Source organism: Candidatus Methanoperedens sp. (assembly GCA_012026795.1).
In the GTDB taxonomy this organism is placed as follows: Archaea; Halobacteriota; Methanosarcinia; order Methanosarcinales; family Methanoperedenaceae; genus Methanoperedens.
Genome location: VEPM01000026.1, coordinates 1 through 57,671, shown reverse-complemented (window position 1 = coordinate 57,671; position 57,671 = coordinate 1). Strand labels below are relative to the sequence as shown.

The following is a 57,671-nucleotide window of genomic DNA, read 5'->3' as shown; positions in this document are numbered from 1 at the left end:
TCTTTTCTCTACGGATCTTTGGAGCTTCGCTCTCTTTTGCTTTTGTTATCTCTACATTATCTATAAAGACGCTGCCACCTGTTGGCCTGTCAAGCAGTCCGATCATTGAAAGAAGCGTTGATTTTCCGCTTCCAGAAGGTCCAACTATGCTCAGTAACTCTCCTTTGTTTACATCAAAACTGACATCATTCAGGGCATGAACCGGTATTTTGCCCTGCATATAGGTCTTCGTGAGATTCTTTATGTGAAGGACGGGTTCACCCTTTGCAGCATGGTTCCCATTATTTCCGTTATTCCCATTGTTATTCATATCGCAGTGCCTCCATTGGACTCAATTTCGTGGCACGATAAGCAGGGTAAGTACCACAGATAATTCCAAGAATTGTTGCAAACAGTAATCCGATCACGATAAGCCTGGGAGTAATGGCAAAAAGCGCCGAACCCTGTGCTTCAAATGATTTGTTCAAAAAGTGCGTAAGTATTCCGCCAATAGCTATTCCGGAAATTCCTCCAATTATCCCCATGATCGCAGCTTCACCCATGGTCATAAGCAGAATACTTTTCCTCTCAGCACCAAGCGCTTTTAGAAGCCCGAATTCCTTTGTCCTCTCTGAAACAGACATCAGCATGGTATTCATGACACTCAACCCACCGATGAGTGCTGCAAGGACTGCCGCGCTTATAGTGATCAAACCGAAAATGACGAGGCCTCCCTCGATATCTTTTCTAAGTTGTTCAGGGGATTTGCTTTTTATTTTATCTATACTCAATTCAATTCTTTTTGCAACTTCAGAAGGATCTGCATTGGAAGCAGGTTCAGCGTAAATGAATGAGACGGTGTTTTCCATTTTATAGAACTTCTGTGCCCTCTCAAGTGGCATCTGAACTGAAGAATCAAAAAAGGAACCTGTGTATTCCAGTATGCCCACGACGCTTACATTTCTTGTATGAGTTATGGATGATGAGCGCTGCAAACTTTTACTTTTTATCTCAAGTTCATCTCCAACCTTAAGATTGAACTTCCGGGCAATGCTGCTTCCCACAACTACTTTATAACCATCTCCAGGGACCAGGTATCGGCCTGAGGTAAGCTTTGCATCTGTCATCTGTTTTTCAGGAAGGACACCAAAAACCATATCTTCCATCGTGAATCCTCCACCTCCTCCCTCCGGATCAAGAGCGGTCATTAATACTCCATAAGCATCTTTTACCCCCGGCACTCTCTTCACCTGCCGGATTTTTGATTCATCAAGAGTTCCGACACCGCCAAATGTTCCATCTGGTTCTACCTGGATATTATTTGCTAAGAGTTTCAATGACTTATCCACAACGAGGTTCATATGTTCAGACATACCCCCCATCACTACAACCGCAAAAATGCCCAGTGCTATCCCGAATATGGTAAGCCCGGTCCTCATTTTTCTCTGAGCCATGCTTCGGATAATAAGGTCGAACATACTACCCACCTCTCTTTCTCCTTATTGCCACAAGTACAACTATCACGATAGCAATTGCTGCAAAACCGGTGTATCCTGTTAATGCCGGGGTGCCGTTTGTTGAGGGTGTTTCGGAAACCGTTTCAACTTCCGGGATGCGAAGCACAGTATCATACTTATCAAGTGAGATACTTTCTTTATTTACAGCCTGGATCCTGACATCATATGTTCCTGATCCAAGTTCTTTCCATACAACTCCTGCTGTGTCTTCTTTTCCGGAGATTAGTATCTCTTCGACCTGCTGTCGGTATGTTTTAGTTTCTTTTGTCGCCCTGTTTATCGCAGATATATCGACGAATCCGTCAAATGGAACCTGTGACTCACCGCGAAGTGTTACACTGGCGCCGTATTCATCAACCTCAACATCATCCGGCAGGATATCGACATCATCATTTGCAGTAAAAGTTGCAATGTATGTATTGATAAGAGGCTCCGAATACAGCCTGTGAGTGAGTATTTTTACCCGGACAGTATATTTCTCTTTATTATTCAAAAGAAAAGGCCATTCTATTTTCAGCTCTACATTTGACGTCAGCGAAACGTCTTCTTTTGTCTTTGTATATACAATGTCATTGCCGTCGAGCAGTTCTATTTTGATATCAACAGCGCTTGGATTAAAAGGGCGCAGCAGCAACTGCACACCTTTGTTCGAAGGTGAGAAATCCACTACCTGGAAACTGGGCATGGCAACGGTTCCGTATGATACCGGATATGTTTTATTGTCATGAAGCTTGGTGTCATTATATATACTCACTTTTGCGGTGTAATAATCACGCTGATGTTTATTCTGCCATAATATTACTTTGGGAACTTCTTCTCCCGCACCTGCTTTAAAAGGCACGATCTGTGATTCTACTACATTTGTACCATCCAGGAGTTCAAAAACTGCTTTTCCCTGGTGATATTGGGTGGCTTTAATAGTGACCTCGCTGCTTGTGAAATCTGAAAAGAAGTCTGTGATCTCAAGATTGGCGCCTGCTGTACCAGCAAGAAGTGACATGCATACTGCCAGCAACACAAATCTATACCACTTTATATTACAATTACACTTTTTTAATATGATTTTCATTAACATCACTCCTGATTTTTTCAGGCTCATCGATTGAGATTCGCCTTAATCAATAATATAACGTCAAAATACTTAAACTTGTCTATTTGTAGTCAAGTTAGTGTTTGAATTGGATATATTTATTGTTGTAAACTATAAAGATACTATATTTTTACATAAATAATATGATTGTAAACGCATAACTATATGAATATATACTCAAATATGGTTAAATAGAACCAGGAAGTCATCAAAAAAAAGGAGGACAAATTATGAGCCCACTTGAAAAGTTATTTGGGAAAACTGCCCAATTAACTGTACTGGAATATCTCATGAAAAACAAAGGAGAGATCAATTATCTTTCCGGAATAGCACAGGGGACCGGATTGTACCATTCCAGTGTTGCACGGGTAATTGGCCCTCTTTTAGAAAATAATATAATAATTGAGAAAAAGATCGGAAAAACGATCCGATCATTTCATCTTAACGAAGAAAACGAAGCAGCAAAACTTCTAATAAAATTCTATAATGAATTAAGGATAGTATTGGACGACAAAATGCCTTTGCCTGATCTGAAAAAGCCGGTGGTAAATCATGAATAAGAATATTGATGATAAAATCGTAGAGTTAATTGAAAAGAATGAAAATATTTCTCATAAAGAAATATCCGGGATACTTGGAATACCTGAAAAAGAAGTTGAAAGAAGGATCAAAAATTTTTCTGATACAAGACAAAAGATAATGATAGTGGACGATGAGATTTCTACTCTTCTTCCATTAAAAAGATCCCTGGAAGCAGAAGGTTACGCAGTTATCGAAGCAGTTAATGGTTATGAAGCTATCGAGAAATCAAAGGCAGAATTGCCTGATTTGATCGTCCTTGATCTCATGTTGCCCGGAATTAATGGTTTTGAAGTATGCACTAAGCTTAAAAAGGATGCACTTACAGAAAAGATCCCTGTAATAATGTTGACCGCCAGAGATGACGTGCGAGATAAAGTAGATGGTCTTGAGATCGGCGCAGATGATTATGTAACAAAACCATTCAACCTGAATGAACTTAAAGTCCGCATCAGGAACATACTTAAAAGATCAAGGGAATCCTGATCCAGAACAGGGGGCAAATATGTGAGAATACGGTCTGAACAGATCATATTTTTCCTGATCATATCCATAATACCGCTATCTGCTGTTGTGTATGTATCATATGAGCGCAGTCAGGAGGCAATACGTAATTCAATCAATACGAATCTCCTTGTAGTGACTGAAAATACCGGTCGCGCAATAGATAACTGGATGGATACAAGAAAGGATGATATACGTATTATTTCAGTTATTGCTGAAAATCCGGAAAAAGATAATTTTCGAAAATACCTGCATGCATTTCAAAATGAACACGAAGGTGTATATGAAGAGTTCTTTATAATTGACCTTAGTGGAAATATTACATTCTCTACGCTTGATAATCCCGGCAATGCGCCTGGTGACCCTTTTCTTAAGGAAGCGCTTGGGGGTAGATTGTTCATATCTGATGTATCCATGTCCGGTATTACTGGTTTGCCTGGAATAATAATTACCAATCCTATAAAAAAGGATGATACGATTACAGGAATAATGGGTGCAAGGGTCAGTATCGAGAACCTGTATTTTCTTATTGGGGGAATTGATCTTGGAAGATCGGGGGAAATATTCTTAGTTAACAATAAAGGAGAACTTATTTTTCATAAGAACATGTCCAAAATCCTTCATGAAAATGTCAATAATAATTTTGCCGTAAAAGAAGTGATTTACGAAAAAAGAGGCATAGGTGACTATATAAATTATAAAGGTGAGAATGTACTGGGATCATATTACTGGCTGCCTCTTTATCGATGGGGACTTGTTGTTGAACAGAACAAGGAAGAGGCGTATGCTGATGTTATGAACCTTGGAATGGAAACTACGATTATTTCTCTTTTTGCAGTTTTTTGTGTGGTTCTTGTTGCGATCGTAATATCCAAAAGAATGACCGAACCCATCGAATCACTCAAAAATGGCGCTCATGGTCTTGTAAAAGGGCAATTCAAACCTATATCCGTGACCTCAAAAAATGAAATCGGTGAACTGACAGGGATTTTCAATCAAACAGCACAAGAATTGCTGGAAATAAGGAAAAAGCTTGAGACCAAAATTGAACTGGCAAATAAAGACCTGGAAGAAAAGAACACAGAGCTTATTCGCGCCAATGAAGAGTTAAAAAAACTGGACAACCTGAAATCGGATTTTATCTCTCTTGTATCGCATGAACTGAAAACACCTCTTTCGGCAATAAGAACTTCAGCCGAATTCCTGGATTCAGAAGAGACCGTAGAACTTGAGATCAAGAAAGAAATGCTAATTAATATAATTAGTAACGTTGACAGGCTGACAAGGTTGATCAATGATATCCTTGACCTTTCAAAAATCGAAGCCGGGAAGATGGAATTTCATTACGAAAAAGTGAATGTCCGGGAAATAGCAAAGGTGTCAATTGAAAATATCAGGTATCTCGCCCTGAAAAAAAATATTGAGATATCAACGGAGATCCCCGAATATCTCTCACCTGTACTTGCAGACAGGGATAAGCTTATTATAGTATTGAATAATCTCCTCAGTAATTCATTGAAATTCACTAATAATGGTGGTCGCTTGATCATCTCAGCAAAAGAAGAAAGAGATGATGTGAAAATCATGGTTGAAGATACAGGTATCGGGATAGATAAGGATAAAGTAATGAAAATATTTGACAAATTTTACCAGGCCGATAGCACATCAAAAAGAAAAACAGGCGGAAGCGGGCTTGGGCTTACAATATCAAGCGGGATTATCAGGGCGCATGGCAGTGAGATCTGTGTGGAAAGCGAACCGCAAAAAGGAAGTATATTTTATTTCAAGCTGAAGAAGTTTGATCAGAAATGAAAAAATATATTTCTATTTTAATTATAATAATTGTGCTCGTACTGTTATACAATGGGTTCGGTATTTATGAAAAATCCCCTGTACCCAGGACTATCAATGTCGTTTCAATGACTCCTGATGAGATGAGCTCAGCTTTAAAGGACAGAACAATAGCAGGTTTCATTTCCTGGGAACCGTATCCTGCAATCGCGCAAGCTGGTGGTTACGGCAGGTATCTGGTAAATTCAAAAGATATATGGGCCAACCATCCGGAATGTGTTATGGCATCATCAGAATATCTTAAAGATGAAGATACGATAAAAGCTCTTGTCTGGGCGCATATAAAAAGTACAAGGTTCATTAATGACCCTGCAAACCGTGAAAAGGTCTTAAAATACGCCTCCGAATTTACAGGAGTTGATAGAACGGCTGCCTCGGCTGCGATCGATAATACTGTATATATTGAAATCCCTGATATGAACGAAATGAAAAAGGGATTCGAAATATTAAGCAAAGCCGGGGGTTTCAAGAAGAGTCCGGCCTCAATGGGCTATAATAACCTGGACGAATTTCTTTCCAGTATAATCCGGGACAAATATTACAATGAAATCAGGAACAGATTGGATGCTGATCCGAACTGGACTCCGGCAGCTGTAAATGAGAGCCTTAGATTCGGGCTTATTCATAACGATATCCACAGCCTGGGGGTATATATAGCACAAAAAGAAGGTTATTTTGAAAAGGTAGGTCTTATTCCGGATAAAAATATTTTTTTCTTGAAATTCAGGAATGGGATGGCAATAACAAATTCATTCTCTTTGCGTGAAGTAGATGTGGCAGTTTTTGGGGCGACTCCGGTTCTAAGGTACGTAATTAACGATAACGGGAAGATCCATATTATCAGCGGAGTAAATACCGGGGGCACTTCGCTTATAGTAAGAGCTGATTCAGATATAAGATCTATCGACGACCTTGAAGGACAGACAATTGCAACTCCCGGTTTTGGCTCGATACAGGATCTGATTATGCGGAAGATGTTTGAAGGATTTGAGATAAAGACGGTGTGAACGGCAGGTTCTGAAATCCTCAAGTCGTATACATCGCATTGATCTTTACATAATCATATGTCAGATCGCAGCCCCAGGCAATCGCGCCGAAATTTCCAAGACCGATATCCACTTCAATGATGATCTCCTTGCTTTCCATAATTCCCTTTAGCTCATCGAGCTTTCCCTCTACGATTTTTCCCGAATCAACAAGCATGACCTCATTTTTGGTATCAGAGAATTTAAGCGATATCTTATCCTGGTCGATATCAGCGCCTGAATATCCAGCGGCTGCAACCACTCTTCCCCAGTTGGGATCTTTTCCGAATATCGCAGTTTTCACAAGCGGTGAGCGCACTATCGCCTTAGCAGCTTTACGCGCATCTTTTTCACTTTTTGCTCCTGTAACTCTTGTCTCGATCAACCTGCTTGCTCCCTCTCCATCTTTTGCTATCATTTTTGCAAGGCTGATGCACACATGGTCAAGACCTTCCTGGAAAACATCTTCTTCGCATTCATTAAATCCCGTTGAAGTTAACAGCGCCATATCATTTGTGCTTGTATCACCATCAACCACCAGCATGTTAAAACTCTTATCAACTGCCCTTCTCAAGGCAGCATCAAGAGTAACTTTTGATAACGTGGCATCCGTAAATATAAAAGCAAGCATCGTACCCATATTCGGTTCGATCATCCCTGAACCTTTCGCGATACCCGCAATTCTCACGCCATTATCAAGCTCCATGGCTATCTCTTTCATGGAAAGATCGGTTGTCATGATTGCTCTTGCGGCGGCTTTAGCTGATTCTTCCGTATCTGAAAGCTTGTTAAAAACCTCATCCAGATGCCCCCCGATCCATGTCCTGTCAAGATTTCGCCCGATAACGCCTGTTGAAGCCACTCCTATATCATAAGGTTTGCATTTCAATTTTTTTGAAAGTATTTCGGTCATCCATTTCGCATCGATTATGCCTTTTTCACCTGTAAATGCATTTGCACACCCACTGTTCGCAATTATCGCTTTTAAATTTCCATTTTCAAGATGTGATTTTGTTATAATAAGCGGTGCAGCTATCACTTTGTTTCTCGTGAAAACTCCGGCGGTTTCAAGTTCCCTGGCATCTGCAACCATGATCGTAAGCCCGTTTTTTCCCTGCTTGATCCCATTAGCTCTTACACCTTTTACAGCGCATATCCCGCCTGTGATCATTTTCATCTTAGTTGTCGTTGTCATTTCCCCGATCCTGCCAGGCCTCTTAATATATCACTCCTGGCAACTATTCCGACAAGCTTTCCATTATCATCGATGACTGGCAGCCGGTTAACTTTATATTTTACCATAATACCTGAAGCATCTTCCAGTTCATCCTCCGGGGAAATTGCATGGACATCCTTTGTCATTATATCCTCTACAGGCCGAAGCTTGAGGTTTTCAAGGGCATTCCTGGTCTCTTCGATCCTGACAAGATTCCTTATGGGTATCTCAATTATTTCAAATGGGCTTGGAAGCCACAATTCATTTGAAAATTCCGGAATCTTGAATAATTTTAAGAGATCAGTTTCGGAAACAAGCCCTACTACTTTTCCTTTATCAACAACTGGTAATCCGCTGATATGATTTTCTTTTAACAGGTTGGAAATATAGCTTAATGAGTCACCAGGCGCACATGTGATTACGTCTTTATTCATAACATCTTTTATTTTCATAATAACACCTCACGGGGCAAAACCTGGCGACCAGAGACCTGTTGTCTCAGGAAGGCCAGACATCAGGTTCATGTTCTGGATAGCCTGGCCTGATGCTCCTTTTACCAGGTTGTCTATTGCAGATATCACAACTATCCTGTCGCTTCCCTTTTCTACCTCAAAACCTATGTCGCAGAAATTGGAACCCCGGACATTTCCCAGCATGGGTATTCCTTTTATCAGCCTGATGAATGGTTTATCACTGTAAAAATCATTGTATATCGCGCTGACATCTTCCTGGCTTAACTGTTTCTTAACGAAAATATGCGCCGTTGTGAGAATCCCCCGCACAGAAGGAATAACATGCGGCGTAAAGCTGATGCTTTTCAGGTGGCTGTCAAGCCGTGTTAATTCCTGCACTATTTCGGCGCGGTGGCGATGTGTTGTGAGCTTATATGCCTGGATATTCTCGGCCATGTTCGGATAATGGGAAACCGGACTTGGCTCTGCTCCAGCCCCTGATATACCGCTTTTTGAATCAAATACTACGCGCTCGATCAGTCCAGCACTGGCAAGAGGCGCAGCAGCAAGCGAGGCGCCTGTCGGGTAGCAACCAGGATTTGCGATAAATTGCTGTGACGACACTTCAGGATGGAGTTCAGGTATTCCGTATACCGCTTCGCGCGGGTCTATGTGTTTGAGCTTATAGGTTTTTTCAAAAACATCTGTTTTCAGGCGATAATCTGCGCTCAGATCTACGACTTTAACACCTGCCATAATAAGTGCGGGAACAACCTGCATAGCTGTGCCATGGGGAACGGCTGTAAAAACGATGTCGCTGCGTGAGGCAACTTCTGTTGGAGTCAGGTCTTCAAATTCAATATCAACAATTTTTCGAAGATGGGCATGTGTATCGCTGATATTTTGTCCTTTCTTGCTGCGTGAAGTAACTGCTTTGATGTTTGCTTCAGGATGCCGGGAAAGAAGCCGCATCAATTCCCCGCCTGTATATCCGGAGCCTCCGATTATTCCGATGTCCATGTAATCCCTACATGCCGGGATAAATAATTATACTTTCGTTTCCTGCCAGCTTATTGGCAATCCTGGTTAGATCGTTCCTGATATCCGATTCATGGAAAAAAAGATGCGATTTGCAGGTGCAGTCGCTGCACCCAAAGCCGGGTATGAATTGCGAAAATTCCATAAGTGTTCGTGCAGTTTTGCATTCAAGAGCTTCACCGGTCGGCAGCAGTACGGCGCATATCACTTCCGAATGGGGAAGAAGGTGGTCTATGTGCCATTTTCTCGTGCTGTTTGAACCCGAAGCCACATTGAAATGTCTTGTGACTCGCCTGAATCCTCCGGTTCCAAGAGCTGAGCCGATGTAATAGTAATATCCGGCTTTGAAATGGAAATCCCCAAGTTTTCCTATGGTCAGGTCGGTGTTGTTATTCAACCTGAGGATAAGAACATATATGCCTTTCATGATATAATTAATACATTAACTGACAATTTAATAATTGGGGTCAGGATTTATGACAGATGAAATTGAATCAATTCCGCAAGAACCCGATGCTTGCGAAATGAAAACGCCTTATGATCACAGGATCATGTTCAGGGCGCTTGAGAATCCGCAGAGGAGAAAGATAATAAGATCCATCGGAGCGTTCGGAAAAACGAAAAATGAAATCATGAACGAACTTAAGATATCCGAATCACAGTTAAAATTCCAGCTCGATTTTCTCATTAAAGAGTGCTATGCAGAAGTGGATGGGGATAAATACAGGCTTAATTCAAAGGGATTACAGGAGCTGCTGGCGAATATAAAGTGAATCATAATGTGAATCCTCAAATTATCTTCTTCACCAGCGGGATCTCATCGCACTCAGGGAACTTGGGGCATTTAATGCACATACTCCATATCTTATGCGGAAGCGTGCTCTTTTTCACTCTCACAAATCCATGCGACTCAAAAAATTCAGGCACATAAGTAAGCGTAATAAGTTTATTTAAACCGAGTGTTACTGCCTCTTCTTCACATGCTTTAAGTATCTGTGAACCTATCCCCCTCCTTACCATATCAGGTTCGACTGCAAGAGACAGTATTTCCCCGTAATCTTCCCAGGTAATATGAAGCGCGCCGCAGCCCACAAGTTTATCATTCTCTGTTATTACATAAAAATCCCTGAGATTCTCGTATAATTCGCTCAATGAACGCGGAAGCATAATACGTTTATCTGCATAACTGTTCACAAGTTTCCATATCTTTTCCACATCTTTGATGGTTGCTTTTCTTAACAATTGCGTATCCTCTTTATTTTCGTTTTTTTAGTTTGGCAGCAAGGGAATCAACCTGTTCTACGGCTGTACCTATATAATTATCCGGGTCCATTAATTGGATTATTTCGCTCTCTGCCAGGTATTTTGATATGGTTTCGTTTGAAAGAAGAGCGTCCTTCATGTGGATACCGGATTCCCGGGCAGACATGGCACACTGGCGCACGATCTCATGTGCTTCCTGCCTGCCAACCCCTTTCTTACTGAGTTCGATCATGATAGCTTCGCCCATATTCAGCCCATTGAGAAGGTTCAGGTTTTTCCTGATGTTCTCCGGGTAAAAGCGCAGGTTCTGGATAATTGTTGTTGTAAGGCGTATACAATGGTCGGTCAATACACAGGATTCAGGGAATACAATGCGTTCGCACGATGAGTTTGTTAGGTCGCGCTCATCCCACAGTGTATTGTTACGGAGTTCAGGCTCAACCATTGCCCTTACAATTCTTGCAAGTCCGCAAACCTGCTCTGATTTTATGGGGTTGCGTTTGTGTGGCATTGTGGATGAACCCACCTGTTTTTTGCCAAAGCTTTCTTCCACTTCCGCAATTTCGCTTCTTGCAAGACTTCGTATTTCAATACATATTTTATCAAGGGTAGTAACGGTATTTGCCATCCACATCACGAATTCTGCATGCCTGTCGCGCTGTATCACCTGGTTTGAAACATCTGCTGCCTCGATGCCAAGATATTCCATGGTTTTTTCCTGTATCTCGATGCCTTTTTTCCCGAAAGCAGCCTGCGTGCCTACTGCACCGCTCATTTTTCCAACAGTGGCGCGCGGTGTCAACTGGTCAAGCCTTTCAATATGCCTGTCAATTTCTGATGCCCATATCGCAAACTTCATGCCGTAAGTGGTGGGAACTCCGATCTGGCCGTGAGTGCGACCTGCGCATACAGTATTTTTATGGGATAGTGCGCTTTCGATCAGAACCTGGCGCAATTTCACAGTTTCTTTTCGTAATATAAGGAGTGCATCTTTTACCTGAAGAGCAGTTGCAGTATCTAAAATATCATTGGAAGTTGCTCCGAAATGTACCCATTTTCCTGCATCACCGGATTGCTCGGCAAGTGCAAGCACAACAGCCATGACATCATGATGTATCTCATCTTCTATTTCCTTGACACGGTCAAGAGTTACTTTCTTTACCCCGATGGATATTTTCTCATCCATTCCTTTGGGGATATAATTCAGATGCGCCTGGGCTTTTGCCAGGGCCGCTTCAACAGAGAGCATTTTTAAAAGTCGTGTCTCTTCATTCCATACAGCTTTCATTTCAGCGTGACCGTAGCGGTATTCGATAGGATGGATTGCCATTGGGACTCCTATTAGTCATGTGGTTAAAAGAAACTATCGATGATTAACATAATATTGTACCAATGAAAAATCACAAAATTACAGCATCGTTAAAATTTTTAAAATGGGGGTCTCCGGTCAATACCTTTATTTTTCTGCTCCGGGCTGATGCAAGTATTATTGCATCAGCAAGACCGAAATCCGGGATTTTGATTTTATTATGTGCATGTATTTTTGCAGCTTCAATTGCAGTGTTAACATCCAGTGCGACTATCGCACATCTTTTCATTATGAAATCCTTTCTTTCGTCTGCGTTTCCATCTGTCCTGAGAGATTTGGAGTATATTTCTGCTATTACTATAGGAGATGTATATAATTGCGAGTCGTCATCTACTAATTTTTTGACTTCTTCACCTTTCTGACTCCCCATAAAATATTCCATCCATGCAAAAGAATCCAGCATCATTATAATCGATCCTCATGGTCTCTCAGGTCTGATAGATCCGTTTTTTTCATTGTCCCAAAAAGGCTTTTTTTGTCTTTAAAAAGCATTTTAATTAAAATCTCGTTTATTTTTTCAGATATATTTTTGGCTCCGCCTTCTTTCAGCGTTTGATAAACATCTTCTCTTAATTTTATTGTTGTTCGAACGTATCCTGTCATCATCAACACCTGTATATATGATATCATCTACATCCGCATAAGATTTGTGGTGCATGAGTAATAGCATGAGTAATATATAGTGAATCATGCATATTTCACCCGAAAGAAAACGATACAATAAACCGCAAAGAACGCAAAGCATAGCAGTAAATCTTTGCGCCCTTTGCGTTCTTTGCGGTGAGCGTTTAATTAATCTTGAATTGCTATCGGGTTATTTAACGCTGAGCGACTATACATATTCTGGAAGAATTTTGAAAAACCTCAAAAATTAAGCTGAAAACTATATATGCACTACAATAATGTATGTCATGTATCAATAATGACCGTAACCCCTATTTTGAACGAACCCGCACTTGTGGTCAAGAACACTATAAAAGTTCTTGTGATCGCGGATGTTCATCTTGGCATCGAATGGGAGCTTTATCATAAAGGATTCTCAATCCCCAGCCAGGTGGAAAAAAGAAAGAAACGCATATGTGAGTATCTTGAAAATATGAAGCCGGACCGGATCGTGCTTCTTGGCGACATAAAACACAATGTGCCCAGGACTTCATGGCAGGAAAAAAAAGAGATACCCGGTTTTCTTGGAACAATAGCAGCTTATGCACCTGTTGATATCGTGCCGGGGAACCATGATGGGGATATTGAGGAGCTAATTACCGGGAATGTTACAATGCACGATATGAGGGGTTTTGTGCTTGACGGAGCAGGTTATTTTCACGGCCATACGTGGCCTGGTGCCGAGTTGCTATCTGCAAAATACGTGCTGATGTCCCATAACCATCCCGCTGTAAGGCTCACGGATTCACTGGGACATGCTGTTTCTGAGAAGGTATGGATAAGGACGCATTTTATTGAGAAATCAATACGGGATCATTATGGGGATATTGAGTGGACAAGTCCTGAAGTAATAATTATGCCCGCATTTAACGAGTTGTGCGGCGGGATACCATTCAATGAATCAATAAGCGAGGATTTGCTGGGGCCTGTCTTTGCCAGCCATGCGATCGATCTTGAAAATGCAAGGGTGTTTTTGCTTGATGGGACAGACCTCGGAACGATAGGAAATATCAGGAAGCTGGGGATAACGCGAAGGAGAAGGAACAGAAGATATTTATAAATATGAGTATAACCTTTTCATCGGAAAGAGGGTATAAAAATGAGTTTCCTGTTAGACCCACCAATGCTGTTCGTAATAGGTGTTTTGCTGTATTTTTTAGGCAATAAACTTGGATTTGAAAGGCTTGCAAAAATTACAATCGGCTTTCTTGTCGTTGCGGCATTTATCCTGTTCAGTCTCTTGCTTTATGCAGATATTTTCCGCTGCGTATTCCCTTTCGTCTGCAATAACATGAGCGGATCAGAATTCATGTTCCATTCAGATATTACAGGCATCTACAAGAAGGATGTTCCACTGCTTGTGGTCATCGTGCTATTTGCATTGTATCCTGTCTGGATATATCTTGGATATGCAAGCGCGCTTTTATTTACAAAGCGAAGGAGACATTCTAAAGAGACTTATTCGTATGATGATGTGAAAAGCGGTAAAAGGAAAAAACACGTAATCTCAAAATACTCCATTGTACGATATCCCGATATAAAACAGGGAATAAACGACCCGCAAAATGCCACAAGAGCTGCTGTTGATTCCCTTGGGGGAATGAATAATTTCGTTAAAACCGGGGATAAAGTCCTTATCAAAGTGAATGTATGCGGAGGTGTGCCGGAATTAAAAGGTACCTATACAACAAAGGAGGTCGCAGGTGTTGTCGTGGATATGGTCCGCGAAGCAGGTGGTGAACCTTTCATCTGCGATGCTGACATGGTATGGACAAAATTCTGGCCCAATGCAAAAGCAGAGGGCTGGCTGGAGTGGGCAAAGCAAAAAAACGTAAAAATTGTCAATCTTTCTGATACGAAAATCGTGAATTTTGACTTTGGCAAAGATAGCAAGATGCCGGTAGAAAAAGTCTCAAAAGAGATCCTGGATTCCGATGTGATAATCTCCATACCTGCAATGAAAACCCACATGATGACAGGAGTAACGCTCGGGATGAAAAACATGTATGGGACTTTACCTGAGATCGATAAGGCGCGATATCATAAGATCGGGATCGACGAAGTTATTTATTATATCAACAAAGCCTTCACTCCAAACCTGACAATAATCGATGGCAGTATTGGCGGTGAAACCGTAGGGCCCCTGTCGTGCGATTCTGTGGAGTATCATACTATTATCGCCTCCAGCGATGTGGTGACAGCCGACTCAATAGCCGCACAAATGATGGGTTTTGCAGACCCGGTAGCGGATATCAGGCACATCCAGCTTGCCCATGAAAATAAAGTAGGTGATGCATCGCCAGTATTCGATCCGTCAATACTTCCGTATCAGCACAGTTCGGATATGAAATGGAAACGGCCGGACCCCGATGTTGCAAAATTCTATGTATGGGGCACTCATGCATTGCTGAGGTTACCGGGCTGGGATTCCGTATTTAGCATTTGTTCAGATTTCTTTTTATATGATGCGGCAAGATTGCCAATCCTTAAATATTTCACGCCTGCCTTATTGCAGATAGTTAACGATGTCGCCAGATGGTCACTGGGAAAGAAGCCGGATTCGCCTGAAAATAAAAAGAGAATGGGTATAAACCTGGGGATTTTTTCGATCTTTGTGTTGTTATCGCTTTTTGGTTTCGTTTCCGGCGGCTATCTGATGAAATCCTCGCTGTATTTCAGTCTTGGATTTTTATTTTCAATTATTTCTGCAGGATGGTTTGCCACAAGAATGAAAACAAAGCATTTTGCGGCCATTTCTTTAACATCGGTCCTTATTTCGTTCCTGATAGAGCGTTACGCACCGCTTGCCGGGATGTGGCGATATTTAGATGGTGCATCGCCCCCGGTTTTTGCCCTGTTTTCAACGCCATTGCTGGTAATCTCGATCATTGGTATTTCTGATTTCTTAAGAAAAGTATTTGCTTATGTTGAATTGAGCGGATCAAAACTCAGGAATGTTCCATTTATCCTGATGCTGGTCGGGTTTGTGGCATTTATGCAATTTGAAGGGTATTTAACGATCATTTCAAATGAAGTTATCGCTATTTATTCAGCATTCGCGATATCAGGGTTTTACTATAATAATAAACAAACCCTTGATTGGAACCTGGCTATAGCGTCTGTTACTGTTGGGATAGGCGGGATGCTGGAGCTTCTGGGCTCTTCTTCAGGCCTGTGGAGTTATTATTATTCCGAACCGCTGCCAGTATTTTTGATCATGGGCTGGACAATGAATGTGTGGGCTGCCTGCGCAATCGGGCAAATTTTTGGGACGAATTTCAAAGAGGCGATAGCAGATTAAAATTACCAAACAAAAACAAAGTCCAGATCAAAATGTATCGTTCGAACTCGACGAAAGTAACCTTTTCTGGTGCCATAAATGCAATATCCCCTTACTAGAAGCCCAGTGCGGGATATGCAGGGAAAAAGGTGGAAGTGTCAACCTATCCCCGCCCGGAGATGTTCGTTTTGCTTCACCATATGAAAAAAATATAATCAATGACCTGATCTCAAAATTTTCCGGCGAAAATCCCATTTCGGAAAAACTTATCATTTTGAATAAAATCCCCGGTGAAGATAAAACCGATGAAATAATCGTGGACGGGCTTCATTTCGGGATATTGAGATTCGATATGAAAGAGCTTGTTTTCAAGCTCGACCTGATGATGGGAGGTGCATGCGCGCTTATCGCATCAGGAATAAGTAAAAAACTCGTGAATATCTCATCCGGCGGAAGGCATCTTAGCGGGAAGAACATAGATGGGACTGAAGTAATTGAATGTTCCGATGATATCATAAAAGGGGACACCGTACTTGTAACAGGTAAGAATCTTTGCGGGTTCGGGATAGCATATAGAGACAGCAAAGAGCTAAAAAACGCGGGACAATCATTAAAGATAAAAAAAATCGGATCAGGGAAAGTAACTTTTTTGCCAGGAAAACCAGGGCTTGAAGATGTCATCCGGGCAAATGCGCCACATATGAAACGGCTTGTGAAAGATGCGGTCAACACCATCAGGGGAATTTCAAACCAGGAAGAATTCAGGGATTTGCCGGTCTATGTTTCATTTTCAGGAGGCAAAGATAGCCTGACCACGCTTGATCTTACCCGCAGCGCGGTGAAAAAAACAATAAAAGTGTTTTTTGCAAATACTGGCATCGAGTTCCCGGAAACAGTTGAATTTGCACGCAGGTTCTGCAAGGAAAACGATATCGAACTAATTGAAGTCAATGTAAATGATGCATTCCGGGAGAATCTCCCGAGTTTCGGCCCTCCTGCGAAGGATTTCAGGTGGTGCTGCAAGGTCTGCAAGCTGGGACCTATTAATTCAGTAATAGAAGAGTGCACGCGCACAGGTAAAAAGTGCCTTACCATTGATGGGAAACGGAGATATGAATCATTTACGCGCTCACGGATCAATCCGAAAGAAGAGAATCCATTCATCCCGGGCCAGGTCAGCGTGTTCCCGATCCGCAACTGGCGCGCCATCGAGGTGTGGCTTTACATTTTTTATCGCAAGCTTGAATATAATCCTCTTTATGACGAGGGTTTCGAGCGCGTGGGATGCTGGCTTTGCCCTGCAGAACTGAGCGCGGAATACTACAGGTTCAGCCAGCTGCATCCTGAGCTTTTCATGCGGTGGAACGAATATCTTTTGAACTGGGCAAAGGACTATGGGCTGGATGAGACGTTTGTCAGGCACGGGTTCTGGCGCTGGAAAACACTTCCTCCAAAGATGATCCGCCTTGCTGAAGAACTCAAGATAAATACGAAATTGGGGCCCAAAAAAGAAGAGTTCGGTATAACAGTGACAGGAGGCGCTTCGCCATGCAGGACAGGCGGATATACAATGGAAGGAAATATCACAGGACTTTTGCCCCGGGAAGCGCAAAATATCGCAAATATCCTGGGTGAAAATGTTTATTCAGAAGAACTCGGTGTGTTGCTGATCCATACAAAAGGTGGAAATGTCAGGATATTCTCATCCGGGCACATTTCTGTTAATGCGCAGACAAATGAAGATGCACGATCTGTTTTTGAAAATGCTGCAAAACAACTGATACGAGTAAAAAAGTGTACAAAATGCGGGGTATGTTTGAAGGTTTGCCCTGTCAATGCCATTATTCTTGAGCCGGATCTTAAAATCGGAAAAATTTGCACTGGATGCGGTAAATGCACCGGATCATGCGTAGTCGTCAAATATTTTGACAGGATATTGCCCGATTTACTGTATAAATTTTTTTCCAATACTAAACTATAAATATTGTTCAAATCATACTACGATAACATTATAATGATGAGGTTGAAGTATCATGAAAACGGGTAGGATTTTAACAGGGATATATGGTCTTGATGAACTGATGGATGGAGGGTTCAGAAAAAATAGTGTCACTTCAATTTATGGAGGGCCGGGTGTAGGTAAAACCACTTTTGCATTGCAATACTCACTTTTCGGCCTGAATCACGGTGAAAAAGTAATTTACGTTTCCTTTGAGATGTCACAGCAGCAGATTATTCGTGATTGCACAGACATAGGATGGGGGGTCATTAAAGATTATATAGAGACAGGGGATCTGAAAATAGTCCATATTTTTGGAGAAGACCTGGAGTTTCCGAGCCTTGATATTACAGAAATCATAAAGAAATCAAGTCCCGGACCAAATCCGCGAATAGTAATTGATCCCTTCACATATCCTACATTTTATTCCGATAAAGAGAAAAGAAAATCAATCAGTACAATATTCCAGGATATGCGAGCATTTGGAACCACTGTTGTAGTTCTGGAAGAACCTGCCGATGGTGCAACTGCTACCAACTACGGAACTACAGGAGATTTCCAGCATATGAACAGGCTATTATCTACACCGCTATATTTATCTGATACGGTTCTATTCATGCAGAATCTTGGTTTTGGGGAAATGTATGACAGGACAATCAGGATTATGAAACATAGGGGATCCAAACATGGTGAAGGGATATATCCTTATTCTATAGAAACTGGATTAGGAATCGTGCTGAGAGCTTCGAAGAGACAAATTGACCGGGTAATGCCAAAAACCAAATTCGATGACAGGTTTGTGCAGGCTATTGAAAAAACAAAAGCCATGGGAAAACTGGGTCAAAAATTAAAGGTAAAAATTGAATCTGTGCGGAAAAACTGGGTACATGATGAAGACCCGCAACAAATTCTTGAACTTGTCCTGGGGGAAGAGATAAAAAGTTATGAAAATCGAACTTGAAGACACTCTTGACCAACTCTATGATATTGAAGGGATCGAAGCCTGTATGTTATACAGGATAGATGGGGTGCCCATAACCATAAGGGTCCCTGGTTACAGGGAACACCTTCTGGAAACTATGTTCTGGCTTGAGAAACATATAAGCCGGGTGCTCGGGGAGATGAACAGGGACGGTTTAAAGGAAACCATTTTTTATTTCAGGAACAACCGCATCCTGATTGCTCCTTCTTCAAGATCTACAGTACTTGTTACTGTTACTAAAGCTGAGGCCAACCAGCAGCTTATATCGCTTGAGACACTGCGTGCGACAAAACTCATAGAAGCATGTGTGACATAATTATAATCATTAAATAGAAAGAAATATAAGCAGGTTGAACTGTATAATTCAACCACGGGTGAGAAGACGCGATCTATTACTTTATTTAGCAATAAGAAAGATCACAGGGAGGCTGCTATTGATATAATAAATCAGGCCCGTGAGAGGCTTGATTTTAAGCCTGATCTTGTTTTGTTCTACGCTACTCTAAAATATCATGGTAAATATCAGGCAATGCTTGATATATTTCATAATGAATTTGGCGACATACCCCAAACAGGAGCCTCAGTGGATGGTATGATCTATCCCCATGACATGAGGACGGACGGTGCGGCACTTGTACTGTGCGAGGATAGCGATGCCAGGATACGGGTGGATGGGATTAAAGGTAATTCTGCAATTGGGTCGGCAAAAAAACTTGCAGCAAAGGTAAAATGTGAAAATGGGGTTGTTGCGCTGCATTTTCCAGTAGTACACGTACCAGGAGCTATAAAATCCGCCCAATTTGCAGCAAACGGTTTTTATTATAGTAATAAAATTAAAATAGAGACTTTAGAAAAACAGAAAGAGTCGGTGAGAAAATTCTCTGACTACTGTGATAAAGAAAGCATTATCAACCAACCATCAGCAATATTAAACCTGTTTGCCAGACAAACAAATTACAAAGTCCCAATTATAGGTATAAATGTACTGCATACACATGTCAGGTTCAACTCTCCTAATATATTCTGTAATTTTGAAGATATTGATGGCGGTATTGCCGCACTGACCATAGAGAAAAATAATGTCAGTGCCATTTATGATGATATCTTTCCTGATAAAGGGAAAACTCTAGATGAAACGAAGCTTATAGTGAGCAATGAATTTAAAATTATCAAGGAGTTTAAAGCAAGGTCTGAAAAAAATGTATTGATATCCTTGGATGACAAGTCACCCACCGAGGCCGTAAAAAACCTGATATATATATCAGAAGAAAAAGAAAAACAAATAAGTGAGCATCTTGACAAAGGTGATTTCAAAGTCCAGATGCCCTACGCCCTTTTATTCCTTAATAAAAAAACAAATGGTGCATTTCTTCTGGGGATGGGATCATATCTTCCTTTTGATTTGTTTCCTTTTTATATGGATATTTCTGATTATTCCGAAGAAGTTGCACTTGTATACGAATTAATTGAAGACAAATTTGATTCATTTTTGTCCTGTTTAAATAATTTGAAATATAATGATAAAAGATTTGTTTTTTTCTCTATTGATTTTGGAACTATCGCAGCATTCGGGAAGAAAACTCTTGAATATGAAGATAAAATAAATAAATTATTGGGTGATAATTATTTTGGAATTATCACAGCGCCAACGTCAGCATATATTCCAACAGAATTCAGATTGAGAAATTATCTGTCTGAAACCCACCACAATTCTTTTTTCAATAGCGGTGGAACAAGTACATGCCTGGAGATTTAAAAAAATGCACTCAATCCGATAAAAATAAAAGATCCATATATTGAATTACCCATACACTTAATTGCTTGAAAATCCCCTATATCTAAAGTCCAATCTTTTTTATGCATATGAATAAATGTATTTTGTAAAAAATAAATAAAAGGAATTATTATAATCAACATACCCGGACCAAATGTTTTTAAAGTAAATGGATTCAATAAAACCAAATAAAATAATACCATCAGGTAGCAGGAGTATCTTATAAGTTGGGATGGAAGGAAAACAACACCAAAGGTTTTTAGATCTGCTTTCTTATCTCCGGATATATCTTTTAAATCTTTTAATAGCAGTCCTGATATATTAAAGAAAAGGATCGCTATAGTCAATATTATTCCTTTTAAATTTAAATCCGAATACAAAAGCCAGATACTTAACGTGTAACAGGGTATTGCGATGCTATAAGCAATCAACTCACCCAGGTAATGGTCTTTTAACCTGAAACCAAGAACTTTTTTAAGAATAAGATTGTCTGAATACCACCATGTAACTATAAAACCGATAAGAACGTACAGATAAATTGGTCGTTTAAATTCATTAGATAAATAATAAACAAATAGCATAGAGAAGGCAAAAAGCATAACTGAAATAATAATAGCTTTTTTTTGCATCGAGATATCCCGGGTTAAAATCGTTTCTTTTCCCGATGCGATATCTTCCCTTAAGTCATTGCAGTGGTTCCATAAATTAGAGGGGAATATCAAAACCAATGAAACAAATATTCCAACCGCCAGAATTGGAAAATCATAGAATGACGACCCATTTCGCGATATTAAAAAAAGTGATATGGCAAAGAGAGGAAATGGGGAATATATTGAGACTGGAGTGTTACACAACTTTAGTAAATCTAGGTTTTGTCTCCAGAACATTTCTATATTAATTTTACATAAACCATAGACGTGTTGCCTTAAACATTTCTTCTGCTACTTTTTCTTCATCTTTTCTCTGTTTTTGGTTTGTCTGACTTTTCTTGTTTTCCATTTTATTTCAGTCTCCTTTATTTTGACCCTGGTAGGGCAATTATCCAATGACTGGAATTAATATAAGACAATACTAAATATAGTTTATAAATTATATTAAGAAAAATAGTTAAGAATCTTTGTTCCGTCATATTATTTAAGAAACTTCATATAATCTAATACTGATGTCAAATTTCGGAGAAAAAATAGATTCGATTCTTGAAATGCTGAAAAACGGTGATACAGTGGATATTAAATATATCAGGGATCAGCTACTGCTTTCAGACACAGCTATTTTCAAATTTATGGATGAATCCGGACTGATCGAATTAAATGAGGATACAGTAAGAATTACAAAATCAGGGTTGGAACTCCTGTTAATTGGCATTTGAGTTTATCATTTGGATTCATTATTTGAATGAGTGAAGATTTATGGATGTGAAAACAGCAATCCGAGCAAGAAGAAGCATCCGGGCATATGATCCCCGTGAAGTGGAAGAGGAAAAATTGGTGAGAATACTTGAATCAGGAAGACTTTCACCTTCAGCTTCAAACCGCCAGGAGCGCAGGTTTATCGTAGTAAGAGATGCAGGGAAGCGAAAAGCGCTTTCAGAAGCTGCAAGAAACCAGAAATTCTTAGCAGAAGCACCTGTGGTTATTGCAGCCTGTTCTGTCCAAAAAGATTATGTAATGGCATGCGGCCAGCTTGCTTATCCCATTGACACTGCGATTGCCGTGGATCATATGACACTTTCGGCAGTTGAAGAAGGACTTGGCACATGCTGGATTGGTGCATTCGATGAAAAAAAGGTCAAAGAAATATTAAAAATTCCGGATGAGATCCGGGTAGTTACGCTTCTGCCTCTTGGATATCCCTCAGATATCCCGCACCCCACACCAAGAAAAAATCTCGATGAGGTTGTAATGTGGGAGACATGGAGGAGCTAAGCAGTAATTTAGTTTGAACGGAACGTGTATAACGCAATCATACAGATTTTCACAGATAATCCAATCCTTGCGCATAAGTGAAATCCGTGTTCTATAGTTGAGTTCGAAAATAGCCGTAATATCCAATAGAAATGAAACCGCAGATAAACGCAGATGAACGCGGATTTATAGCTACGTATCTGCGTTTATCAGCGTTCATCTGCGGCTAATATATTACGGAAATTTAATAATCTTGCTATAAGAGATTACCGTTTCTCACTCTGGACAAGTTTTGCCCCGCGGTTCATCGCGATCTTACCTGTCCTGACCATTTCTTTTATCCCGAACTGTCGAAGCAATTGCTCTATGGCATTGATTTTGCTCTCATCCCCTGTTACTTCAATAACAAGCGATTTTATTCCCACGTCAACAATTTTGGCCCTGAAGATATCTACGATCTGCATTACTTCAGCGCGGGTTGTTGTATCTACACCGACCTTAATGAGTGCAAGTTCCCTGTTTACAGATTCTTCTGCCGGGATGTCACTTACCCTGATAACATCAATAAGCTTATTCAGCTGTTTTTCAACCTGTTCAAGTACATTGTCATCTCCGCTTACAAGAATTGTAATACGCGAAATATCCTTGTTTTCCGTAACACCAACAGCAAGGCTTTCTATATTGAAACCTCTTCTTGAGAATAAACCAGCGACTCTTGTTAAAACTCCTGGTTTATTTTCCACAAGTATGGCAAGCGTATGTTTCATTCTTGTCACTCCAGGTCCAGTATCTCATTGATGGCTGCTCCGGCTGGAACCATCGGGGATACATTTTCTTCCCGCTCAACTACAAAGTCAATAACTGTTGGCCTCTTAGATGCAACAGCTTCTTGAATAACATCCTTCACTTCACTCTTCCTGGTTGCACGCAATCCAAGAGCCCCATAAGCCTCTGCAAGTTTCACGAAATCCACGCTGTTTTCAAGGCATGTTGATGAATACCGCCTGTCAAAGAACAATTCCTGCCATTGCCTGACCATTCCAAGGAATCCATTGTTCAATATCGCAACTATAACAGGAATGTCCTCCTGGACGACTGTTGCAAGCTCCTGCGAGTTCATCTGGAAAGATCCATCACCCGAGATATCAATAACCGTAGAATCGGGTTTTCCAACCTTTGCGCCTATGGCCGCAGGGAAGCCGTAACCCATAGTGCCAAGGCCTCCGCTCGATATGAATGTCCCGGGAGTCTTATAATTGAAGAATTGTGCTGCCCACATCTGGTTTTGTCCGACTTCAGTAACAATTATAGCATCAGGGCATATCTCGCTTATCTGCTCGACCACATACTGGGGCCGAAGCAATTTATCCTTCTTATAGGTTAGGGGATATTCTTTTTTCCACGCTCCTATCTTTTTTATCCATCCATCCGTCTTTGCCTGTTCAATCTTTACATATTTAATAAGGCTCCTGAGAACATTCCTGGCATCCCCGACTATAGGGATATCTACGCGAACATTTTTACTTATCTCAGCCGGGTCGATGTCGATATGGATTATCTTTGCATTTGGTGCAAATGCAGATATCTTACCTGTAACCCTGTCATCAAAGCGTACTCCAACTGCGATTATCAGGTCAGATTCCTGGACAGCATAATTTGCATACCTTGTACCATGCATCCCCAGCATACCAACAGACAACGGATGAGCTGAGGGAAAAGCGCTCATTCCCATAAGGGTCGTGGTAACAGGAGCAAGTATGGTTTCAGCAAGGGTTCTCAATTCCTCGGATGCCTTTGAGAAAATAATACCTCCACCTACATAGAATATAGGCTTTTCAGATTTTGCGATTAAAGACGCAGCCTTTTTTATCTGCTGTTCATTTCCTGCATATGTTGGTTTATACCCGCGCAATCTTACTTCCTGCGGATATTCAAAGTCTATTACCTCTATTTGAGTATCCTTGGGTATATCGATCAGTACAGGTCCGGGGCGGCCTGTCTGGGCAATATAGAACGCTTCCTTGAAAATCCTGGGTATGTCTTTTGCATCCTGGACCAAATAATTGTGTTTTGTGATCGGAAGAGTTATGCCTGTGATGTTTGCTTCCTGGAATGCGTCATAACCTATAAGCGGCCTGGGCACCTGGCCTGTAATTGCTATCATGGGAACAGAATCCATATATGCGGTTGCAATGCCTGTTACAAGATTTGTAGCCCCCGGTCCTGAGGTGGCAAGACATACACCCGCTTTACCGGTAGCTCTTGCATAACCATCCGCAGCATGGGCTGCAGCCTGCTCATGTCTTACAAGAATATGCCTTACATCTGCATCGTATAACTCATCGTAAAGCGGAAGAACCTGTCCTCCCGGATATCCAAAGATAACTTCGACATTTTCGCAGTGGAGCGATTCAATTACTGCACGTGCACCAGACATTTTCTGTTTTGTCATTTTTATCAACCTTTAACACTGACTGATATTGTATAAATATTTCTTTTCGATCTATTTTTTTTCCTGTTGTATTAGTCTGTTTATGCCTTCAAGAACTGCCTCAACTGATGCCATTATGATGTCTGTCCTTGCTCCTCTTGCGGTTATTGTTTTTCCGCCTTTGCTGAGTTTTATCCAGACTTCAACCAGGGCATCGGTTCCGCCTGTGATGGCATCAACATGGTATTCATCAAGATGGATATCCGCTACCCCTGAAAGGGCTTTTTTTAATGCGTTTATTGCGGCATCCACAGGTCCTGTTCCCACGCCTGCTTCAACGACATGATTCCCGTTTACTTTCAACCTGACAGAAGCAGTAGGCATCACAGTATTTCCGGCCACGACCGTAAGTTCTTCAAGCTTGATATTTGCTTCCTGGTATATTCCAAGGACTGTCTCTGCTATTGTCTGGAGATCTGCATCCGTGACCCGTTTTCCTTTATCTCCAAGTTCTTTCATCCGGATAACGATATCATCGATCTGTTTTTCGCTTGCTTCAAGCCCCAGCTCCTTTAATGCAAGAACTACTGAACTTCTTCCTGCGTGTTTTCCGAGTACGATATTTCGCTCACGCCCCACAAGCTCAGGTGTTATTGGTTCGTATGTGGCGGTATTTGCCAGGAGTCCGTGGACATGGATGCCTGCTTCATGGGTGAATGCATTCCCACCTACTATTGACTTATTGGGGGCAACAGGGACGCCGCTTAACCTGCTCACCATGCGTGAAGTGGTGTATAGACCTTTTATATCGATCGCTGTTTTGTGTTTATACAGTGAATAAAGAACCATTACCACTTCTTCAAGCGAGGTGTTCCCGGCGCGTTCCCCGATGCCATTTATTGTAACATGTGCCTCATTTGCGCCTGCGCGGAGAGCGCTAACAGTATTGGCTGTAGCCATCCCGAAATCATTGTGGCAGTGAATGCTTACAGGAGCATGAAGCCGGGACAGGTCAGTGAATATATCGTAGGTTTTTTCAGGAAGAAGGATGCCCACAGTATCGCAGAAACACAGCCTGTCAGCTCCTGCATCGATCCCTGCATTATAAACTGATTTAAGATATTCAAGGTCTGCCCTTGATGCATCTTCCCCGCTTAATTCTACAATTAATCCATGAGATTTTGCGTACTCTGTCATTTGTGCAGCCAGTTCACGGACAGAATCCCTGTCTTTTTTCAATTTCTGCTGGATATGGAGATCAGATACAGGAACAACAAGGTGGATTGAGTCAACATCACAGCTAATGGCTGCATCAATATCTTCTTTCTTAATACGGCAGTAGCTGCATATCTCGGCATTTAATCCTGCTTTTGCTATTTCTTTTATCGAGGCACGCTCACCCTCGGAAGTGATAGCAGAACCTGCTTCCAGGATATCAACGCCAAGACTGTCTATCTTCCTTGCGATCAACAGCTTGTTCTCTGTTGTGAGTGAAACTCCGGGTGTCTGTTCTCCATCCCTGAGGGTGGTATCTAGAATTTTTATATTTTTAAATAAAGGAAATCCCTTCTATTATTTGATTGATTATGAATCGAGTATAACGGTCTTGAGTTGTATATTACTTTTTCTGTTAGACTGCACACCGTAATCAGAAAAACTTATCCACGATTTCAACCGCCCTTGCGATCAATTCCGCGCTCTTTTCAAGGTCTGTCATGTTCAGTACCGATACCGGAGTATGGATATAACGTGTCGGCATACTGATAACGCCTGTGGGTATTCCTTCCTTTGTAAGGTGTATCGCTGTTGCATCAGTAGTGCCGCCGCTTCCCACTTCAAGCTGGTACGGGATATTGTTTGCCCCGGCTGCCTCTTTTAGCCACGCTAACACCGATTCAGGAACGATTATCCCGCGTCCGTCAGCATCACTTACAGTTACAGACGGGCCTTTTCCCATCTCGATAGAAGAATCTTTTTTATCAATTCCCGGATGGTCTCCTGTTATGGTTACATCAGTAGCAAGAGCCACATCAGGACTCAATCTGAAAGCAGATGTCCTTGCTCCTTTTAATCCTACTTCTTCCTGGACGGTAAACACTGCATGGACCGTTGCTTTGACGTCTTTCATCATGCTAAGCGCCTCGATCAGCATCACGCAGCCTGCCCTGTTATCAAACGCCTTCCCTGTGACAAAGTCATTCCCCAGGGATTTGAAATCAATATCAGAAGTGACAGGAGTTCCAGTTTTTACACCTATTTTATCTGCATCTTCCTTGCTTGTTGCCCCGATATCAATAAACATATCATCGGCTTTTATTACTTTATTCCTTTCCTCTTCTTTTATTACATGAGGGGGTTTGGAGCCAAGAACGCCATAAACAGGGCCGTTCTCCGTATGCATGATCATTCTCTGGTTAAGAAGGGTCTGGTCGAACCATCCCCCGGTTTTTGTGAACCGGGCAAAGCCTTTATCGTCAACGTATTTTACCATTAGCCCGATCTCGTCCATGTGGGCGGCAAGCATGACAACAGGTTTTTTTCCTTTTTTTGTAGCAATGAGGTTACCCATCTTATCAGTTGAAATTTGATCAACATAGGGCTTTACTTCTTCTTCAATTATTTGCCTTATATTTCCTTCGTATCCCGAAACACCATGTGCATTCGATAATCTCTCTAAAAGCGCTTTTCTGTCAAACATAAATTTCACTCCGGTTCTAATTGTATGCTGATGTAATTAAATTATTGGGAACGTGTTGGTGCCCCAGTGTGCAACACAAAGCCATTTACTTCAAATAGTATGTAGTGGAGAATTAGGGTCTAATAGGGGGTTGATGCACTTATACAGGCCTTGTACATCGTACGGGGTATACCGGTGACTGCAAACGATAGGACTCTCATGCTCCCAAAAAGTAATGGAAAACTAAAATAATTTTCTTCAAATTAAAAATCAAGCGCAAATTTCTCCAAAAGTGCCGATTCAATTATTTCTTATATACATTCTTTCGATGACCCACTTTGAGAACAAGAATTCGAAGCGTATCATTCTGTATATCAAAAATGACGCGATAATCGCCAACTCGGAGTCGAAAATATGGATCACCAACCATTTTTATCACATCAAAATGGTAGGGATTTTCACCTAGTTGTGAAACTTTTTTATAAATTCGATTTGCAACTGTTCTTTCCAATTTTTTAAGTTCTTTTGCTGCTGATTCTGACCAGATTATTTGAAATTTCATCAGAATCCCATTTCTTTAGCAAGCTCTTCATGTGTAATGTATTTACCGCTCTTGATCTCTTTTATTGCAGATTCGATCTCTTTTTTTGTTTCTTTATTGAGTTCTTGAACGTCCTCAATGAGCCTCTCCAAAACATCGTTATAGGTTTCCCGTTCAAAGAGCTTCATTTGAGTTAATATAGATTTGACATCTTCTTTTACTTGGATCGTTGTAACCATGATACTTCCTTTTCATTTCAATACATTTATAGGTTATCATAGAGCCCTATAATATATTATAGCAACCCATTTTATAATGTGAGATAAGCGCCTGATTTGAATACTGAAATCGAGCAACAATGAGTCTACAGGATGCCCCGAATTTCCAATCCGGCGTCCGTGACTGAAGGCGATAGAACCCTGATGCTCCTGTAAGCCAATAGAACGCCAGAACAAAATCCTGAAATGCTGAAAAAAAGGCGCATATTATGGGAAAAATTATTTTATTAAAATGTTCATATTAGAGACAAGCAGAGAAAAAAGACAATAAACAATAATGAGATTGAATAATGAAAAAGCGGTAAAAGTGAAATATGCGAAATTTTAAATATTTTATAAAATCTTATAAAGTCATTTGGAAATATGCGGGCATATGGACACTAATGGTAGGAATACTCGATGGACAGCTTCTTGGAGCTACCGGTTTTGGCATTCTCAGACCTATAACTGAATTCGCTGGAGGATTTCTTGGAATGTTCTTTGGGGTAATCTCTGGCATATTTGTTGGATTTTTCACAGGAGCCATTTTAGGAATCATTTTAGTAACAATAAATAAATTGACCGACTATAATAAGATTATTGGTATAATTGTTGGATTATTTTCTGGAATATCTCTGGCTATGTTCGAATTTATAATTTTTGCTGGGTTTGATATCGCGACTGCATCGACAATTATCAATGAATCTGGATTAGGGGGATATATTTACTATGGAGGAATAGGGGTGATAATAAGTTTAGTTAGTTTTGAAAATATTAAAGAACAAGCCGGGAAAGAAAGTAACTCTGAGAGAGTATCAGCTTAGATAGCCTATGCATAAAAAAAGACAAAAAATTAAAAATATTATTTTTTAGCTAATAGATAGCTGGCGATTATGATAACGACCAAAGATACAATACTTATCACAAGGCTTAATCCCGGACGCGCGCCAGTAGCGCCTTCCACGCCGCCGATAATTCCTATTGCATACAATATGTAACCAACTGTTTTTTCATTGAACTCCATAATTCGACCTCTTATTGTTTATATAAGATTCTAAGTATTATAAATAGTTAACTGTCCAATTTTTTCTTCTTCATCCGGATAACATACACAGTAATCAGGCTTATGGCTGCCAGCAACATACCTAAACCAGCAACGTTAGGGGATGGTTCTTGTTTTTCATCTGAATCTGAAGTTGACGGGATTTGCATATCCGGTTTTTCTTGATCAGTTGAATAATTTCCCGGGTCAATAGGTGCGACTTTTAGCAGGAAAAAATCCGCGCCCTGCGGTCCTGTTGAATCCTTAGTTCCTGACAGGATATAGCCTCCGTCTTTTGTTTGCTGGATTGAATTTGGGACATCATATATTGTCCCGAATGTATTGTGCCACTGAATATTCCCATTATTGTCGGTTTTTATTAACTGGAAATTTACATCTGGAAATTCTGTAATTTGGGGATGGGTCTCTACCAGAAAAACATAACCGCCATCATAAGTCTCATATACAGATTTTGTCCTGTCATCATTACCCTGTCCCAACATCTTTTCCCACTGTTTATTTCCCTCTTTATCTGTTTTCATGACCCAGCCATTGGATATCTCATTATACCCTGTATTTTCTACTACTGAATGCCATGCCTTCCCACCAACAATAAGCCCCCCATCGGAGGCCAGTTGGACAGATTCGGTTATGAAATTCCAGCCGGTTCCCCCGAATGTCTTAAGCCACTGCTTATTTCCCATAAAATCTGTTTTCAAAATCCAGGCATTGGTATTTGGAAGTATATATTTCGTTCCTGCTACGATATAACCCCCGTCAGGGGTTTGCTGGACAGAACGCACTTCATTGCTGCCTCCTTCCCTATAAGAAATATTCCATTGCTCGTTCCCTTTTGAGTCTGTTTTTATGAGCAAGAGCCCAAATATTGATCCTCCTCCGGTCAATTCCTTAATTCCAGCGACAATATACCCGCCGTCCTTTGTTTCCTGCACTGAAATCGCATCATTATATCCGGGTCCCCCGAACGTTTTTTCCCATTCCATATTCCCTTCAGGGTCGGTCTTAACCAGCCATAATAATTGCCCCGAACTATTAAAAAAACGTTTAGATCCTGTAAATATATAACCTTCATCTTTTGTTTGCAGGATTGAATTCACACCTCTCTGGGCATCCGGTCCTCCAAAGCTCACGTTCCACTGTTCATTTCCCCCCTGATCGGTTTTTACAAGCAGAACACCTATCCCATATTGGATTTTCGCATCACCTGCTATGATATACCCATTATCTGCGGTCTGAACAGCGCTTTTTTCATAATCGTCACCCGATACTCCAAATGTCCTGTGCCACAACTCTTCCGGAGGTATTGACTTTTGCACATGGACAGCTATGCTTTTTGAACTTATCGCAGTATTTCCATCCATTATCGATAAATTTACTGTGTAATCACCTTCAAATGAATAAGAATGGGCCATTATTTTGCTTATCGTTCTTTCTTCGGTATTATCCCCGAAATCCCAGTTATAAGATATATTGGTCACATTATTACTGTTCCATGAAACGTTGAATGTTATTGTTTGATTTACGGCAGGATATTTCGGTCTGTATAAAACCAGTGGGGCCGGAGTTATTTTTTTTATTTTTATAAGTCTGTTAGTTCCGGAAAAGAGATAACCACCATCTGCTGTCATAAGAACTGGAATGACTTCGCTTGCATTGAATTTATTCACCCACTGGTAATCCCCTTCAGGATCAATTTTCAATATCCTGTCACTACCAAATATCATAAAACCATCTGATACCTGCCGGATATTCACGCTGAAAAATCCTGAATATGTCCTGTTCCATTGGTTTTTCCCATCCGTACCGAATTTACCCACCCATAAATCCTGCATATTTCTCCCCCAGATAATAATACCGCCATCAGGGGAATTGAAGGTAAATATTATCTGTATCCTGTTGAATTCCTGGAAAGTCATGTTCCATTGTTTATTTCCATCCGGATCGGTTTTTATAAGAGATAGGTCATGATCCCAGCTATCGCAACAGATGTAAGTTTTCCAGACAGCAATGTAGCCACCATCTGATGTTTCCAGGACTGATTCTATTCTTCCCTCATACTGTCTTCTTTCAATGGTTTTTCTCCATTGCTCTTTTCCATAGGAATCGGTTTTAGTAAGGTAGATATCCGAAAATTTTATTCCAGACCATTCTGCAATAATGAATCCGCCGTCTGAAGTCTCATGGAAAGGATTGCCATCATGGATTTTCCTGCTCCATTCTTCCCTGCCTTCGGTATCTGTTTTTATGATCCAGTTCTCATGCCAGGAATCTCCGATATATAATGTGCCTGAGAAAAGGTAGCCTTTATCAAGGGTTTGATGGACGGAATTTTTACTGGTCCACATTATATCGGAATAAATTGTTTTTTCTGCCTTAGAATAGCTATTTTCCCATTGTTCGTTTCCTTCCCGATCCGTCTTTAAGAGGACAAAATTAGAATCTCCACTTCCTGCAAGTATAAAACCACCATCCGATGTCTCCTGGACGTAATGCAAATAGCTGATTCCCCTGTAACTCCTGTTCCATTCCTCCTCAGGCAGAGCTGCGCCTGATTGGCCAATGGATACCAACAGTATCAATAGAATAATAAGAGATGTTTTATATTTTCTGGAAATCATAGTATATGGTAGCTATCTACTTCATATTTAATCCTTACGATTAATAGACTGGTCAGATTAATTATAATAATGCATGTTCTTATAAATTAAGGCCAAAATGAAATTAAGATGTTACCTTTCTCTTTTCTTGACCAGGCATTTCATATCACTCCCGACCAGATCCTCCCTCCCTGCCATCTTCAGCCCCTCAACCACAAGCCTGTAATTCCGTTCATCCCTGTATTGCAGAAGCGCCCGCTGGATCCTTTTTTCCCGTCCTTTAGCCACATGCACTTTTTCCATTGTAAAAGGATCAACACCCGTATAGTACATACATGTGGAAGCCGTCATGGGTGTTGGGGTGAAATCCTGCACCTGCTCAGTGTAAAGGTTATTATTGCGGATATATTCGGCAAGCCCAACCATGTCTTCCACTGTACATCCGGGATGCCCTGACATGAAATAAGGAAGGATATATTGCCGTTTCCCGAATCTTTTATTTTCTGCGTCAAATCGCTTCCTGAATTCCTCGAACACTTCTTTTCCAGGTTTATTCATGATATCCGTGACATGTTTTACTATGTGTTCAGGCGCAATTTTGAGGTGGCCGCTCACATGATGCTCACAGAGTTCGCAAAGATAATCAGATGTATCTCTAAGCACAAGGTCATAGCGAATCCCCGAACCTATGAACACTTTTTTAACTCCTTCTATTTCAAGGAGGCGCCTGAGGAGTTCTACCTGGTTTTTATGGCTTGGGTCAAGGCTTTTGCAGTCCATACATATTTTATCAGCGCATGCGCCCTCTCCTTCCCACCGCTTGCATTGCATCGAATACATATTTGCAGTTGGCCCTCCCACATCCTGCACGATGCCCTTAAAATCAGGCATGTTCACCATTCTTTTTATTTCCCGTACAATTGATTCTATGCTCCTGCTCTGGATTATCCTTCCCTGGTGATGGGTGAGGGCGCAAAAAGAACACGATGCAAAACACCCGCGGTGGCTCACGACCGAAAATTTGACAGGGGCAAGCGCTGGTATGGGCTTATTATAAGAGGGATGCGCTTTTCTAGAAAAAGGAAGTTCATATATATGGTCGAGTTCCTGGGTACTCAGAGGCATTGCAGGTTTATTCTGGATTATTATGGTTTTCGGGTGCGGTTGGACAACAGGTCTTCCCCTGACAGGGTCCTGTTCCTGGTAATGGAGGTTGAATGCTTTTGCATAGAGCTCTTTATCGCGCGCTACGTCAGGAAATCCGGGAATCTCCATATACCCATCATGCGTGGTGGAGCGCCATTTGTTTATTTCCATTTTAACAGTTGTTCCTGCGATGTTTGTGATCTCTTTAATGTTCCCGCCTTTTGAAAGGCAATTTGCGATCTCCACAACCTGTCTTTCTCCCATTCCGAAGACGATCATATCCGCAGGCGCATCCGCAAGAACGGACTGGCGCACCGAATCAGACCAGTAATCATAATGGGCAAACCGCCGCAGGCTTGCTTCAATTCCACCTAGAATTATCGGTGTATCAGGGAAAATCGAATGAAGTTTATCAGAATATACAATTGATGCGCGGTTTGGCCGCAGTCCCCCTTTTCCGCCGGGTGAATAGACATCATCGCTCCTGATTTTGAGGTTCGCAGTGTAATTATTTACCATGGAATCAACATTTCCCGAACTGACACCGAAGAAGAACCGCGGTTTTCCTAACTTTTTAAAATCATCATTGCTCTTCCAGTCAGGTTGTGCTATGATACCAACAGTAAATCCTGCATCCCAGAGAACGCGCCCGATCAATGCTGTCCCAAAAAAAGGATGATCAACATAGGCATCTCCCGTAACAAGGATTATGTCGAATTCCCGGATGCCGAGTTTTTTAGCTTCCCGGAATGACATCGGGAGGATTGGGGGTTGGGATTTCATGATTTTGATATAAAATGATCATTATCCTTTATATGTGCTGTCAGGGAATAAAGGAGGATTTCCTACCCGCGCCTTAGTACAGTTTCCAACCGCATCCCTGACGGCGCGCCCGGTGGATTGGGATCAGGAGAAACTTCGGAATTCGAGAAATAGAGATTTGAGTAAAATATAACTTGAATCAGACCCATTTGAATATCGGGTGAGTTATTTTGAAAGACATAATTGAAATAATCAAAACAAGGCGGTGTGTCCGCGAATATAAAGAAGATGCCGTATCGGATGAAGATATACAATTCCTGATTGATTGCGCAAGATATGCTCCAACAGGCTTTAATATGCAGCCATGGAGCTTTCTCGTGATTAAAAACAAAGACTTATTACAGAAGTTATCCGAAAGCGGTAAGAAGTCAATGATTCCGATTCTTGAACCAGTGAAAAACAGTTCCAGGAAAGCTTCGGATTTTCTTGTTTTTCTCAAAACAAAGGGAACAAACATGTTCTATGGTGCTCCTGTGCTTGTCATAGTACTGGGAAATAAAAACTCTCCCACGGTTGATTTCGATTGTCCGATGGCTGCGCAGAATATGATGCTGGCTGCTCATTCAAAAGGTATCGGAAGCTGCTGGATTGGCGGTTTACTCCCGGCTCTCATGGATGAAAAATTATTAAAAGAGCTTGGCGCACCTGATGGCTATAAAGCAGTTGCTCCATTGATATTCGGATACCCGAAGGGTAGGACTGAAATGCCTGAGAAAAATGAGCCCGATGTGAAATGGTTAAGGTAGCTTCTAAAATTTCATAATCCCATGAATTTCATATCTTAAATTATTTATATAATTATTGAGACTTTCTATGTCTTTTATTCTTTTTTTTGAAAGGGATCTTAACCTTAACCTGATTTCGGTATTGGGCACAATACCATAAGCAGAGAGATGTTTAATTATTTTGCGTGCAACTATGCTTCCTCTTTTATCCCAGTCGGTCAATAGCACGATTTCTTTTCCGGCCCTTGAGAGCGAATCCGTAAAATCAAGCAATGGCTGCTGCGAAGCAAACTGGAAATCACCATTGATGCCAAGATATCGCAAAGACCCTTCATCCTTCCTGCCTTCGACAATGATAATTGCTCCGGCCTGTGCAAATTCCTTAAGTTCCAGGATAATCTCTTCGAGTTTTTCAAGACGTTCTATATCTTCAAGATCACTTTGCATCATTTCGAGCCCAGTATTTCTAAAATTTCTTCCGGGTTTCCCTGGAAGATCATTACTGATTTCTTACTGCTTGCCAGACCGGATACTATCTCTATATTTTTAGAATTAGTATTAAATAATTTTGATAAAAACGAAATAAGCTCTCCATTGGCTTTGCCTTTTTGCGCCCTTTCTGCGATCCTTACTTCAATACGCTTGCGCCATGGATTATAACCCTGGATTGCAGTTTCTTTTGCTCCTGCCGTTATCTCAAGATCAAGGATCACCCCTTCCCGGGCGGCTTTGATGGCATCTTTCATTGGTTCTAAAATGATGGGATTGGTATTAATCATATGCCATTATGACTATTAGAAAACATTTTAACCATTTGAAAAAGGATTTAAACAAATAAGTGAATATTTTCAATTAAAGGGGAATTTTATTGGAAAAGATTGATATAAAAAATTATGACCTGATCGTGATCGGAACAGGTTCGGGAATGAATTATGTTGGCCCAATACTTGAAAAGAACCCTGGTTTCAAAATTGCTGTAATTGATAAAGATGAACCGGGCGGAATATGCCTTACCCGCGGATGCATACCTTCCAAACTCCTGCTATATCCTGCTGAACTTATAAGGACAATAGGAACAGCAGGAAAATTCGGCATAGATGTGGAATTGAAAAATATTGATTTCAATCATATTATGGATAGAATGAGGTCAATAATTTCAGAAGACATTGAATCCATACGTGAAGGACTTTCCAGCGACCCCAATATTGATTATTATCACGATATTGCAGAATTCGTGTCACCATATACTATGAAAGTTGGTGCCACGACCATTACTTCAAAAATGATATTTCTCTGTACAGGCTCAAAAACGATCATACCACAAATAAAAGGGCTGGAGGAAGCAGGTTATCTCACGAGTGATACTGTACTGGAAATGACAAAGCTTCCAGCAAGTGTTGCCATAATCGGCGGTGGATACATAGCAGCAGAGTACGGCCATTTTTTCTCTTCGATGGGTTCTAAGGTAACCATTATCGGAAGAAACAGGCAGTACATCCCTGGAGAAGAGCCGGAGATTTCAATGCTGGCAAAAAGAGATATGTCAGGATTCATGGACATCATCACAGGTCATGAAGTCGAAGAAGTGCAAACAACAGAAAACGGGAAGAAAAAAGTCATTGCCCGGAGAGAAGGGAAACAGGTTGATATTATTGTTGATGAGATTTTAGTTGCTTCAGGGCGGGGCCCCACCCATGACATCCTGCATCCTGAGAAAGGGGGAATAAATACAGATGCAAGAGGATGGATTGTTGTAAATGAGTTTCTTGAGACAACACAGCCTGGTGTCTGGGCTTTTGGGGATGCTAATGGAAAATATCTCTTCAAGCACGTGGCAAATTATGAATCAAGGGTAGTTTTCTATAATGCTATCATGAAACAGAAGATCAAAATGGATTATCATGCAGTCCCTTATGCTGTTTTCTCATATCCTGAGATAGCAGGCGTTGGAATGGCAGAAAAAGAAGCCATTGAAAAATACGGACAGGCAAACCTGCTGATTGGTTTCTGGAATTATGAAAATACGGCAAAAGGAACAGCCATGGACGCAAAAGATTATTTTGTAAAGATCATATTGGAGAAAAGTACCAAACGGATATTAGGCGCTCATATTATAGGCCCTTATGCATCTATCCTTATACAGGAAATAGTGAATCTCATGTATACAAAAGAAGAAAATCCGGAGCCTGTATATCAGGGAATGCATATCCATCCCGCATTAAGCGAGGTTGTCCAGAAAGCCTTTTATTCATTGGTGCCTCCGGAACATTATCATCATATCCTGGGACATATGGGGCTGGAATAAACAATTGACCCGGTTTCCTAAGTATGATTAATTTAATTTTTCAACTGGATTTGGCTCATTCTGGCAATAACCTTTTTATACCCCTAAACAGATTATATAATGCTAATTTTCTCATTTTCTGTGATGAGGTTTAAGAGGTATTTAAAATGGATAATATGGAATATAAAGGAACTACCACAATAGGGTTGGTTTGCGATGAGGGTGTAGTATTTGCCACTGAGAAAAGAGCTACGATGGGACATTTTATTGCAAGTAAGGATGCAAAGAAAGTCTATCAGATTGATGATCTCGTGGCAATGACCACAGCAGGCTCCGTAGGTGACGCCCAAAGACTTGTAAAGTGGATGCAGGTTGAGTCAAAACTTTACAAAATGCGAAGAGAAGAACCCATGACTGTAAAGGGTATAGTAAGTCTACTGGCAAATATTTTGAGCAGTAATAGATATTACCCTTATTATGTCCAGCTTCTTGTTGGCGGGGTCGATAAAAATGGCCCCAGTATTTATTCCCTTGACGCTGTAGGCGGAATTATTGATGAGAGAAAAGCTGTTTCAACAGGCTCAGGTTCACCGATGGCATACGGTGTTCTTGAAGACAGGTATGTAGACAATATGCCCATTGATGATGGAGTTGAACTCGCAGTGCGCGCGCTGCATAGTGCCATGAAGCGTGATTCAGCATCTGGTGATGGCATTAATGTCGTAAAGATCACCAAAGATGGATTTATGCAAGTGGCAGATGGCGTAGTTAAGAAAATACGTGACACACTTGCATAAATTCATATTTTATTTTTAGGATATTTAAGTTTTTTTTAGAAGGAAAAAAATAATGACAGTTGAAGAAGTATTAAATGATTTGAAAAAGAAAATAAAAGCGCAGCTTCCCAAGGATATCACGATCTCTGATGTGGATTTTGAGGGGCCTGAACTTGTTATTTATACCGAAGAGCCAAGAAAATTCGCTGATGACGGGGATCTTATCAAGGGTCTTGCCAAGGAACTGAGAAAACGCCTTGTTGTAAGGCCTGATCCGAAAGTTCTTGCACAGCCCGAAGAAGCGATCAGTGCAATTGCAAAGATTGTTTCAACAGAATCCGGAATTTCAAATCATTTTTTTGATGTGGATACCGGTGAAGTTGTAATTGAAGCGGAGAAACCCGGGCTTGTCATAGGAAGGCATGGCGAAACACTTCGCGAGATCACAAAAGAGATCGGATGGACACCAAAGGTGGTCCGCACACCTCCTATGAAATCCACGACCGTAAACAATATCCGCCAGTTCATGCGCGCTAACAAGGAAGAGAGGAAAACTCTTCTTAAAACCATAGGCCGAAAGATACACCGCGGTATTTCATCCAAGGATAAATGGGTACGGCTGACCACTCTGGGTGCCTGCCGTGAAGTCGGACGCAGTTGTTTTTTGCTATCGACTCCTGAAACAAGGATCTTAATTGACTGTGGTGTAAACGTTGGCGGTGATGATAATGGCTCACCCTACCTGTATGTGCCTGAGGTGCACCCTATAAGCCAGATCGATGCAATAGTTCTTACTCATGCGCATCTTGACCATATCGGGCTTGTTCCGTTATTGTATAAATATGGATTTGAAGGGCCGGTTTATTGCACGCCTCCCACGAGAGACCTGATGGCCTTACTTCAGCTGGATTATATCGATGTTGCCGCCCGTGAAGGCAAGAAAAGCCCATATGAATCGGTTATGATCCGTGAAGTTCTCAAACATACTATAACATTGAATTATGGGGATGTTACGGATATCGGTCCGGATATGAAACTGACATTCCATAATGCAGGTCATATCCTTGGTTCTTCTGTCGCTCATTTCCATGTCGGGGATGGCCTGTATAATATAGCTTTTACAGGCGATTTCAAATATGAGAAGACACGCCTGTTCGATCCTGCCATTAATGATTTCCCCCGGGTGGAAACAATTGTCACGGAAGCGACTTACGGCGGATCAAGGGATATGCAGCCTTCAAGAAAAGATGCTGAACGGCATTTGCAGGAAATAGCCAGGGAAACCCTTGATAACGGCGGAAATCTCCTGATACCGACATTCGCTGTTGGAAGAAGCCAGGAAGTCATGATAGTGCTTGAAGAAGCAATACGCAAAGGAGTAATCCCGGAAGTACCGGTTTATCTTGACGGCATGATCTATGAAGCTACGGCAATTCATACAACCCACCCGGAATATTTGAACAATGAACTGAGAAACCAGATTTTCCATAAAGGTATGAACCCATTCCTTGCAAAATGTTTTGTCCAGGTCGATTCAAAAGAAAAGCGGCAGAAAATCCTGGATGACCGTGAATCCTGTATAGTTCTTGCCACATCAGGCATGATGAACGGCGGCCCTGTTATGGAATATTTAAAGGCATTCGGGCCTGAGGAAAAGAATACGCTTGTTTTCGTAGGTTACCAGGCTGAAGGTACACTTGGCAGGCGTATCCAGAAAGGCTGGAAAGAAATACCCATGCATGCAGCCGGAGGAAGAACAGAGACAGTAAAGATTAACATGAATATTGATACAGTTGATGGATTCTCAGGCCATTCTGACAGGATGCAGCTTATGGAGTATATCCGAAAAATGAGACCAAGACCCGAACATGTCCTGACCCAGCATGGAGACGAAAAGAACTGTATGGACCTTGCCAGTTCGATATATCGGAAATTCAAGATTGAGACCAAGGCGCCAATGAATCTGGAAACGATACGGCTTGCTTAGAGTGATTTAAGGTATAATGAAATGCGATGAATTAAGCTGAACCATAGATGAACCCGTAATGTCGCACACTGGAAGGTCAGCTCATCAACCTTTTCCATTTATTAGTACTACTTTAATCACACAATACTATTTATCAGTGCTACTAAATAACAAAATATAAAAAAACGGGTTAGAAATAAGATTATATTAGTGGGTAGGAAATGGGTTATGTTAAGAACGCGACAAGAAAGAGTGGAATTATTAAAAGCGGGTATTTTTGGAAAGACAATAGAAAGGCTTTATATAAAATATAACCATTTTATAATAATGGGCAATCCTGTTTATAAGCTGGTTGAAATTAATACTGAGAAAAGTAAGGATATCGCCATTAACCAGGAAGCAACCGCTGAATCAAGTTTGTAGAACTTGTAAGTAATGATATGCAGCGCCATAAAGAGCAGAATATAGAATTTCTCCTTTCTCGCAATTTTCAAGGAGAAGCGACGTATCCCTTAAACTTAGTTTTGAGCCTTCTATCCTGTTGGTGTCATAAGTGAATTTGATGATGGAATTCTCAAGTTCTTTTTTTTCAACTTTAATGAAATATTGTATTTTTGATTAATGCAGGGTTAGACGGATGGAATAGACAGGACAAACAAAATATTTACCCCAATAACCCCAATAAAGAACTACAAATGGAAGATATCAATAAAAACCTGAAAATCGCAATAATCCTGACCACGTTCATCTTTTTCCTTGAATTTGCAGGCGGGATAATATCGAACAGCCTTGCACTGCTCTCGGATGCGGCTCATGTTTTCATGGATGTTATCGCCTTATTGCTCACTTATGGGGCAATCAGGATCTCAGCGCGCCCATCCAGCAGGAATGTGACCTTCGGTTATCACAGGTTTGAAATATTTGCCGCCCTCATCAATGGATTGACAATAATAGGGATTTCGGTTCTCATCTTTTATGAGGCATATGAGAGGATTTTAGACCCCCCTCCCGTAAAAGGCTTTGAAGTGCTGATTATCGCAACGGTCGGGCTTCTGGCCAATACCTGGGCGGCTTTAAAACTGCACGGGCATCATGACCTCAATATCAAAGGTGCCTATCTCCATGTTATCAGTGATGCTCTTGCATCAATAGCCGTAATAGCAGGCGCAGTAGTTATTATTTTCACCGGGAATAATATTGTTGACCCCATCTTAAGTATTATAATAGGCCTCATGCTTCTTTACGGGGCAGCCAGGCTCGTTTTAGGTTCAATCCATATCCTTCTTGAATTTGCGCCAGAGCACGTAGATGCGGATATTCTTTCAAAGGTAATGATGGAAATAGAAGGCATAAAAGGGATACATGATATCCACATCTGGAGCATTTGTTCAAATATCCATGCCATGAGCGCACATGTGCTTGTGGACAGTATCCATGTCCAGCAGACAGAAATATTAATTAATGAAATAAACAGGATACTCAGGGAAAGATTCCAGATAGTCCATACCACGCTGCAATTCGAATGTGCCGAGTGCGTCCTGCCCGAACTCGGCCACCAGACCGGGCATTAATAAATAGCTAAATTTCCTTAGTTTCATGAAAAGCACTTTTTACAGTCATGATGCCTGTAGCAATATTGAATTCGACAGTCCTTCCATAATTCGAACCGGTATCACTGGCAATAATAGGAATCTTGAATTCACTGAGTTTTTTCTTAACTGCTTCGACATTTCTTTCCCCTATATTGATGGAATTATTTCCGATATTGAACATTTTGGCACCACCAGCTATCTTTGCTTCTAACCTGCTTTTCAGACAGCCCTTCTCAAGTAGCATTTCCACTACCATTTCGATGGCCGAATCTGCAAATTTCATAGGATTACTCTTATTATTTGCCTCAGTTATAGTGGGAAGAAGTATATGGGAAAGTCCTCCATACCGGGCTATCGGGTCACGAATTGAGATGGCCACACAAGACCCAAGACCGATGGTAACAAGTACCGCAGGATTATGAACAACTACAAGTTCTGCAATTCCAATAACTATCTTTTCAGATTTTGGATCCATAATTATATTATTCGTCTATATTCAGATATAACTAAGCAGTATAATAATGCTTATTATTATGATGTGATTGGTATTATAGTTATAAAAACACTGGTTTTTAAACTATTCACTTGATTTTCAGGATTGCATGAGACGACCACTGCATCTGAGCAGGTCATGAAATGCAACAACAAAAATGTTCAAATCGAGGCGATCCCATTCGGTCGACTGAGCTTCAGAAAAATGAAATTATTGAAAACCGCTTAACCATTCTGGAGAGAATAGTGTACAGATATCTTTTTGAATTTTAAATATTTGATATTATATACAAGTGATTTTGCTAAGAGCTTGTCTGAATATTTATTTTGGACAGGATTTACAGGATGAACTGGATTAATTTCCATCCTGTAAATCCTGTAATCCTGTCCAAAAATGCCTCTGGATACTCACTTATAGCCTATTATGTGCATCGAATCGGTGTGAAAACCAAATGTGGGTCAAATTTTCAGACAAGCTCTAAGGTTTATGCCCTCCAGCCAACCGATCCATGCCCAGGTGTAATTTAACAAATAGCCTAGTCGATTCCTGATTAATATACCCACCTGGCGGTATTTAATTATCGCCCAACCAGCTTGTTGATAGCCTCAAGCATCTTTGTAAGTGAGTGGGAATCAGTAAATATCAATATCTTCCCGTCGATTTTTTCAGAATTAATATCAAATTGGGTCTTGAGGAATAAAACATCTTCAACATCCGGGCTCATCAGGCATACAACCTGGTTAATTATCGCGTCCGATATATCGTACACATCCGATGGCGGGGACAAACCGATCGCTATTGACAGGAAATTTGAAAGGGCAGAGATATATGTACCTCCCATAATATTACCCAGTTCCTTCAGGACAGATGTTTCCATTTCATCGAATCCTTTTGTCACATCGGCTTCACCAATTACAAGCCTTATCAAAAACTTTGCAGTTGGTTTTGATAATAAAAGGAGCACAAAACCTTTTGCATCCCCGTTGAGTTCAAGTATTATCCCGACAACAGGATCTTCATTCTTTACAAGCGCTGGCACCGTGAGCAAAGGTATCAGTTTAAGTTCGGGAAGCGATATCCCCACCTGTTTATTTACCATCTGTGAAAGAGAAGTTGTCGCATGTCCGATCCCGATGTTTCCAACTTCCTTTAATGCATCGCTCTGGAAATCCGTGAGAGTTTTTATATCATTCATAATTTTTCCTTCTTTTGAAATATTCTTTCTTTCAAATCAAAACGTTTGAAAAGCTGGGTTGAAGGCCCGACCAGAGTCTCAGTCTTTCCCATGACAAAATATCCCCCTTCATTCAGGGCATTATAAAAATTCATATACAATACCTCCTGTAAACTTTGTTCAAAATAAATCGTAACATTCCTGCAAAATATAATATCAAAACCTGATAATTTCGGTCCCGAAATAAGGTCATGGCGTTTGACTTTCACAAGTTTTTTTACTTCATCAATGACCTGGTAATTATTGTCTTTCTTTATGAAAAACCGGTTGATCCTTTCCTGGCCTATCTTTTCAAGCTGTTTTGGCTGGAATATTGCCATTTCTGCTTTTGCAATGGAGTCATCATCAATATCCGTAGCCTGGATCGAAATATTATATCTTTTGATTGAATGTCCAAGGAATTCATTCAACATAATTGCGATCGAATAAGGTTCTTCACCATTTGAGCACCCTGCACTCCATATTTTGATAACTTTATTATTAATTCCCTTCTGTTTGATCAATTCCGGGAGAACATTATTCCGGACAGAGTCAAATGTTTCCGGGTTCCTGAATAATTCCGTGACGTTTACAGTTAATGTTTCTTTAAGCTTATTTACCTCGTCCTCACTTTTTGAAAGCATCTGTGCATAATCCTTATAAGATTTTGACTCGGTCGCACGAAGCCTTACAGCAAGCCTTCTCTTCAGATGGGGCTGTTTATAGTCTTCACAGTTAAACCCGATTTTTCTTTTAATGATCAACTTTAATTCTGAAAATTCCTTCTCATCTTCATGTATGATGTCTGATAGTAAATTCATCATAATAATGTCCCCACATCAAGGATCAAAGCAACATTGCCATCCCCGAGGATCGTGGCTCCTGCAAATCCTTTAACTCCCTTTAATATATTATTATCAAGGTTCTTGATTATTACCTCCTGCTGGCCGATAACCTGGTCTACTACCAGCCCTACATTACTGCCTGCACGTTCTACTACAACCACAAGAAGTTCTTGAGAGCCATTGCTTTTAATATCGAAGATATTATGTAACCGGATCAGAGGCAGGACATCTCCCCGTATCAGAACTACTTCTTCACCCTTGATCGTCTTTATTTCTTCTTTCTTAATTGACAGGTCCCTTATAACATTGGTAATAGGTATGGCATAGATATCAGAACCAACCTTAACCATCAGTGAATGAATGATCGCAACAGTCAAAGGAAGCTTGAGTCTCATCAATGTTCCTTTCCCCAGGACAGATTCAAGTTTGATCGACCCGCCCATTCCTCCGATCTTTGTCCGCACCACATCCATCCCTACTCCTCTTCCGGAGATTTCCGTTACCTTCTCAGCAGTACTGAATCCGGCCATAAATGACAGGTTTATCGCCTCAATATCAGAAAGTTTTGCTGCTTCTTCCTGTGTCATCAATCCTTTCTTTACAGCAGTTTCTCTCATCTTTTGCGGGTCCATCCCTTTGCCATCATCAACTGCCTCAATAGCAACATGATTTTTTTCCCGCCTTGCAGTCAATTTGATCGTTCCTTTCTCGTTCTTGCCATTCTGCTTCCTTACTTCAGGAGATTCAATACCGTGGTCAATGCAATTCCTCAGGATATGCACAAGCGGGTCTCCAATTTCATCAAGTACTGTACGGTCAAGTTCAATATCCCCGCCTTCCATGACCAGATCGATCTCTTTCCCCTGATTTTTAGCAAGATCCCTTACCATTCTCGGGAACCGGTTAAATATCTGTTCAATAGGCACCATCCTCGATGCCATGATCTCTTCCTGGAGGTCATTTGTAAGACGGTTAAGACTGGCAAGCGTCTCCTCAAGATCATCCAGTTTATGCACACTGGCAAGCTGCATTAACCGGATTTTGTTTATAATAAGTTCCCCTACGAGGTTCATCAACGAATCCAGGCGTTCTATACTTACCCGCACACTTTGTACGCTTTTTATAGAGGTCTTACTTCCCTCAGTAACATTCGTTTTATCTTCTGCTTTTTCCCTGGGTTTAGAGCCTGTGTGAGGTTTAACTTCCACTTTTGATATCTCGGATACTTTTTTTGCTGCATCTTCTAATTTTTTGGCATCTTCTGTTGTCGAAATTATGACCTTGAATTCCCGATCGAATTTTTCATCTTCCAGATCCTTTATCGAAGGAACCGTTTCAATGATTTCGCCAATCTCAGATAGATTTCTCATCACTACGGTTGACCTGGCAGATTTAAGCATGCAGGATTCATGAAGTGTCACGGTTATTTCATAAATATTGCCTGTTTCGGGTTTTTCCCCGGGATTATTAGATGCATTATTAGCTACAACTGGTTGCTCATCCTTTAATGGAACAGACCCTGAATTATTTTTTGATAATTTATCAACTAGAGAAGCAATATCAATCTCTGAGGATTTCTCCGGTGTTTCCACCATTTTTTCAAGTGTATCAAGACACTCGAAAAGGACATCTATTGCAGATGAATCAAGCTCTATTTCATTCTTCCTGACCCTGTCCATCAGGTTTTCCATGTTATGGGTAAGTTCTTTAATATTTACATAACCCATTGTTGCAGACATGCCTTTTAGGGTATGGGCTGCCCTGAACATCACATTTATTGTTTCACTGTTCGCCGGATCTTTTTCAAGACTGAGAAGTGCATCATTCATTGATTGGAGATGTTCCTCGGATTCGACTGCGAACATTTCCTTATATTCATCCATGTCATCCATAATTATTTCCTCTATATATTTTCCGTTATGCTCTGAGCAATTTTGTCAATTGGTAAAATGTGATCTGCCAGTTTCTGGTCGATTATAGACCTTGGCATGCCATAAACCACGCATGTTGATTCATCCTCGGCTATCACCTTGCCGCCTTCTGATTTTAGTTTCCTGATACCATTTGTACCATCAGAACCCATTCCTGTAAGTATTACCCCAAGTGTATTTTCTTTAAAAATCGGCGCCACAGAATTAAGAAGAACATCAATAGAAGGCCGTACACCCTGTACCTTTTCAGTCTTTGTGAGTGTGACTACTTCCCTGAGATCGCCATTAATATTTTGCTGTCTTACAATCATATGGAAATCCCCGGGAGCTATATAAACAGTTCCCATCTCCAGGACATCACCATCAGCAGCCTCTCTCACTTTTAGCGTGGACTGGGAATTCAAACGGTCTGCGAGGGATTTGGTAAATCCGGGAGGCATGTGCTGTACAACAAGAACAGGAGCATGAAGATTGGAAGGTAAAAAGGGTATGACCTGCTGTAATGCCCTGGGTCCTCCTGTGGAAGAACCTATTATTATTAGTTTTTTAGTCCTGACTCTTGGTACGGATTCGATCTTTTCTTTCTTGTGAACGTTTACTTTCTTTTCTTCTATGAATCCGAGCTTATGGACAGCCACATTTGCAGCCGCTTTAACTTTTTTTATCAATTCATCTTTTTTCGTATCCATATCAAGGCTTATATTCCCTGAAGGTTTCTGGATGAAATCAACTGCTCCATATTGAAAAGCTGTCAAAGTAAGATCGGCCTGGTTCGATTCCGCACCACTTAGCATAATAACGGGAGTGGGACACTCACTCATTATATAACCAAGTGCCTGTAACCCATCAAGAACAGGCATTTCAACATCCATAGTGACTACATCAGGCCGAAGCTGAGTTATCTTTTCTATTGCTTCCTGTCCGTTTTTTGCCTTGCCTATAATTTCTATATCAGGAGATGATCCCAGAATATTAACTATGATTTTTCGCATGAACGCTGAATCATCAACGACAAGAACTCTTATCCTGGACATTGGTAAACCTTATCACATATTTTTAGAAACAGCTTCCAGAACTTTTGCAGCGTCAAATGGTTTTACAATAAAATCCCTTGCCCCGATCTTGATCGCATCATTTACTACAGTTTGCTGCCCGATCGAACTGCACATAACGACTTTTGCATTACTGTCTATAGCCATTATTTGCTTCAGGCATTCAATACCATCAACGTTTGGCATGACTATATCACAGAATACAAGATTTGGTTTATTTTCCTTGTATTTTGCAACACCATCCGAACCATCGACCGCTTCTAACAATTCATGTCCTGTTGGTGCAATGATCTTCTTAAGCATCATTCTCATGAATGCCGCATCATCCACCAGTAATATTTTTCCAGCCATTATTCCTCCAAGATTATTTTTTGATTTCTATGTTTTAAAGTTGAATCCATTGTTTTATATACATGCTATTTTCAACCACATCAGTATATAGAAAAGTGTGATATTGGTGTGATATTACATGATTACACACCCTGTCAATTCAGCAGTCTGAATGATCAGCCTGGCATATTTTTATCAAGGACTGCCAGGACTTTTGCTGTATCAAATGGCTTGATAATATAATCCACTGCACCGATTTTAATTGCCTCATCTACTACTGTCTCCTGCCCTATCGAGCCGCAAATAATGACTCTGGCTTTACTATCATATTCCATTATTTGTTTCAGGCATTCTATGCCGTCAACATCTGGCATCACTATATCCAGGAATACAAGATCAGGTTTATATTGCTTATATTTAGACACCCCATCTGATCCATCAACAGCTTCAATTAATTCATTTCCACTCGGAGCAAGGATTTTTTTCAGCATCATTCTCATAAAAGGTGCATCATCCACAAGCAATATTTTTCCAGTCATTTTTCCTCGACATTATGTAGATTTTTATATTTTAAAGCTGTTAATAGTAATGTATGGTCAATCACATAGATATATATAAAAGTGTGAAATTTAGTGTGATCTCATTATCATCACATACCCAACAGCGGCCCCATTCCCTGGAGTGTCAATTCAGCAGTCAGCGCAGAAATCCAGACAAGTCCCACAAAATGAGTATAGGTATTAAAATGATGCCCTCCATCAACAATTCTTATTAACATTGCAGACATAAGTGAATGACACATCATCATTATCATCAACATTGTTGTCATCAGTGGAATATTAGTAGCCGATATCGTAGCGATTGAAATCCCTATATCGATATCAGGGATCGAAACATTTGAAAACATTTTTGCCAGCATTGAAATTATAGACACAGCGAGGAACATAGTCGCTGCAATTCCTGCGGTCATGCCATAAAGCACGCCTATGAGGCTTGAAGCGCTGCTGTATCTCAATTTTCTCATTGAAAGTATACTTATAAAATTCTGGCTTATGATATCTCCGATTAAAGTTGGTTTCCCTCCCACATTTGTTCCTTCCACGAACATCGTTGCAAAGCGTTCGATCAGATTACTCCCCGTTCCTGCAGCGAAATGCTCCCATGAACGCGGAGTATTGAGCCTTGTCCTGAGCCTCTTATACAGGTTATTTACATTTTCTGAAAGCGGACCGAAATCATGGGTAGTTAATTCTTTCAATGACTCAAGAATAAGTCCGCTTCTTGACCCGGCAGCCCCACCAAGAGAACGGATGAATGCCCCAAAATTATTATCATATCTTTTTATTTTATTTTCCTCAGTCCGCGCTATCAGTCCTGTAAGTAATAAAGGGGTTATCGAAGTGGCAAACATTATAGTTGTGGGTAAATTGGAGAATGGGACAACAATCCCGGTAACGATTATACAGAGGGATAAAGAGACTGGCATAGACCATTTGATCCTGCGGTCGGCAATTGTCTCGATCTCAAGTGTATGCCATATCCTGTCAGCAGGCACCTTTGACCTGGCGTATAACAATATTACAAATTCCGTACTTATGAATAAGAATATCGCGCCACCAAGCAGTAATATGGAATCCATGCCGGTAATTATTGGCATGATAATAGCGAATGCTACTATGAATATAAGAGACATGCACATTGAAATGAACATTTCTTTTATCATATCTATAGAATTTAAACAGTCCTGGTACATAGTCACAAAATCCTTCATTACCACAGCCTGCTCGGATAATACGAACTCCCTGAAATCCTGTCCTGCCTGGACAGAATGCGCCATCCTGTCAAGAAAATCCGAAAAAAGAATGGAAGGTGTCCGCTGGGCTATGAACCTGCATGCCACAGGGAAACTTACATGCCAGTAGAAAACAAGAGCATATATCCTTCCTGTCTCTTTTGCCAGATAACCATAAGCTTCAGTATGGGAAAGCTTGAGCAAAAGATCAACCCTTGTCATCTGGGATGTAGCAAGAACACCCATATGTGTAATATAGTAATGGATATTATTGTCAATTTCCTTTTTTTTCCCTTCCAGGCTTGATATGGGATATATTATCACGATTGAAAATAGTGCAATAGGGACAAGCATTACACCCAGGAAAAGAACTCCTTCCATGACTGAAGGAACAATTAACAGCATTACAACTGGAAATAAAAACGCTAAAATGGTTATCGGGATCACAAAATTCATAAAATAGTTTTTTTGTGAGATCCCGAGGCAATGGAATATGACTTTTGTGTCCATATTTCATACCTCAAAAGGAATACCTTCAAGACCTCTTGCCTGGTATGCCCAGATTATGTCCCTTACTTTATAATAATCCAGGATGTTTTCTTCTACCATCCTGGTAAGTATCTTGGCACGTAAGGCAAGGTCATCATATATCAGGCGCTTATCATCATAACCCTGCTTGGTAGCTATTTTGTCAAGAAGGAAACTATTATTCATGCCCCTGAAACGATGCCTGTCATTTGTAAAATCCCATTCAAAAACTCCCCTGGTTATTACACCTCCCGCTTCTTCCAGATACCCTTCTATCTCATCAACCGATGTGCATCTCCGCAAATATTTGCCTTTTCTGTATATTGCCTGGAGGATCAAAGCCGCATTGAGGTTATCAGCAAATGTTGGAGGGATATTTATAGGTTCACCGGTAAGCCTCTGGAGAAGTTTTCTGACCGATGAAGCATGGAATGTGGCAAGAACAGCATGTCCTGTCTGCATTGCCTGGAATGCGACTGCGCCCTCTGCGCCCCTGATTTCACCAACAATGATATAGTTTGGTCTTGACCGCAGGGCAACTTTTAAGAGAGTAAATGTATCTACCTGGGATTCAACCGGGCCATCAAGCCGTGTGATCAATTGCTGCCATGCCGGCTGTGGCGGAAGTACTTCAGCGGTATCTTCTACTGTATACATTTTTGATTTGCTGCTGATGAAAGGCAATGCAGCGTTAAGCATTGTCGTCTTGCCGCTTGCTGTTTCACCGCTAAAAAAAATGCTCATCTGGTTCTCAAGCAAAAGCCACAGATATGCAGACAGGTTAGCATCTATACTTCCCCACTTGATAAGCTGGGGAATACTCGCCGGAACTTCCATGAATTTTCTCATGGTGAAACTGGAACCTTTCCGGCTGATGTCAGTACTGTAAATAGCTGCAATTCTTGTACCATCAGGAAGAGAACCATCGATCAGGGGACGCGCATCGCTTACTGGCCTGCCGATGCGTTCACCCACGGTATGCAGCCAGTGACTCAGGTTTTCCTGGGTATCAAAGGTCAGATTGGTTGTAAGCATGCCCATGATCTTATGGACTATATATATGCCGCTTACTCCGATACTGTGAATATCCTCAAGGTAAGGATCCCTTATTACAGGCTCTATCGGTCCCTGGCCGATGACATCCCGGTCAAGGAAATAAGAGATTTTATCATATTCATTCTGGGTTAAAGAAATGGATTTTGCCCCAAGGAATTTATCAAGTATTCCAATTGGTGCAAGTTTCCCCGCAATATGAACCGATTCATTAAAAAGTCTCATCATTAACTTTCTTAATTGTTCCTCATTTTCAGGGACTATTTCATCTGCAGCCTTTTCAAGAATAGTATCCATTATAGCCTTATATTTTTTCCACTCATCCGGGGATAGAACCGGCTCAATTGCAATATAAAAAATTTGTTTTGTGACCTTGTCGCCTTTCAGGTGGATAAATATCGGGTCGCCAACAGGATAAATTATGGAAGGTACCGGAATGTCTACAATATCACGGGACAATTTAGGCATGAAATCCGGCACTACCCCGCTTTCTTTCTTGCATTTATCCACATATTCTGCCAGATGCGGATTTCGAGCCAGCGCTTCTTCGAATTTATCGTCCATTATAATCCCTTATGAAACTCCGGAAATATTGATCATTACACCACTTCTTGCTTCTACTTTGAATCCGATCATTGCCCCAACCTGTATTTCAGGATTCGAATATTTGTTTATGACCATAGTCCGCAGCATCTCAGTCCCCATCTGTCGCATTTTGATTGTTATCATGATCTCAGCTGCATCTTTAAATTCGGAAACTACATGAGCAGGCATCTCTGTAGTATCCATCGTAATGATAATCGTTTTCTGTAAACCTGTTATTTTCTTAAAAAACGAAATTAGCTCAAGGCTTTTCTGTGCATCAGTCCCATATCTGATAAGCGCAGAAAGAGTATCTATGATAATTACATTTTTTTCATAAAGTCCTTCCGCACCCATAAGGCGCTGGAGAAAATCACTTCTGGGCTTTGATTCTTTTAACAATGGAAAAACCGGGATATACAATAGTTCGCCTTTTAGCAGCCTGATCCCTATCGGGTAATCAAGTGATTTCATCTGCCGGATGAAATTTTTCGTGGTTAATTGAGTTGATATATAGGTGACCGTATTTTTATTATCAAGAAGGCCATAAGCAAATCTCTGGCACAGTGCGCTTTTTCCACTTCCGCTGGGACCGTCTATCATTATCAGGGAGCCTTTCGGAAAACCTCCCCCAAGCATCTGGTTCAATTCGTCCCTGTCAAGCACAAAATTATATCCTGCCATATTTAAGGTGTCCTGAATGAAAAAGTATCTTCAATTCCATTTGCTGTTATGACCCTGAGGTTATGACTGCCATCCTGAAGCGATGTTGTCGCATTTATCCGCAGTACATCTCCTGAAAGCCACATAGGATCGCTACCTAAATTTGTTTTGTTAAGGTTGCTGTCAATAACAATAGTCCCGTCTATAATAACAGTAATATATTGTATGTCAAGCTCTTCTTTCCCCGTGTTTTTTACATAAAATGTATAAATGCCGCTGCTACTGTTATAAGGTATCAATTCAGGGTCACCTATGATGGTGATATCCGTTTTCAATTGTTCCGCAAACGTTTTACTCCCGACAATTGCTGCCGAGGAGATGGATTGGATGTTCAGGAAAATTGCCCCGACTACGCTCAATGCAATTATTACAGATGTAATGAAAAAGACCATCTGAGTTGCTGATGCGCCTGCTCCCATTTTTATCTCCTAGGACAGCGAATAATAACCAGCTGCGCCGTTTTCTGTTATTATCTTCACTCTGCCGCTTATAGATTCGATTGTTACATTTATGGATGTCCCGGGCGGCCAGACACCCCGGGGATCTACAATATAAAGCGAGTCAAATTCCCCATTTAATATTACATTGATCTTACTCGAATTAAGGGTCATTGAGCCATTATTATATACTGTCAGATTTTTATTACCCTGGTCCCAGCTCGTGATCACTACTTTAGTATTTAATTTTTCATTCCATAATTCATTTGAACTTTTTTTTGCTTCCTGGATCTGCCGATATGACATATCCACCATGGGATAGAACATTGATGCCATTTGCAGGATGGATGCAATGAATATAATTACAACAGCAGAGGTTGAAAAGCCCATGGGATCTCTCCGCTGTTATGGGTATAGTCGTACGTACCTGTTTACCCCGAATGAGTTTGGAGTTGCTATTTCGAGATTCACAGCCTGCCCCAGTTCCTGGTTCAAGGATAGCCAGAATGTTTTTCTCGGAGCTAAGGATATACCCTGTATGGAGTTGGCAGATACCTGGACTTCAATTAAATCTCCACTGTTAAGTACTGGAGTTGTATTAGTAAATGATGAATCTTCATCCCTCACTGCTATAGCAGTATAAGTTGTATTAGTAGCATTAGTACTGTTCGTACTATTATAAATCTCACTTGAATAATTCAGGTCATAGCGTTTAGTTGAATCCATAATCGTTACAATAACTTGCCTCAAGTCTATCGAAGTAGTACCTACATCCGGTTTAAGTCTTATTAATAAATCATTTATTGATTGATTCATAGTTCCATTGATAGCTTCACCCCTGTCTCCCAGGACCTGCTCCACGACGATATTTGATGATATCTGCTGTGTAGCCTCTTTGCTTGTCTTTGTAGCTTTCTGCTGAAGCGCCCCTGTTGTGTATATCAGGACTGTGGCAGCTACAGCGGCGACAAGCACCATCGCAATGAATATGATCAAAGTGCCAACTCCGATATCACCCCTTTCATTGTCTGTCAGGAATTTTTGGTTTGCTTTCATATATACTCCTTTCCTTTAAAAAGGAAAAATTCCCCTTTTTCAGGGGAATAGTTCTATTTGGGTCTTTCCACTAAAGGTTGAAGGTATTACAACATCCTTTATTACCATTGTCCCGGTCTCAGGAACAAGCTGAATAGTGGCCTTTTCCCGTACAGCTAATGTATTACCGGTCAGGTCTAACTTAATTATTCCAAGATCTCCAGCTTGCAGGACATTATCGCTGCCGCCTATAATGGATCTTATTTCAGTATATCCGAATGCTATACCGGCTTCAGGCGTAGAGTTCCCTGAATGCGCCAATTTAATATTACCATCTTTATCGAGATATTTCACTGTCGTCTTGTTAATATCAATATCAGATCCACCTGCGGAAAGTCCTACCGTTATATTAAGTAAACCAATAGCACCGCTCACATTCGCGCCATCAACAGATATTATTTTTAGATTGGAAGATACTTCAGATGTGGCTTCTTTACCTGTAGATTGTGCTTTTTGCTGAAGTACGCCTGATGTCTGGATCAACACTGCTGCCGCAACTGCTGCGACTAATACCATTGCAATAAAGATAATAAGAGTGCCAATACCGACATCTCCGCTATTATTTTTTAATATGTTTGTTTTCATGATGCCTCCATTATTTTCAGGGAAATAGTTGTATTTTACCAGAAGCCGTTGATCCAAGAGACGCAGGAGCTTTGACATCCTTGAGCACCATCGTACCCGATTCAGGGAGTATTTCAACTCTGGCGCCCTTGCGCGGTTCCAGGCCCGATGTCGCTAGAGTGAGATTTATGGTAATAAGTCCAAGATCTCCAGCTTGCAGAACCTCATCGGAAGTGCCTGAGATAGACCTATCTTCAGAATATTTAAATGCCGAAGCAGTGGGTGCAGTAGTGACTTCGTTCAACGTTACAGATTCGTTTTCATCGATATATTTCACCTTTACTTGCTTGAAATCAATGTCGCTTCCACCGGCTGATAATTGAACACCGACTTCCAGCTTATCAATCAGGGTAGGATTGGCTACACCAACTGTTGTGCCTACAACAGTAACTACTTTCAGGTTAGAAGACACTTCAGATGTTGCTTCTTTACCTGTAGATTGTGCTTTTTGCTGAAGCACACCTGATGTCTGGATCAACACTGCTGCTGCTACCGCCGCAACAAGTACCATGGCGATAAATATGATCAGCGTGCCTATACCGACATCGGCGTCTTCATTTATTATTAATTTTGTTCCTTTAGCTTTCATAACGCCTCCGTTTATATTTTATATTTTTAATTTATAGAGTTAGGTGGCGTCATTACGCCAGACCTTTCATCTTATAATCATTATCATGATGCATGCATATAAACGGTGTTGTGAAAAAGGTGTGATAAAACATACAAAATACGCTGGTGAATCTCCCTCATCATAGGGGGACCGTTACGATTAAAAAATATCAGGCCAGTAAAAACCTGTCATTTTTGAAATTTTTTATTTCGGTTTGTACTGAATTGATCTTTTCTTTCAAATTATTAAGAAGTTTCTTACCCTGCGGATCATTTTCAAGTTTATGGTCCGGGTAAAGCTGTCGCATCAGGATAAATCGTTTCCTGTCGGTAATGTTTTGTTTTAATAATAAAAATAATAAATATAATATATCCTCCTTTTCTTTGTGATATTTGATTGTTTTAACACATTGGTCAAGATATGAAGGAATTTCAATAGCATCTCTTACAGCCATGTGGAGGCAATCCAGGGTTACAGGCTTTATAAGATAATCCGAGACCATGGAAAGTCTGAACATATCACTGATTACGGGAATTTTTGAAGTACTGACTACAATAGGTATATCCGGATGATTCTTTTTTATTTTTTCTATCAGATCCCATCCATCCATGTCCGGAAGGTCCATATCCATCAAAACCACATCAGGCGAATTTTTTTTAATTCCGGCCAGACACTCTTTTGCGGTAAATGCCGTAGTAACAATATATGTGTCGTCAACCATAAGAAGCATTCCGGCAAACAGGTCAGCTGTATCCGGTTCACCGTTTACAATAAGGATAGATTCCTGTTTTTTTTCAGTCATATGATTTTACTTGGAAGACACATTAACATAAGGTTGAGTATGATTATTCTTCACAAACATTAAAATAAAGTGAGATATTTTCTAAAGAATATCAAAAGATCTATACAATTTTAAGGTGTAGCCAGTTCCTTCTATATGGTTATTAATTATCTTCATCACAAATATCGTCCATATTTTAACTCCTGTGAAAGCTGATTTTAAATATGTTGCATATATTTTCTGATAAAACCGGATAATTTCACACCGGATAAGATTTTGGTGAGATTAATTTCCACACCCATGATGCTGTGATTTATTAAAAGAACTTTTTATATCAGAGTATGGCCAACCACCTTTTGCCATAACTGACTTTAATAACTTCCTGACATAGTATAAATATAAATATTGGCAGGCACATATTGATATTATAGGGAAGTAGGTTATAATAAGAAATGAAAGACCGGAGTGATCTTTCTAATTAAAAGCTACAATTAACGGATATAAAACTCATTCAAAGTTTCCTTTAACTCTTGAAAGGGAGCATAATAGAAACCGAGATTGAAGACCAGATATAAATTAAAAGGAGGTGAAAAAGTATGGCAAAAGAGAAACATGTTGAAGAGGAGGAGTCAGTTAAACATGCCGGAAAAACTCATGAAAAAGGCGCAAAATCAGAGACCGCTGAAGACTATAAAGAAAGAATGAGAAATTTCAACAGGGAGCTAATGGCAAAAGTAAAGGAGACCGGCGGCGAGGAGGAGGAAATGCCAGGCGCACACCCAAAGACATCTAAGATGGCAGCATCATCTGAGGAAGCATCAGCATCGGAGTAGTTATATGCTGTATGGGGGGTGTAGAAATTGCAATACTATATGATTTCAGAATGATTTCAGAAGAGTTATTGGAAGAGCATTCCCTCTTTTTCTTTTTTTTCTTAAAAATTATTTCATACCTGACTGCTCTTTACCAGAACCCCTGAGGCAATAGCGGTCCCATCTGAGAGACAGGCTCTTCTGGACAGGGCAGGTAGGGCATAGACAACCTTTATAATTTTTGATTATTGCGCTTTTCCCGATTGCACAAAATGTAAGTTTACTCTCGCCTGTTCCAATATACGTAGGACAGTTTACACAAATACATATTTTATTCAGTTCTTTGATTTTATCCTGCATCTGTGCTGGAGTCAATTTGCTCATTTCTTCCATATTTTGTTCAAATGTCTTGTGTGCTTCCGGCATATTTTACCCCCTTAAATTAGCATATTAACAATTCTGGTTATTAGTATATAATTGTTTTCAATAGATTTAATACCCTTGCCATTACATATTATTGAATGGAATTTGGGGTGAATATGTATGGATAGAAATATAGAACAAACTAAAGATAAGTTTAAGAAAATTGAGATGGGGTTGAAATGCATCAGGGATCTGAACCTTCTTGATGATTTTTTTGATGAGACATGGAAAGAAGGAACAGAGAAGTTCCTGAATAAATATGAAGATAAAAAATCATTTTATGATCTGCCCCTGGAAGAAACCGATAAAACTTTAGACCGGGTAACTGAATGGTTCGGAGATGATTACGGGCTGGCTGTAATCGATGGGAAATTCTGGATGGTTGCTGTGGGCAGCGTAGATGAAGGCGGCAACATATGGTGGTTCAAAATGAGGCTCAAAACGGATGATATAGAGACCGCAAGAAAAGTCATCCTGCTGGATAAGTGCAGGCCGAGGAGATACTAAATACTGAACTCACTTTCCAGCCCAGGGAATTCCACACGTAAATCGGGGGCAAGCTGTTCAACGACAGGTTTTCCCCTGGTTCCCACGCAAACCGTGATTCAGAGGGGCTGACGGGCGAAGCTGCAGCGCATGACCAAAACACAATCACAATATCGGTAACAACGCAAATCCTGATCCCTTATTCATATATCCCCTTTTCTCTGGTGCATCCGCTGAAAGAGACCGAAAGTAAAAGCAATATCAAAACAATTGTTATGATCTTCTTCCCCGATAACATATTTTTTTCACTTTACCATATATTTGTTTAACTATAAATAGAAATGTGTTTTAAATTAAAGTCTAACCAGTCCATTTATAGTCTGGTTGATAGCTTGTTTCTTAACTACGCCTTCAAGTTGAATTAAGCTCTTTTTCAAAAAATGCACTGACTGTATAAATTGCATCTAAAGGTGATTGGAAATCGCTATTGTCCAAAACT

Annotated in this window: 61 protein-coding genes (1 of these 61 running past the window's edge); 22 read left to right on the top strand and 39 right to left on the bottom strand. The window is 40.7% G+C overall.

The genetic code is table 11. The annotated features are described in order from the left end of the window. The 3 genes in view from FIB07_13125 to FIB07_13115 are tightly spaced (at most 1 nt apart) and all read right to left on the bottom strand, a layout consistent with a single transcriptional unit that may run on beyond the window. A protein-coding gene (locus tag FIB07_13125) for an ABC transporter ATP-binding protein (protein ID NJD53797.1) crosses the window boundary here: on the bottom strand, positions 1-310 show its 5' end (the start). It extends 473 nt beyond the left edge of the window; the window shows 310 of its 783 coding nt (coding positions 1-310); its start codon is at positions 308-310; its stop codon lies off the left edge, out of view. Further along, positions 303-1,457 carry an ABC transporter permease gene (locus FIB07_13120; GenBank protein NJD53796.1) on the bottom strand — a complete coding sequence of 385 codons (1,155 nt, stop codon included), beginning with the start codon at positions 1,455-1,457 and terminating at the stop codon, positions 303-305. Before FIB07_13120 ends, FIB07_13125 begins: the two co-directional genes overlap by 8 nt. A gap of 1 nt (position 1,458) precedes the next feature. After that, on the bottom strand, positions 1,459-2,565 hold the full coding sequence (locus FIB07_13115) for a hypothetical protein (GenBank protein NJD53795.1): 1,107 nt from the start codon (positions 2,563-2,565) through the stop codon (positions 1,459-1,461). 251 nt (positions 2,566-2,816) lie between these two features. Here FIB07_13115 and FIB07_13110 point away from each other — a divergent pair, with 251 nt between their 5' ends. The 4 genes from FIB07_13110 to FIB07_13095 are packed head-to-tail and all read left to right on the top strand — an operon-like array spanning position 2,817 to position 6,527. Continuing rightward, the gene (locus FIB07_13110) at positions 2,817-3,146 is read left to right on the top strand and encodes a MarR family transcriptional regulator (GenBank protein ID NJD53794.1); all 330 of its coding nucleotides are present in this window, start codon (positions 2,817-2,819) and stop codon (positions 3,144-3,146) included. Continuing rightward, positions 3,139-3,651 (top strand): response regulator, encoded by a 513-nt coding sequence (locus FIB07_13105; protein NJD53793.1) that lies wholly within the window; start codon positions 3,139-3,141, stop codon positions 3,649-3,651. The genes FIB07_13110 and FIB07_13105 overlap by 8 nt, the downstream gene beginning before the upstream one ends. A 21-nt stretch (positions 3,652-3,672) precedes the next feature. Then, positions 3,673-5,481, top strand: coding sequence for a sensor histidine kinase (locus FIB07_13100; protein ID NJD53792.1), 1,809 nt, complete (start codon positions 3,673-3,675; stop codon positions 5,479-5,481). Beyond that, entirely contained in the window at positions 5,478-6,527 is a 1,050-nt protein-coding gene (locus FIB07_13095) for a nitrate ABC transporter ATP-binding protein (GenBank protein ID NJD53791.1), read from the top strand. The genes FIB07_13100 and FIB07_13095 overlap by 4 nt, the downstream gene beginning before the upstream one ends. A 19-nt stretch (positions 6,528-6,546) precedes the next feature. Here the strand turns inward: FIB07_13095 and argJ are convergent, their stop codons facing one another. Genes argJ through FIB07_13075 form a run of 4 tightly spaced genes read right to left on the bottom strand, consistent with a single transcriptional unit; the run spans position 6,547 to position 9,678 of the window. Continuing rightward, complete coding sequence (argJ, locus tag FIB07_13090; protein NJD53790.1) at positions 6,547-7,722, bottom strand: bifunctional ornithine acetyltransferase/N-acetylglutamate synthase; 1,176 nt, start codon at positions 7,720-7,722, stop codon at positions 6,547-6,549. A 14-nt stretch (positions 7,723-7,736) separates the two neighbouring features. Further along, the gene (locus FIB07_13085) at positions 7,737-8,213 is read right to left on the bottom strand and encodes a CBS domain-containing protein (GenBank protein ID NJD53789.1); all 477 of its coding nucleotides are present in this window, start codon (positions 8,211-8,213) and stop codon (positions 7,737-7,739) included. A gap of 9 nt (positions 8,214-8,222) precedes the next feature. After that, entirely contained in the window at positions 8,223-9,233 is a 1,011-nt protein-coding gene (locus FIB07_13080) for an N-acetyl-gamma-glutamyl-phosphate reductase (GenBank protein NJD53788.1), read from the bottom strand. A 7-nt stretch (positions 9,234-9,240) separates the two neighbouring features. Next, positions 9,241-9,678 (bottom strand): GIY-YIG nuclease family protein, encoded by a 438-nt coding sequence (locus FIB07_13075; protein NJD53787.1) that lies wholly within the window; start codon positions 9,676-9,678, stop codon positions 9,241-9,243. Positions 9,679-9,727: 49 nt separating this feature from the next. On the opposite strand from FIB07_13075, the gene FIB07_13070 reads away from it, so the two are divergent. Then, the gene (locus tag FIB07_13070) at positions 9,728-10,024 is read left to right on the top strand and encodes a hypothetical protein (protein ID NJD53786.1); all 297 of its coding nucleotides are present in this window, start codon (positions 9,728-9,730) and stop codon (positions 10,022-10,024) included. A 16-nt stretch (positions 10,025-10,040) separates the two neighbouring features. Here FIB07_13070 and FIB07_13065 read toward each other — a convergent pair whose 3' ends face one another. The 4 genes from FIB07_13065 to FIB07_13050 form a co-directional block, all read right to left on the bottom strand. Then, positions 10,041-10,493, bottom strand: coding sequence for an N-acetyltransferase (locus FIB07_13065; GenBank protein ID NJD53785.1), 453 nt, complete (start codon positions 10,491-10,493; stop codon positions 10,041-10,043). Positions 10,494-10,506: 13 nt separating this feature from the next. Then, positions 10,507-11,844 (bottom strand): adenylosuccinate lyase, encoded by a 1,338-nt coding sequence (locus FIB07_13060; protein NJD53784.1) that lies wholly within the window; start codon positions 11,842-11,844, stop codon positions 10,507-10,509. A 70-nt stretch (positions 11,845-11,914) separates the two neighbouring features. Continuing rightward, positions 11,915-12,289 carry a type II toxin-antitoxin system VapC family toxin gene (locus FIB07_13055; protein ID NJD53783.1) on the bottom strand — a complete coding sequence of 125 codons (375 nt, stop codon included), beginning with the start codon at positions 12,287-12,289 and terminating at the stop codon, positions 11,915-11,917. Continuing rightward, complete coding sequence (locus FIB07_13050) at positions 12,289-12,489, bottom strand: hypothetical protein (GenBank protein NJD53782.1); 201 nt, start codon at positions 12,487-12,489, stop codon at positions 12,289-12,291. Before FIB07_13050 ends, FIB07_13055 begins: the two co-directional genes overlap by 1 nt. 316 nt (positions 12,490-12,805) lie before the next feature. Between FIB07_13050 and FIB07_13045 the strand changes: the two genes are divergently transcribed. The 6 genes from FIB07_13045 to FIB07_13020 all read left to right on the top strand — a co-directional run bounded on the left by FIB07_13045 (position 12,806) and on the right by FIB07_13020 (position 20,563). Continuing rightward, the gene (locus FIB07_13045; protein ID NJD53781.1) at positions 12,806-13,606 is read left to right on the top strand and encodes a metallophosphoesterase; all 801 of its coding nucleotides are present in this window, start codon (positions 12,806-12,808) and stop codon (positions 13,604-13,606) included. 39 nt (positions 13,607-13,645) lie between these two features. Further along, the gene (locus FIB07_13040) at positions 13,646-15,847 is read left to right on the top strand and encodes a DUF362 domain-containing protein (protein NJD53780.1); all 2,202 of its coding nucleotides are present in this window, start codon (positions 13,646-13,648) and stop codon (positions 15,845-15,847) included. Further along, positions 15,843-17,807 carry a phosphoadenosine phosphosulfate reductase gene (locus FIB07_13035; GenBank protein ID NJD53779.1) on the top strand — a complete coding sequence of 655 codons (1,965 nt, stop codon included), beginning with the start codon at positions 15,843-15,845 and terminating at the stop codon, positions 17,805-17,807. The genes FIB07_13040 and FIB07_13035 overlap by 5 nt, the downstream gene beginning before the upstream one ends. A gap of 52 nt (positions 17,808-17,859) precedes the next feature. Further along, positions 17,860-18,786, top strand: coding sequence for a hypothetical protein (locus tag FIB07_13030; protein NJD53778.1), 927 nt, complete (start codon positions 17,860-17,862; stop codon positions 18,784-18,786). Continuing rightward, positions 18,770-19,123: a hypothetical protein gene (locus FIB07_13025; GenBank protein ID NJD53777.1), complete on the top strand. Its 354-nt coding sequence runs from the start codon at positions 18,770-18,772 to the stop codon at positions 19,121-19,123. The genes FIB07_13030 and FIB07_13025 overlap by 17 nt, the downstream gene beginning before the upstream one ends. Before the next feature lie 213 nt (positions 19,124-19,336). Beyond that, complete coding sequence (locus tag FIB07_13020) at positions 19,337-20,563, top strand: hypothetical protein (protein ID NJD53776.1); 1,227 nt, start codon at positions 19,337-19,339, stop codon at positions 20,561-20,563. On the opposite strand, the gene FIB07_13015 is transcribed toward FIB07_13020, so the two are convergent. Next, positions 20,560-21,468 carry a hypothetical protein gene (locus FIB07_13015; protein ID NJD53775.1) on the bottom strand — a complete coding sequence of 303 codons (909 nt, stop codon included), beginning with the start codon at positions 21,466-21,468 and terminating at the stop codon, positions 20,560-20,562. The two genes, FIB07_13020 and FIB07_13015, sit on opposite strands and share 4 nt — an antisense overlap. 275 nt (positions 21,469-21,743) lie before the next feature. Between FIB07_13015 and FIB07_13010 the strand changes: the two genes are divergently transcribed. Beyond that, entirely contained in the window at positions 21,744-21,950 is a 207-nt protein-coding gene (locus tag FIB07_13010; GenBank protein ID NJD53774.1) for a hypothetical protein, read from the top strand. Positions 21,951-21,990: 40 nt separating this feature from the next. Beyond that, positions 21,991-22,506, top strand: coding sequence for a nitroreductase (locus FIB07_13005; protein NJD53773.1), 516 nt, complete (start codon positions 21,991-21,993; stop codon positions 22,504-22,506). 245 nt (positions 22,507-22,751) lie between these two features. On the opposite strand, the gene ilvN is transcribed toward FIB07_13005, so the two are convergent. From ilvN to FIB07_12975, 6 genes are all read right to left on the bottom strand, one after another. Beyond that, entirely contained in the window at positions 22,752-23,252 is a 501-nt protein-coding gene (gene ilvN / locus FIB07_13000) for an acetolactate synthase small subunit (protein ID NJD53772.1), read from the bottom strand. A gap of 5 nt (positions 23,253-23,257) precedes the next feature. After that, entirely contained in the window at positions 23,258-24,937 is a 1,680-nt protein-coding gene (locus FIB07_12995) for an acetolactate synthase large subunit (GenBank protein NJD53771.1), read from the bottom strand. A gap of 51 nt (positions 24,938-24,988) precedes the next feature. After that, positions 24,989-26,455, bottom strand: a complete 1,467-nt coding sequence (locus tag FIB07_12990) for a 2-isopropylmalate synthase (protein ID NJD53770.1) — start codon at positions 26,453-26,455, stop codon at positions 24,989-24,991. Between the two features lie 109 nt (positions 26,456-26,564). Then, positions 26,565-27,614: a M42 family metallopeptidase gene (locus tag FIB07_12985; GenBank protein NJD53769.1), complete on the bottom strand. Its 1,050-nt coding sequence runs from the start codon at positions 27,612-27,614 to the stop codon at positions 26,565-26,567. Positions 27,615-27,897: 283 nt separating this feature from the next. Beyond that, positions 27,898-28,155 carry a type II toxin-antitoxin system RelE/ParE family toxin gene (locus FIB07_12980; GenBank protein NJD53768.1) on the bottom strand — a complete coding sequence of 86 codons (258 nt, stop codon included), beginning with the start codon at positions 28,153-28,155 and terminating at the stop codon, positions 27,898-27,900. Further along, a complete protein-coding gene (locus tag FIB07_12975) occupies positions 28,155-28,373 on the bottom strand; it encodes a hypothetical protein (GenBank protein NJD53767.1) in 219 nt (72 codons plus the stop codon). Before FIB07_12975 ends, FIB07_12980 begins: the two co-directional genes overlap by 1 nt. Before the next feature lie 422 nt (positions 28,374-28,795). On the opposite strand from FIB07_12975, the gene FIB07_12970 reads away from it, so the two are divergent. Further along, the gene (locus FIB07_12970) at positions 28,796-29,215 is read left to right on the top strand and encodes a hypothetical protein (GenBank protein NJD53766.1); all 420 of its coding nucleotides are present in this window, start codon (positions 28,796-28,798) and stop codon (positions 29,213-29,215) included. Positions 29,216-29,462: 247 nt separating this feature from the next. On the opposite strand, the gene FIB07_12965 is transcribed toward FIB07_12970, so the two are convergent. Both FIB07_12965 and FIB07_12960 read right to left on the bottom strand, forming a co-directional pair. After that, positions 29,463-32,072 carry a PKD domain-containing protein gene (locus tag FIB07_12965; GenBank protein ID NJD53765.1) on the bottom strand — a complete coding sequence of 870 codons (2,610 nt, stop codon included), beginning with the start codon at positions 32,070-32,072 and terminating at the stop codon, positions 29,463-29,465. 111 nt (positions 32,073-32,183) lie between these two features. Continuing rightward, positions 32,184-33,980, bottom strand: a complete 1,797-nt coding sequence (locus FIB07_12960; GenBank protein NJD53764.1) for a YgiQ family radical SAM protein — start codon at positions 33,978-33,980, stop codon at positions 32,184-32,186. Positions 33,981-34,186: 206 nt separating this feature from the next. Between FIB07_12960 and FIB07_12955 the strand changes: the two genes are divergently transcribed. Then, positions 34,187-34,765 (top strand): nitroreductase family protein, encoded by a 579-nt coding sequence (locus tag FIB07_12955; protein NJD53763.1) that lies wholly within the window; start codon positions 34,187-34,189, stop codon positions 34,763-34,765. Positions 34,766-34,768: 3 nt separating this feature from the next. On the opposite strand, the gene FIB07_12950 is transcribed toward FIB07_12955, so the two are convergent. Then, positions 34,769-35,191 (bottom strand): hypothetical protein, encoded by a 423-nt coding sequence (locus FIB07_12950; GenBank protein ID NJD53762.1) that lies wholly within the window; start codon positions 35,189-35,191, stop codon positions 34,769-34,771. Further along, positions 35,191-35,490 carry a YggU family protein gene (locus tag FIB07_12945; GenBank protein ID NJD53761.1) on the bottom strand — a complete coding sequence of 100 codons (300 nt, stop codon included), beginning with the start codon at positions 35,488-35,490 and terminating at the stop codon, positions 35,191-35,193. Before FIB07_12945 ends, FIB07_12950 begins: the two co-directional genes overlap by 1 nt. Positions 35,491-35,627: 137 nt before the next feature. Here FIB07_12945 and FIB07_12940 point away from each other — a divergent pair, with 137 nt between their 5' ends. From FIB07_12940 to FIB07_12920, 5 genes are all read left to right on the top strand, one after another. Beyond that, positions 35,628-37,049, top strand: a complete 1,422-nt coding sequence (locus FIB07_12940; GenBank protein NJD53760.1) for a dihydrolipoyl dehydrogenase — start codon at positions 35,628-35,630, stop codon at positions 37,047-37,049. Between the two features lie 146 nt (positions 37,050-37,195). Beyond that, positions 37,196-37,825, top strand: a complete 630-nt coding sequence (gene psmB, locus FIB07_12935) for an archaeal proteasome endopeptidase complex subunit beta (protein ID NJD53759.1) — start codon at positions 37,196-37,198, stop codon at positions 37,823-37,825. Between the two features lie 52 nt (positions 37,826-37,877). After that, positions 37,878-39,791, top strand: a complete 1,914-nt coding sequence (locus FIB07_12930) for a beta-CASP ribonuclease aCPSF1 (GenBank protein NJD53758.1) — start codon at positions 37,878-37,880, stop codon at positions 39,789-39,791. A gap of 207 nt (positions 39,792-39,998) precedes the next feature. Next, positions 39,999-40,193, top strand: coding sequence for a hypothetical protein (locus FIB07_12925; protein NJD53757.1), 195 nt, complete (start codon positions 39,999-40,001; stop codon positions 40,191-40,193). A gap of 272 nt (positions 40,194-40,465) precedes the next feature. Next, on the top strand, positions 40,466-41,341 hold the full coding sequence (locus tag FIB07_12920; GenBank protein ID NJD53756.1) for a cation transporter: 876 nt from the start codon (positions 40,466-40,468) through the stop codon (positions 41,339-41,341). 7 nt (positions 41,342-41,348) lie between these two features. Here the strand turns inward: FIB07_12920 and FIB07_12915 are convergent, their stop codons facing one another. From FIB07_12915 to FIB07_12840, 16 genes are all read right to left on the bottom strand, one after another. Beyond that, entirely contained in the window at positions 41,349-41,837 is a 489-nt protein-coding gene (locus tag FIB07_12915; GenBank protein ID NJD53755.1) for a chemotaxis protein CheD, read from the bottom strand. Positions 41,838-42,432: 595 nt separating this feature from the next. Then, a complete protein-coding gene (locus tag FIB07_12910) occupies positions 42,433-43,050 on the bottom strand; it encodes a chemotaxis protein CheC (GenBank protein NJD53754.1) in 618 nt (205 codons plus the stop codon). Next, positions 43,047-43,892: a protein-glutamate O-methyltransferase CheR gene (locus FIB07_12905; protein ID NJD53753.1), complete on the bottom strand. Its 846-nt coding sequence runs from the start codon at positions 43,890-43,892 to the stop codon at positions 43,047-43,049. The genes FIB07_12910 and FIB07_12905 overlap by 4 nt, the downstream gene beginning before the upstream one ends. Continuing rightward, positions 43,889-45,805 carry a chemotaxis protein CheA gene (locus FIB07_12900; GenBank protein ID NJD53752.1) on the bottom strand — a complete coding sequence of 639 codons (1,917 nt, stop codon included), beginning with the start codon at positions 45,803-45,805 and terminating at the stop codon, positions 43,889-43,891. Before FIB07_12900 ends, FIB07_12905 begins: the two co-directional genes overlap by 4 nt. Positions 45,806-45,816: 11 nt before the next feature. Further along, a complete protein-coding gene (locus tag FIB07_12895; GenBank protein NJD53751.1) occupies positions 45,817-46,878 on the bottom strand; it encodes a chemotaxis response regulator protein-glutamate methylesterase in 1,062 nt (353 codons plus the stop codon). Between the two features lie 12 nt (positions 46,879-46,890). Continuing rightward, the gene (locus tag FIB07_12890) at positions 46,891-47,247 is read right to left on the bottom strand and encodes a response regulator (protein NJD53750.1); all 357 of its coding nucleotides are present in this window, start codon (positions 47,245-47,247) and stop codon (positions 46,891-46,893) included. 155 nt (positions 47,248-47,402) lie between these two features. After that, positions 47,403-47,765, bottom strand: coding sequence for a response regulator (locus tag FIB07_12885; protein ID NJD53749.1), 363 nt, complete (start codon positions 47,763-47,765; stop codon positions 47,403-47,405). Between the two features lie 110 nt (positions 47,766-47,875). After that, complete coding sequence (gene flaJ / locus FIB07_12880) at positions 47,876-49,528, bottom strand: archaellar assembly protein FlaJ (GenBank protein NJD53748.1); 1,653 nt, start codon at positions 49,526-49,528, stop codon at positions 47,876-47,878. A 3-nt stretch (positions 49,529-49,531) separates the two neighbouring features. Then, on the bottom strand, positions 49,532-51,163 hold the full coding sequence (locus tag FIB07_12875; GenBank protein ID NJD53747.1) for a hypothetical protein: 1,632 nt from the start codon (positions 51,161-51,163) through the stop codon (positions 49,532-49,534). Positions 51,164-51,172: 9 nt separating this feature from the next. Then, entirely contained in the window at positions 51,173-51,865 is a 693-nt protein-coding gene (locus FIB07_12870) for an ATPase (protein NJD53746.1), read from the bottom strand. A 2-nt stretch (positions 51,866-51,867) separates the two neighbouring features. Further along, positions 51,868-52,323 carry a flagellar protein G gene (locus tag FIB07_12865; protein ID NJD53745.1) on the bottom strand — a complete coding sequence of 152 codons (456 nt, stop codon included), beginning with the start codon at positions 52,321-52,323 and terminating at the stop codon, positions 51,868-51,870. A 9-nt stretch (positions 52,324-52,332) separates the two neighbouring features. Beyond that, on the bottom strand, positions 52,333-52,731 hold the full coding sequence (locus tag FIB07_12860; GenBank protein ID NJD53744.1) for a hypothetical protein: 399 nt from the start codon (positions 52,729-52,731) through the stop codon (positions 52,333-52,335). Positions 52,732-52,746: 15 nt separating this feature from the next. Then, the gene (locus FIB07_12855; protein NJD53743.1) at positions 52,747-53,397 is read right to left on the bottom strand and encodes a hypothetical protein; all 651 of its coding nucleotides are present in this window, start codon (positions 53,395-53,397) and stop codon (positions 52,747-52,749) included. Between the two features lie 39 nt (positions 53,398-53,436). Continuing rightward, on the bottom strand, positions 53,437-54,021 hold the full coding sequence (locus tag FIB07_12850) for a hypothetical protein (GenBank protein NJD53742.1): 585 nt from the start codon (positions 54,019-54,021) through the stop codon (positions 53,437-53,439). Positions 54,022-54,037: 16 nt separating this feature from the next. Next, complete coding sequence (locus FIB07_12845; protein NJD53741.1) at positions 54,038-54,649, bottom strand: flagellin; 612 nt, start codon at positions 54,647-54,649, stop codon at positions 54,038-54,040. 190 nt (positions 54,650-54,839) lie between these two features. Further along, the gene (locus FIB07_12840; protein ID NJD53740.1) at positions 54,840-55,472 is read right to left on the bottom strand and encodes a response regulator; all 633 of its coding nucleotides are present in this window, start codon (positions 55,470-55,472) and stop codon (positions 54,840-54,842) included. Positions 55,473-56,047: 575 nt separating this feature from the next. Here FIB07_12840 and FIB07_12835 point away from each other — a divergent pair. Beyond that, a complete protein-coding gene (locus FIB07_12835; GenBank protein NJD53739.1) occupies positions 56,048-56,284 on the top strand; it encodes a hypothetical protein in 237 nt (78 codons plus the stop codon). 108 nt (positions 56,285-56,392) lie between these two features. Here FIB07_12835 and FIB07_12830 read toward each other — a convergent pair whose 3' ends face one another. Then, positions 56,393-56,623 carry a DUF2769 domain-containing protein gene (locus FIB07_12830; protein NJD53738.1) on the bottom strand — a complete coding sequence of 77 codons (231 nt, stop codon included), beginning with the start codon at positions 56,621-56,623 and terminating at the stop codon, positions 56,393-56,395. A gap of 183 nt (positions 56,624-56,806) precedes the next feature. Between FIB07_12830 and FIB07_12825 the strand changes: the two genes are divergently transcribed. Then, on the top strand, positions 56,807-57,193 hold the full coding sequence (locus FIB07_12825) for a hypothetical protein (protein ID NJD53737.1): 387 nt from the start codon (positions 56,807-56,809) through the stop codon (positions 57,191-57,193). Positions 57,194-57,671 lie beyond the last annotated feature (478 nt).

Excerpts from the sequence above, each read along its gene's own strand:
- FIB07_12975 (NJD53767.1), bottom strand. The coding sequence starts at position 28,373 with ATGGTTACAACGATCCAAGTAAAAGAAGATGTCAAATCTATATTAACT.
- FIB07_13120 (NJD53796.1), bottom strand. The coding sequence starts at position 1,457 with ATGTTCGACCTTATTATCCGAAGCATGGCTCAGAGAAAAATGAGGACC.
- FIB07_12925 (NJD53757.1), top strand. The coding sequence starts at position 39,999 with ATGTTAAGAACGCGACAAGAAAGAGTGGAATTATTAAAAGCGGGTATT.
- FIB07_13030 (NJD53778.1), top strand. The coding sequence starts at position 17,860 with ATGAAAACGGGTAGGATTTTAACAGGGATATATGGTCTTGATGAACTG.
- FIB07_12825 (NJD53737.1), top strand. The coding sequence starts at position 56,807 with ATGGATAGAAATATAGAACAAACTAAAGATAAGTTTAAGAAAATTGAG.
- FIB07_13010 (NJD53774.1), top strand. The coding sequence starts at position 21,744 with ATGTCAAATTTCGGAGAAAAAATAGATTCGATTCTTGAAATGCTGAAA.
- FIB07_12885 (NJD53749.1), bottom strand. The coding sequence starts at position 47,765 with ATGACTGGAAAAATATTGCTTGTGGATGATGCACCTTTTATGAGAATG.
- FIB07_12970 (NJD53766.1), top strand. The coding sequence starts at position 28,796 with ATGGTAGGAATACTCGATGGACAGCTTCTTGGAGCTACCGGTTTTGGC.
- FIB07_13095 (NJD53791.1), top strand. The coding sequence starts at position 5,478 with ATGAAAAAATATATTTCTATTTTAATTATAATAATTGTGCTCGTACTG.
- FIB07_12920 (NJD53756.1), top strand. The coding sequence starts at position 40,466 with ATGGAAGATATCAATAAAAACCTGAAAATCGCAATAATCCTGACCACG.
- FIB07_12915 (NJD53755.1), bottom strand. The coding sequence starts at position 41,837 with ATGGATCCAAAATCTGAAAAGATAGTTATTGGAATTGCAGAACTTGTA.
- FIB07_13045 (NJD53781.1), top strand. The coding sequence starts at position 12,806 with ATGACCGTAACCCCTATTTTGAACGAACCCGCACTTGTGGTCAAGAAC.
- ilvN (NJD53772.1), bottom strand. The coding sequence starts at position 23,252 with ATGAAACATACGCTTGCCATACTTGTGGAAAATAAACCAGGAGTTTTA.
- FIB07_13060 (NJD53784.1), bottom strand. The coding sequence starts at position 11,844 with ATGGCAATCCATCCTATCGAATACCGCTACGGTCACGCTGAAATGAAA.
- FIB07_12870 (NJD53746.1), bottom strand. The coding sequence starts at position 51,865 with ATGGCAGGATATAATTTTGTGCTTGACAGGGACGAATTGAACCAGATG.
- FIB07_12960 (NJD53764.1), bottom strand. The coding sequence starts at position 33,980 with ATGAAATCCCAACCCCCAATCCTCCCGATGTCATTCCGGGAAGCTAAA.
- FIB07_12835 (NJD53739.1), top strand. The coding sequence starts at position 56,048 with ATGGCAAAAGAGAAACATGTTGAAGAGGAGGAGTCAGTTAAACATGCC.
- FIB07_13070 (NJD53786.1), top strand. The coding sequence starts at position 9,728 with ATGACAGATGAAATTGAATCAATTCCGCAAGAACCCGATGCTTGCGAA.
- FIB07_13020 (NJD53776.1), top strand. The coding sequence starts at position 19,337 with ATGCTTGATATATTTCATAATGAATTTGGCGACATACCCCAAACAGGA.
- FIB07_12930 (NJD53758.1), top strand. The coding sequence starts at position 37,878 with ATGACAGTTGAAGAAGTATTAAATGATTTGAAAAAGAAAATAAAAGCG.
- FIB07_12845 (NJD53741.1), bottom strand. The coding sequence starts at position 54,649 with ATGAAAGCTAAAGGAACAAAATTAATAATAAATGAAGACGCCGATGTC.
- FIB07_12875 (NJD53747.1), bottom strand. The coding sequence starts at position 51,163 with ATGGACGATAAATTCGAAGAAGCGCTGGCTCGAAATCCGCATCTGGCA.
- FIB07_12900 (NJD53752.1), bottom strand. The coding sequence starts at position 45,805 with ATGGATGACATGGATGAATATAAGGAAATGTTCGCAGTCGAATCCGAG.
- FIB07_12895 (NJD53751.1), bottom strand. The coding sequence starts at position 46,878 with ATGTCCAGGATAAGAGTTCTTGTCGTTGATGATTCAGCGTTCATGCGA.
- FIB07_13075 (NJD53787.1), bottom strand. The coding sequence starts at position 9,678 with ATGAAAGGCATATATGTTCTTATCCTCAGGTTGAATAACAACACCGAC.
- FIB07_13085 (NJD53789.1), bottom strand. The coding sequence starts at position 8,213 with ATGAAAATAAAAGATGTTATGAATAAAGACGTAATCACATGTGCGCCT.
- FIB07_12890 (NJD53750.1), bottom strand. The coding sequence starts at position 47,247 with ATGGCTGGAAAAATATTACTGGTGGATGATGCGGCATTCATGAGAATG.
- FIB07_12910 (NJD53754.1), bottom strand. The coding sequence starts at position 43,050 with ATGAATGATATAAAAACTCTCACGGATTTCCAGAGCGATGCATTAAAG.
- FIB07_13115 (NJD53795.1), bottom strand. The coding sequence starts at position 2,565 with ATGAAAATCATATTAAAAAAGTGTAATTGTAATATAAAGTGGTATAGA.
- FIB07_12855 (NJD53743.1), bottom strand. The coding sequence starts at position 53,397 with ATGAAAGCAAACCAAAAATTCCTGACAGACAATGAAAGGGGTGATATC.
- FIB07_12980 (NJD53768.1), bottom strand. The coding sequence starts at position 28,155 with ATGAAATTTCAAATAATCTGGTCAGAATCAGCAGCAAAAGAACTTAAA.
- FIB07_12945 (NJD53761.1), bottom strand. The coding sequence starts at position 35,490 with ATGAAAGATGCCATCAAAGCCGCCCGGGAAGGGGTGATCCTTGATCTT.
- FIB07_13005 (NJD53773.1), top strand. The coding sequence starts at position 21,991 with ATGGATGTGAAAACAGCAATCCGAGCAAGAAGAAGCATCCGGGCATAT.
- argJ (NJD53790.1), bottom strand. The coding sequence starts at position 7,722 with ATGAAAATGATCACAGGCGGGATATGCGCTGTAAAAGGTGTAAGAGCT.
- FIB07_12840 (NJD53740.1), bottom strand. The coding sequence starts at position 55,472 with ATGACTGAAAAAAAACAGGAATCTATCCTTATTGTAAACGGTGAACCG.
- FIB07_13110 (NJD53794.1), top strand. The coding sequence starts at position 2,817 with ATGAGCCCACTTGAAAAGTTATTTGGGAAAACTGCCCAATTAACTGTA.
- FIB07_13055 (NJD53783.1), bottom strand. The coding sequence starts at position 12,289 with ATGATGCTGGATTCTTTTGCATGGATGGAATATTTTATGGGGAGTCAG.
- FIB07_13025 (NJD53777.1), top strand. The coding sequence starts at position 18,770 with ATGAAAATCGAACTTGAAGACACTCTTGACCAACTCTATGATATTGAA.
- psmB (NJD53759.1), top strand. The coding sequence starts at position 37,196 with ATGGATAATATGGAATATAAAGGAACTACCACAATAGGGTTGGTTTGC.
- flaJ (NJD53748.1), bottom strand. The coding sequence starts at position 49,528 with ATGGACACAAAAGTCATATTCCATTGCCTCGGGATCTCACAAAAAAAC.
- FIB07_12985 (NJD53769.1), bottom strand. The coding sequence starts at position 27,614 with ATGTTTGACAGAAAAGCGCTTTTAGAGAGATTATCGAATGCACATGGT.
- FIB07_12965 (NJD53765.1), bottom strand. The coding sequence starts at position 32,072 with ATGATTTCCAGAAAATATAAAACATCTCTTATTATTCTATTGATACTG.
- FIB07_12995 (NJD53771.1), bottom strand. The coding sequence starts at position 24,937 with ATGACAAAACAGAAAATGTCTGGTGCACGTGCAGTAATTGAATCGCTC.
- FIB07_13015 (NJD53775.1), bottom strand. The coding sequence starts at position 21,468 with ATGTTCTGGAGACAAAACCTAGATTTACTAAAGTTGTGTAACACTCCA.
- FIB07_13080 (NJD53788.1), bottom strand. The coding sequence starts at position 9,233 with ATGGACATCGGAATAATCGGAGGCTCCGGATATACAGGCGGGGAATTG.
- FIB07_12860 (NJD53744.1), bottom strand. The coding sequence starts at position 52,731 with ATGGGCTTTTCAACCTCTGCTGTTGTAATTATATTCATTGCATCCATC.
- FIB07_12905 (NJD53753.1), bottom strand. The coding sequence starts at position 43,892 with ATGATGAATTTACTATCAGACATCATACATGAAGATGAGAAGGAATTT.
- FIB07_13040 (NJD53780.1), top strand. The coding sequence starts at position 13,646 with ATGAGTTTCCTGTTAGACCCACCAATGCTGTTCGTAATAGGTGTTTTG.
- FIB07_12850 (NJD53742.1), bottom strand. The coding sequence starts at position 54,021 with ATGAAAACAAACATATTAAAAAATAATAGCGGAGATGTCGGTATTGGC.
- FIB07_13050 (NJD53782.1), bottom strand. The coding sequence starts at position 12,489 with ATGATGACAGGATACGTTCGAACAACAATAAAATTAAGAGAAGATGTT.
- FIB07_12830 (NJD53738.1), bottom strand. The coding sequence starts at position 56,623 with ATGCAGGATAAAATCAAAGAACTGAATAAAATATGTATTTGTGTAAAC.
- FIB07_13105 (NJD53793.1), top strand. The coding sequence starts at position 3,139 with ATGAATAAGAATATTGATGATAAAATCGTAGAGTTAATTGAAAAGAAT.
- FIB07_12865 (NJD53745.1), bottom strand. The coding sequence starts at position 52,323 with ATGGGAGCAGGCGCATCAGCAACTCAGATGGTCTTTTTCATTACATCT.
- FIB07_12950 (NJD53762.1), bottom strand. The coding sequence starts at position 35,191 with ATGCAAAGTGATCTTGAAGATATAGAACGTCTTGAAAAACTCGAAGAG.